Genomic DNA, 52377 nt, shown 5'->3' on the forward strand with positions numbered 1-52377 from the left:
CAGGAACATCAGCAGGGTCAGGCCCGCGCCCAGCGCCGGGATCCGGATGTGGTTGATGACCGGGACGCGCGGGCGCGGCAGCCGGGCGACAGTCGCGGTGAGGAAGCCGTCGGCCGCCGCGTACAGCGGGAACAGCACCAGGTCGTGGACCACCGCGGCGCCGACGAACCAGACGAGCACGGTGAGCAGCGCCGGGTCACCGAGCAGGAACGACGCGGCGTAGGCGGCGACGGCGAAGGAGACCAGCAGCAGCGCCAGGTGCGCGGGCCGAGCGCCGTAGCGGCTGATGAACGTGCCCATCACGCGGCCCGGAAGTTGATCGAACGGACCCACTTCGTGCAGTGCACGCCGGGCAGAGCGGGGACGATGACCCGGGCCGGGAAGCCGTGGTCCGGGCTGAGATCGGCGCCGTTGACCTGCAGGGCCAGCAACGCGTCCGGGTCGACGACCTGGCCGCCCGTCAGCGTGACCCGGCCGAACGGGCCGGGGTCGAGCGAGTCGACGAAAGCCGAACCCGGGTTCGGGACGCCGGCGAGCGCGGCGAGGTCACGAAGCCGCACCCCCGTCCAGGTCTGGACGGTCGACCAGCCCTCGACGCAGGCGATCGGAAGGGTGGCGGTGTGCAGCGGCAACGACTCGGAGCCGGCGAGCAGCATCGCCCGGTCGAGCCGCTGTGCCGCGGGGCCGCCGGTCAGATCCAGCCGCCACGCCGCACCGGTTGCGGCGGGGTCGATCGTGGCCGCAGCGGCGGTGCGGTTCACCGGGTAGTTGTTGGCGGGTTCGCCGCCCGGCGTCCGGCTGCGCGGAAGCAGCAGCGCGAGGGGGCGGAGCGGGCCGCCGATCGTCTGCCCGGCCGTGAGCGCAGCGACGAACACCACGCCGCCACCGACGAGGGCGAGCGCTCCCCTGCGGCTCATCGTGGGTGGGGCGGGGTCGGTCGGGACCAGCCCGATCTCACCGTCGGGCTCCTCGGGGCGGGTCTCCGCGAGCGGGGTCCGCAGCTCGGCGCGCAGGGACCGGGTGCGCAGGGACCGGAGCATCGTGGGCAGCTTGAGGGCGACGTGGGCGACGAACGCGGCGATGAAGACCCACGCCCCCAGGTAGTGCCCGGTGTAGAAGCTGAAACCGAACACGTAGTCGTACTGGATGTTGAGCAGCCCGGTGACGATCTCGAAGAGGATGCTGCCGACGAGCAGCAGCAGCGAGGCGCGCTCGAGCAGCTTCGCGGGCGTGCGGGCCGGGGGCCACTCGAACAGCTTGGGGATGACCGACCACAGCTTGGCCAGGACGACCGGGACGACGATGAGCCCGAGCCCGACGTGCAGCCCCTGGGTCAGCCGGAACAGCCACGACGGGCGCGTGGGCCAGTCGAAGGCGGGAAGGTGCAGCCACCCGACGTCGCCGGGGATGCTCTGCCCGGCGCCGTAGGCGACGTAGTCGAGCAGGCCGGTGATCACGACGAGGGGCAGCGCCGCGAGCAGCACGGCTCCGAACACCGAGGTCAGCCAGGGGCCACGTAGAGGGCTGCGGAACCGGGGCATCGGCGGCGCCGTTCTCTCGCGTGGACGCGGGCGGACCTCGGGGCGTGTCATCGGATCCTCCGGTGAGTGGTGTGGGCGCTCCAGACCCTACGGCGGCCGACGCCCGTAACCGGTCGAGCGACAGGTCGGTAAGAAAGCCACAAGGGGCGCTCGCTCGCCGTCCCACGGTCCGCCACATCGGCGGGAGCGAACGGCGTCATCAGCCGGCCGTCAGCTCGACGAAGCAGCGACGCCCGTCCCGGCCCGGTCCCTCGCGCAGCCCGAGCGACCGGCCCAGCCTGCGCAGCGCCGCGGAGCCGACCGCCGCCCAGGGGACGGCCGGACCGAGCCGGCCGGCCGAACACACGCGAACCGTCCCGGACCAGGCCCGCTCCGGCTCGGGATGGGTCTCCACCAGCAGAGTGCCGCCGGGACGCAGCAGGCGAGCCGCGCGGGTCAGCAACGAGGCGGGATCGCCCCCGATGCCGATGTTGCCGTCGGCGAGCAGGACGTGCCACCAGCGGCCCTCGTCGGGGAGGGCCGCGAACAGGTCGCGGCGCACCATCGCCACCCGGCGCCTGCGGCAGTGGGCCTGCGCGACGGGAGAGTGGTCCACCCCGAGCGCCGGGATCCCCCGCTCCGCCAGCGCGACCAGCAACCGGCCCGGTCCGCAGCCCAGGTCGACGACGGGCCCGGCGCAGCGGTCGAGCAGCCACGCATCGTCGCCGTCGGCGGGGCGGCGCCACCGGTGGACAGCGAGGCCGGCCACGCGACCGTCGCTGTCCACCAGGAAGGTGGGTGCTCCACGGAGTGCCGCGTCGAACACGGGCGCGCTCATCGACGGCCCCCGGCGGCGCCCTCCGCGATCACGTTCCGGTGGCGGCCACGGTGGCCGACACCGCAGCGAGGATGTCGGCCGACTCCGTCCGGGTGGCGTAGTTCGGGTGCACGTCGATCCACGCGACACGCCCCCGGTCGACCACCACGACGGTCGGCATCGGCAGTGTCGCCGTGCCGTCGGCGTTAGCGGCGGCCACGTCCAGCCCGAGCTCGACCTGGGCCGCATGTGCGCCGTCGTGCACGGGGGCGAGGATCCCCAGCTCGGTGGCGATCCGGTTGCCGGGATCGGAGAGGACGGGGTAGCTGAGCTCGTTGGTCTCCTGCACGGTCAGCGAGCCGTCCGGACGCTGCGGGCTGATCGCGACCAGTCTCACCCCGCGCTCGCGGAGCGCGGGAAGCAGCTCCTGCTCGTAGGTCCGCAGCGCGAGGTTGCAGTACGGGCACCAGGCGCCGCGGTAGAAGACCACCACGGCGGACCCGTCGCCGATCGCCTCCGCCAGGGTGGTCGGGTCGCCGTGGACGTCGAGCAGCGGCGCATCAGGCATCGGCGTGCCGACGCCGGCGATCCCGGCGGGTAGGCCGGCAGCGTCGAGCTGCTCGCGCTCGGCGGCGAAAGCCGCCCGCGCCCCGGCCGGCAGCTTGCCGTCGAGGCTCGCCTCCAGCTCGGCGATGCGGGCAGCGAGGGCGTGGTCGGTGGAGGTCATCGTGGTCCTTCCGGGGTCGGCGGTGACACCGACAATAATGGAGTAGTTACTCCACTTTGTAGCACTGTCCGGAGTGGAGCGCCACCTCCAGAAAGGTAGGATGGGTCCGGTGAGTACCGAGGGGGACATAACGCCGGAGCCACGGCTGACCCGGAAGGGACGAGCAACCCGCGAGCGGATCGTCACCACCGCGGCCGGCCTGATGTTCGAGCGGGGCGTCGCCGGCACGAGCCTCGAGGACGTGCAGGCCACAGCAGGGGTCAGCAGCTCGCAGATCTACCACTACTTCCGCGACAAGCGGGCGCTGATCCGCGCGGTGATCACCTGCCAGACCGATGCGGTGCTCGGCGCCCAGCAGCCCCTGCTCGGCCGGCTGGACAGCGTGACGGCGCTGCGGCAGTGGCGCGATCTCCTGGTCGGCTTCCAGCGGGAGCGCCACTACGAAGGCGGCTGCCCGATCGGCTCGCTCGCGGGTGAGCTCGCCGAGGTCGATCCGGAGGCTCGCGCCGCTCTCGCCACCGGGTTCGACAGGTGGGAGGCAGCCATCCGGGCCGGGATCCAGGCGATGCGCGACCGCGGCGACCTGCCGTCCGACGCGAATCCCGAACGCCTGGCCACGGCACTGCTGGTGGCCCTGCAGGGCGGCCTGCTGCTCACCCAGGTCCGCAGGGACACCTCCGCGTTGGAGGCCGGGCTGGACACGGTGATCGACCACATCGCCTCGATGACCGTCCGGTAGCAGGCTCAGACGGGTTCGCCCGCCTGTTCGCGCACCAGCCCGGTCAGCCGATGGTTCGTCTCCGCCACCACGTCGGTGAGATCCCGGTACGGCTCGTCCCAGGGGTCCTTCAACCCGAAGCCGCGGTGCGGGTTCTCCACCCAGCTGCACCAGTGCCACCCCAGACACCACGGCAGCGCCGCGAACGCCTCGGCCGCCGCGACGTAGCCCGCACCGCGTTCGCGCTGGTCACGGGCGGAACCCGTGCGGTCAGGGCTCATGATGGTGGGACACCAGTTGCCCGTGTCGGCGATCAGGACAGGGCGGGTGGTGCGCTCGTGCCAGCGGCCGATCCGTTCCAGCGCCGCATCGAGACTCCCGGGACCGGGGCCGGGGAACGTCTGCACCGACAGCACGTCCACGTACGGCGCCATCGCGTCGAGCACCGGTTCGGGCACCGCGGCGCGGGTGCCGTAACGGTCACCCAGGATCAGGTGGTGGGGGTCGTGGCGCCGGATCGCCTGGCTGGCGACGCGGTAGTAAGCCTCGGCCATGGCCGGGAGCTCGGCGGCCGGGTAGCCGTCGCCCGCGGGATGGCGACCCCAGCCGGGTACGTCGACGAGGAAGTACCCGAGAAGGTTCGGGTCGTCCGGACGGCACAGCGTCCTGGCCAGGTGGTCGCACCACTGGGCGAACGCGGGCGTGCGCGGATCGCGGTACGCGGGCGCGCCGTTCCAGTGCTCGATCTCGGCCACACGCAGCGACAGCGTGTACGGAACGCCGGCCCCCGCGAGCTCGTCGGGCGCCAGGCCGTCCGAGTGGCCCAGGTCGACGACGCCCCCGTCCGTGGCGAGGCCGGAGCCGCTGACGTACTCGGAGGTCCAGCCCACGGTGTTGAAGCCCCATGACGTCATCTCCGGGACCAGGCCCTCGTGCAGCCAGCGCCGCCTCGATCCCCCGTACCGCTCCCGATGGATGTCGATGTTGTGCGGGTAGCGCAGGTTGGTGTCGTCGGCGTGGACGACGCCGACGGAGAGGAACGGAGCGCCGTCGGGCGTGCGCAGCCGCCATCGTCCCCGGCGCTCGACAGTGAAGGCCCGACGAGCAGGACTGGACATGATCCGGATCCTCCCCATATGGCGAGACGAGTCATCTCGTCTCTCCAGAGAAGCACTCGGTGCGACGCGCGTCAAGACGAGTCGTCTCGTCTCGTGTCGGTAGAGTCGCCATCCATGCCCGCCGACCCCACCCGGCGCAGCCAGGAGTCCTGGCGCGCCATCCTCGACGCCGCCTTCGCCCTCCTGGAGGAAGGCGGGTACCAGGCGATCACCATGGGCGGCATCGCCGCCCGGGCGGGCGTGGGCCGCCAGACGCTGTACCGGTGGTGGCCCTCGAAGGCTGCAGTGGTGTTCGAGGCCTTCCTCGACAAGGTGAGCATCGGCCCCTTCCCCGCCGGGGACGGCGACTTCCCCTCCCGGCTGCGCGGCTTCGCCCACGGGTTCGTCACGCTGTATGTCGACGGCCCCGGCGGGCGCAGGCTGCGGGAGCTGATCGGCGCGGCGCAGACCGACCCGGACCTGGCCCGCGCCCTGGCGGAGCAGTGGTTCGAGCCACGCCGCGCACCCGTCAGGCAGGCGTTGCGCGACGCGCAGCAGGCCGGGGTGGTGCGCGCCGACGTCGACCCGGACACGGCGCTGGACCTCGTCTTCGCCCCGCTGCACTACCGGCTGCTGGTCTCGGGCGAACCCGTGGACGCCGCCTACGTCGACACCGTCGTCGACCTCTGCCTCGTCGCACTGGCTCCGTGACGGCCGGCCCGTTCGCCGCAGGCATGAACGCCGTTTTGGAGTATACATTCCACTAAGTGAGCTCCGGGGCGCGCCCGGACCACCGAACCCCAGGGAGACACCATGACCGTCCACGTCGGACTGCTCGCCCGGCTCGAGGCCAAACCGGGAAAGGCGGAGGAGCTGGGCGCCTTCCTCGAGCAGGGCCGAGCGATCGCCGTCGCCGAGGAGGGGACCGTCACCTGGTACGCGTTCCGGATCGACGAGAACACCTTCGGGATCTTCGACACCTTCGAGGCCGAGGAGGCCCGGCAGGCCCACCTGGGCGGCGAGATCCCGAAGGCCCTCGCCCAGGTCGGACCGGACCTGCTGGCCGGCGATCCCGACATCCGCACGGTCGACATCATCGCCGTCAAGTAGCCCGCCCGAGCGCGCACCGGTTCATGATCGGGACTGAACCGGTGCGCGCTCGGCGTCCTCGTCCGCCACACCTCCGAGCGGACTTCCCGCACACCGGTGACGCCGCCGACGCGTAGCGCCACCACGATCGGGTACCCCGTACCAGCGGCGTCCGGCGCACACCGGGCCGGTTGCGACGAGGAGTCGAGTCGGCGAGCTCGCCCCCGTCGGTGTCATGTCGGCACGACTACCAGGAGGACGTCATGGGATTGATCAGCCACGTGATCGCGGCCGGGATCGGGTACTACGCCGGTCAGCCCGAAGGACGCCGGCAGTTGGAGAAGCTGCGCCGGCAGGCGGTCGAGTACGCACACGGGCCCGAGGCCAAGCGGTTGCGGGAACGCGGCTGGGACGCGGCAGGCGAGGGGGCACTCGCCGTCAGGAGCTTCGCGTGGCGGACGTTGGGCAGGAAGGACGCGACCTCCACCGGCGACATCGCCGACACCCGTGGCCGGGTTCTCTGGCGCCGCTCTCACTCCGGCCAGACGACGCCGCCCGGCCCGGTCAGCCCGACCCCCGGCGGCACCGTCCCGGACGCTGCCACGACCTCCGGCCCGGGCAGCAGCGGTTCGCCGTCCACCTCCCCGGCCTCGCCTTCCGCCACGGAGAACCGACCGTGACCCACCTGGGCGCCTGAGAGCGCGGCACCGTCAGGCGTGCAGCCCGTCGAGCACGAGCCGCATGCCGTCATAGGTGCGTGGCACGTCATCGAACCTCCCGAGCCGGTGGCACTCCAGCCGGATCGCGCCGATGTGCCGTGCCCGGTAGAAGAGCCGGCGCAGTGCACCCTCAGGGGTCGGTGACAGTGTCCCGTAGGACTCCCAGAAGGTGTCGCGCTCGGCGCCGGGCCGCTGCCCGGCCATGTGGACGGTCCAGTCCGCCTCCGGGTCGCCCCAGGAGGCCCGGTCGTGGTCGAACACTCCGGAGATCGTTGGCTCGGTGGCGGTGGGGTCGAGCATGACGTTGACGGTCCACAGGTCACCGTGCAGCAGGCGGGGTTCGACGATCTCGTCGAGCACCGCCCTGTCCCGGGCAGCAGCCTCGGTTACCGCACGGACGTCGGTCGCGTCGAGGCCCGCGTCGTCGAGGTCGGCTGCGGTGTCCTCCAGGCAGGCGATCACCGCGGCGCTCCAGGTGCTGAAGCCGGGCCCGGCCACGGGGCCGAACCGGGGCCCGCGCACGGAGTGGACCCGGCGGGCGATCGAGCCCATCTGGCGGAAGTAGGACGTCCACCGCGCACGCGGGTAGGCGGCCAGGCCGTCTGCCGCCGGCACGCCGGGAAGCATCGTCTGGAACAGGTAGTCGCGACCGATCAGGTCGTGGGTGAAGTCGACGGCGAGCGTGCGCGGCATCATGTGCGCGATCGGGGCGAAGTACGGCAGGCTCGCGTGCTCGTTGCGCATCAACTCCCGCTCGATGCGGTTCTGCCGACCCGGTTCCGGCGCCACCCGGAGTATCACCGGTGCCTGGCCGGCCGACTCGACGCGGTAGGTGTTGTTGTACATCCCGTTTCCCAGTTCGACGGCCGACACGACGGGTGCGTGCGGCCCGAACGCCCGCTGGGCCATGGCGGTGATCTGCTCTGCACTCACCGACCGCTGAAACGCCTCCGGGGGACGCGTCACCGACTCGACTCTCATCTGCACAGCCTCCCGCTGCCCGGTGACACCCGAGGACGGGTATCAGTAGTCCGACCTGCCCCGGGGCAGCCGGCGCCCGCGGCACGCATTCTTCCCCGGCCCGCCCGGAAACCCGCACAAAAGATCACCCGACCATTCCCCAGTCGCCCGCGGAACAGCCCACCTCGCTGCGGCGTTTCACCAAGCGGAGGTGAGCAATACGTCCGCAACTTTGACGTGCATCGGTTGCGGTGCCGAGCTACCCGGAGAGCGGGCGGAGCTCGGCTACCGCTACTGCACCAAGGAATCGTGCCAGGCGCTTTATCACCGTGGTCTCACGATCACCGCCGTCGGGGTGAACAAGAGCGCGGAGGCCTTCGTGGTCGCCGACGCCGACGAGATCCGCCGCCGGGGCGAGTCCGGGGAGTTCACGAAGAAGGACACCGGCGTGGGCCTGGACTACCGGCCGCCGAACACCCGTCCCGCTCCTGCCGCGCCCGGTCCCCGGGTGCCGGATCAGCGACGTGCACGGCCGGCACGGCAGCGGCGTCCCTGGACCCCGGAGCAGGAGAAGGTCGTCCGGCTCTACCACGACATGGGGCTGAGCCCGCGACAGATCGTCGCGCGGGCGCGGGAGAACACGCCGCGGCTGGGGTTGACCGACGCCCTCGTCGTCAAGATCCTGTCGTCGCTTCCCCGGAGGTAGGCCGGGAACTCGGCGGTGCGGGCCCGCCCCGCCGGCCGGGTGCGACCCGGACGACCCGAGGCCGCTTCACCCGATCAGAGCAACCACCGTCCAGCGGCCCCATCGCGGCGCCCGTACGCACGGTTTAGCCCGATTCTTACTGATTCCGATACCTGGCTTTCTGCCCAGTTTGATCTGTTTTCCACGGTATGGCTGCGCTGATCAGGGGAATGCGGGAGAATCTTGGAAACACCTCCATGGAGGGCCTCGATAGGCCGTCTGTAACCTCGCCCCCCGAGGTTGCTCAAGGGCCTCGCTCCCCGAGGTAAACCCAGAAAGGGACAACATGCATATCGGCATCGGAATCGGATTCGGCCGGGACCACGGCAAGTCCTGCAAGGACGCCCCGAAGTCGCGCCACGACCACCACCACCACGACGACAAGGACCACCGCCCGGTGAGCTGGCACCACAAGCACAGCAGCCACCACCAGTGGGACAAGAAGTCCAGCAGCCACTGCGGCTGAGCTTCTGAACAACACACGGCCCCACCCGCGACGCGCGGGTGGGGCCGTGGTGGCAAAGGGGGTTCTTCATGACAGCCGTGGCGGCCGACGCCCACTCCGCTGGTGCGGTAGCCGAGGCCGAGCCGGCGGACGACGACGCTGCCGGGGGCGCGACGTCGCTGGTCGAGCAGGCCCCCCGGCTCAAGGTCCGGGTCATCTTCCGCCGGTTCTGGCCCGAGACGCGCCCGTTCCGCGGGCGGATGGTGCTGAGCCTGCTGCTGGCCGCGGCCGGCCCGGCGCTGGCGACGGTCGGCATCTGGCTGTTCAAGATCCTGGTCGACGACGTGCTGACCCCGCACGACTATCGGCTGTTCCCCACGGTGGCCGGCGCGTATCTGGGCATCACCCTGCTCGAAGGGCTGCTGAACTTCACCGATCAGTACATGTCGGCGTGGGTCGGCGAGCGATTCGTCCTGAACCTGCGAGTTCGCCTCTTCGAGCACATGCAGCGGTTGTCGCTCGGGTACTTCGAGAAGAACCAGCTCGGTGACGTCCTGTCCCGCCTGACCAGTGACGTCGGCTCGATCGAGTCGATGGTCCTGACCGGCGTGAACGTGGCCCTGACCTACACGTTCCAGATCGGCTTCTACATCGTCGCCATGTTCTATCTGAACTGGCAGCTGGCGCTCGCCGCGTTCGTCGCCGCGCCGGGGTTCCTCCTGCTGGCGCGGACGTTCTCCCGGCGCCTCAAGGACGCCTCACGGGAACGGCGGCGCCGCTCGGGTTCGATCACCGCGGTCGCCGAGGAGACGCTGAGCAACGTCGCGCTGGTCCAGGCCTACGACCGCCAGGACCACGAGGTGCACCGGTTCCGTGAGGAGAACCTGGGCAGCTTCCGGGCCCAGATGACCGCCACCCGGCTCGAAGCGCTGTTCTCCCCGTTCAGCAGCCTGCTCGAGACCATCGGCGTGTTGCTGGTCGTCGGCATCGCGGTGTGGGAGCTGGCCAACAACCGGATCACCCTCGGTGGGCTGCTCGTCTTCGTCGCCTACCTCACCCAGCTCTACGGGCCGATCAGTGGCTTCGGCAACCTGTGGAACTCGATCTACTCGGCGAGCGCCAGCGCCGAGCGCATCATCGAGGTCCTCGACGAACAGCCCGGCGTCATCGAGCCCGAGTACCCCCGCCCGTTGACCCGCGCCGCAGGCGACGTCCGTTTCGAGGGCGTCGAGTTCCGCTACCCGGGAACCGACAAGGCGGTCCTGCGCGGGATCAGCTATCGGGTCCCGCCCGGCGCCAAGGTGGCGATCGTCGGGGCGAGCGGTGCCGGCAAGACCACGCTGACCAAGCTGATGCTGCGTTTCTACGACCCCGACAGCGGCCGGATCACCCTCGACGGGCGCGATCTGCGGGACCTGTCGCTGAGTGACCTGCGGCGCAACGTCACCGCGGTCCTGCAGGAAACCCTCGTGTTCGACGGGACCGTCGCCGACAACATCCGGTACGGCAAAGCCGACGCCACCGACGAGGAGATCGTCGACGCCGCGACCGCCGCGGACGCGCACGGCTTCATCACCGCACTGCCGGAGGGCTACGACACCCGGATCGGGCAGCGCGGCCGGATGCTCTCGGGTGGTCAGCGCCAGCGCCTCGCCATCGCCCGGGCGATGATCCGCGACTCCCCCGTGCTGCTGCTCGACGAACCGACCACCGGTCTCGACGCCGAGTCGACCCAGCGGGTGCTCGAGCCGATGCGCAGGCTGATGAGTGGCCGGACGACGATCATCATCTCCCACAACCTGCTCACCGTGACCGACGCCGACCAGATCCTCTTCCTCGAGGACGGCGCGATCACCGGCGCGGGCACCCATCAGCAACTCCTGGGGCAGCATCCCGGCTACACGCGGCTCTACGAGCTGCACCACCCCGACCACCACGGGCCCGCAGCCGCCGCGGGCGCACCGCCGGTCCACGCGGCAGCGGGCTCCCCGGCGGTACCGGCCGCCGCCGGCATCCTTGCGGGCCGGCCGCAGTGGGCCGCCCCGGACAGCACGTCGGTGACCACGCGGCTCACCCGCGTCCTCCCGGCGCGGCCCGTCAAGACCGTCGGCAGGACCGGTCCGCTCCCGGCCGTGGCGCCCCGCGCGCCCGGGTACGACCCGACACCCCCCACCACCAGGCTTCCCGTGGTTCGCCCCGCCGGCCGGGCCGATCAGGTCACCCCGAGCGGCCGGCACCGTGCCACGGGCCACCCCCCGCAGCCGGCCGCGGCGCCCCCGATCCGCACCGCACACACCCCGACACCGGCGCCCCGGCCGTCACCCCGGCCCCAGCCCGCGCAACCGCCGCTGCTCGCCCCGCCACCCGACCACCCGCGGGCTCCGCTGCCGGCCCAGCGCGGCCGTTCCGCCGCGTTCCGCCCGCCTGTCCCGGCCACGCCGCCGGCACTGGGCCTGCACCACCCCTCCGGCTCCGCGAACGGCCACCGCAGCGGGCCCGCGGAGGAGCCGTCGGGGCCACGCCACAGCCGGATAGCGCACACGGGAGCGAGAAGATGATCCAGATGCGAACCCACACCGGGCCCGGCTAGGTGTAATGCCCATGAGCGTTGTTGCCGGCGTGTCGGCCTGGCTGTCGCCGGTCAGGGTCGCAGCGCGGGCACAGGTGCCCCCCAGTGATCACAGAGGCTCAGCCGACCGCGCCTCTCTTCGCGACCTCTTATGCGGCGAGGTGCAGGAGTGGTTGTCGGCGGGGTCTTCGCTGGGCGTCGATCCAGGCGGGTGGGATCAGCTCGGGTAGCCCGTCGCGGATGCGGACTTCCCAGTCGGAGTGGTGCTGCAGCCGGTGACAGGCCCGGCAGAGCATGACGCAGTTGTGCAGGGCCGTGTCGCCACCGTCCTGCCAAGCCGTGATGTGGTGGACCTCGCACCACGACGGCGGCCGCCCGCACCCGGCGCACCCCCGGTCACGCGCGGCGATCGCGCGGCGCAGCCCGTCGGGGATGGTGCGGGTGACCCGCCCGACGTCGAGCGGCTGGCCCTTTCCGTTGAGCACGACAGGCACGACCCTCGCGTCACAGGCCAGCATCCGCAACGACTCCGGCGACAACGTCCCGCCGAAGTCCAAACACGCGGCGCGGGCCCGGTTCTCCAGATCCTCCAGCCGAACCAACACGCTCAGGTGCGGGCGCCGCCCGCCGCACTCGGGCACATCACCGTGGTCGAGCACATACCCGCACACGTCGGCGAGGGCGTCGGCCTGACGTTGCGCGAGGCCGCGGTGCTCATCACCGGTGACCGGTCGGGCGTGGGCGTCGATCACGGTGGCGATGGCATCGAACATGGCCGCATCATCGAACCGGCCCTTCACCGTGCCGCCCGCCTTCCCGCGGTGACGCAGCACGTGCAACTCGTTGACCGGGGCGGGCGGCCGGTCATCGGGCTCGGCGCCGTCCTCATCGAGGGCCTCCACGAGAGCGGTGCCCCAGGCCTGTAGTTCGGATGGGGTGTAGACGGCGGCCTTCTCCGCCAGTTGGGCTTCAGCGCCGGCCCACACATCTGGGGTGAGCCTTTCTGCGGCCGGGCTGGCGAGCACGCGGGCGATCACCGCGACGTGGCGCAGCCCGGTCTGCCCGGCGGCGAACACCGCGGCGGTGGCAGGCAGCTTCGCGGGTAGCGCGGTGCCGTCGAGTCCGACCCGTGGGCAGACCTGTTCGGCGGCGACCACCCGCTGGCGGGCCTCGAACCGTTCCCATCCGAGCAGATCCCCCAACGCCGCCGAGGTGGACGTGTAGCCGCGCTCGGCGAACGTCCCGCGCCGTTCCAGGGTGGCCACGGTGGCAACGACGACCCGGTCCAGCCGCCTGCTGGTGCCTTCGCACAGGGTGAGCACGGACAGCAGGTCGTCGTCGGTGGCACCGGATTCAGCGGCCGCGGCCAGCGCGTCGATCGCCTCCACCAGGAGGCGATGCGCGGTGGTGAGCGGGCTGTCCGACACCCCTCCATCATACTCGAACACATGTTCGAATTGATGTTCGTCGTCGCAGGTCAACCGCCGTTCAGCGCTCGTGGCGGTGAAGAGGGTCGTCCGCAGCAGCGACCAGCGGAAGCGCTACGACCAGCGTCTACTTGGCGACTTGAACAGGGGGAGGCCTCCTCGAGGCGTGAGTTGTCGACGCTCGCCACCCGCCCGGAGGTCTCATGGCCCACCGAAATGCCCGTTCTGGCCTTTAACAGGCACATGCTGCTGGTCGAGTGCGTACCCTCCGATCGCCCCGTTACGAATGTCGCCGTCGAGCTCGGCGTGTCCCGCGCGACCGGCTACGAATGGTGGTGCCGCTTGCGGGCCGAAGGACCTGCCGGACTCACCGGCCGCGCACGCCACATTCCCCGCCGCACCTCGCCGGCGGAGGCACAGCAGATCGAGAAAGCCCACCGCGGCCACACCGTGCTCGGCGGCCACCCACTCATCAGCCGGGTCAACAACCCCGCTGGGCATTACAGCTAGAACTTAACTCGTCCAGCCAGGAGGCCTCGGCCGAGACGAGCTCGGCATCGTTGCGGGCGGTGGTGGTGAAGCGCTGCTGGTAGCGGGCCGGCGAAACTCCGAGCCGCCTGACGAACACCCGCCGGAACGACTCGTAGCTGGGGAAACCGGCGCGCAGTGCCGCCTGGGTGGCGTTCATGCCGCTGTCGAGATGGGAGCGGGCCAGGTCGAAGCGGATGCGTTCCACGTACCGCGCGGGTGTCGTGTCCAGCTCCTCGCGGAACATGCGGGTGAGGTGGCGGGCACTGACTCGCGCCACCGCCGCCAGCGCCGCCAGGCTCCACTCGACGCTCGGGTCGGCGGCAACCTTCTCCGCCACCAGCCGGATCGCGGGAGTGCGCGGCGGAGGACCTTGCAGCGACGCGGAGAACTGGGACTGGCCACCCGGGCGCTTCATGTAGACGACGAGGGCACGGGCCACCGAGCGCGTCAACTGTGGGCCGTGATCCTCCTCGACGAGAGCCAGTGCCAGATCGATCCCGGCGGCGACTCCACCCGAGCTGTACGTGCTGCCGTCCTTGATCCAGATGGCGTCGGGTTGGACGGAGACGTCGGGGTAGCGGCGAGCGAGCTCAGCGGCCAACGCCCAGTGCGTGGTGGCCCGCTTGCCGGCCAGCAGCCCGGCTTCGGCGAGGACGAAGGCACCCGTGCACACCGACCCGGTCCGTCTCGCGCCGCGGCTCATTCCGGTGGCGATGTCGACGTGCTCAGGAGTCACCGGCTGCTTCGGGAAGCCGCCGCCTGCCACGAGCACCGTGTCAAAACGAGCGTCCTGGGCGGACCCGGTGACGGAGATGGGCACGCCGATCGACGACATGGCCGGCTTGCCCGTGACCGAGACCGTCGTCACCTGGTAGTTGCCCCCGCCGTGGTTGGCCTCGGCGAACACCTCGGCCGGTCCGGCGACATCGAGCATCTTGACGCCGTCGAACAGGAGGATCCCGACGCGGTGCAGGGGCGGCGCCATCTCACCTCCGTGGCGGGATTGGTGGGCTTCCTGGCCGGGTTCGGGCGGCCTGGCGACACCCACCGGAATGACTATAGGAGCGTGACAACGCCGACGCGTCCGGTGAGCCCCGCCACCATCACCCAACCACCCAACGCACTCAGTACGAGGACGACACCGTGACCACCTTGCTCGACCACGTCATCGACGCCCACGGCGGGCCGACCCCATGGCAGGACGCCACCGTCATCGAGGCCGACGTCACCTACGGCGGCCCCTTCTGGGAGTACAAAGGCGTGCCCGACTTCCTCGGCACCGACCACGTCATCGCCGACGTCCACCGGGAACACGTGATCCTTCAGCAGCCCTCGGGCCGCGTCATCGAGTTCGACCGGGATGCGGACACCCTCACCGTCTCGTGCCCGGACGGCCGGCACGAGACGCTCTACAACCCGCGGGCGAGCTTCGACGGGTACACCCCCGACAGCCGATGGAACGTCGCGCAGGCCGGCTACTTCCGGGCGTACGCGACCTGGAGCTACCTGGTCGAGCCGTACCTCTTCACCTACCCCGGCGTCGAGACCGCGGAGATCGAGCCGTGGATCGAGGACGGTGAGCGCTGGCGCGGCCTCAGCGTGACCTTCCCCGCCACGCTCGACCTGCACAACACCACCCAGCTGTACTACTTCGACGATGCAGGCCTACAGCGCCGGATCGACTACCAGCCCGACGTCAACGGCGGCTCACCCACGGCGCACTACGACACCGCACACGGCACGTTCGACGGGGTCGTGGTCACCACGGCCCGCCGGATCCACATCCGCAACGAGGACCGCACCCCCGACCGGTCCTGGGTGCCGATCACGCTGGACGTCACCGGGGTACGGCTGACGTGACCTCCGAGCCGGCGTGCGTCACCTCCGAGCCGGCGTGCGTCACGAGGCGGGACCGCCCCGGGCCTCCCCGGCGCCCTCCCAGCGGTTGAGGTAGCTGGTCTCCCAGGTCGGCCGGCGTTTCGTCGGGCCGAAGTTGCCGACCGGGTAGCCGAGCGGGTAGCCGAGCGGGATCGCGAAGTGGAACTTCACCTCGGCCGGAATCCCGAACATCTCCCCGTGACGCGGGGGTGATCATGCTGGTCTTCGGTGTGGTCCTCGGCTTCCGGTTCGGCACCGGGCCGGTTGCCGTGGTGGCCGCGCTCGGACTGGTCATGGTGTTCGCCTTCGCGCTGTGCTGGGTGTTCACCGCGCTGGCGATGGTGGTCAAGTCGCCCCGGTCGGTGCAGGGTCTCGGCGCGCTGGTCATGCTGCCGATCACGTTCGGCAGCAACGTCTTCGTCCCGGCCTCGACGATGCCCTCCTGGCTGCGCTGGTTCGTCGAGCTCAACCCGGTCTCGAAGATCGCGGACGCCGTGCGGGGGCTGCTCGTCGGTGGCCCGGTCGCGGTCCCGGCGACGGCCGGGCTGGTCGCTGCCGCGGTCATCGTCGTGATCTTCGCGCCGCTCGCGGTGGCGCTCTACCAGCGCAGGACCTGACCGGCACCTGGCCGTTCCGCCACGTCGAGGGGGCGTGGCGGGACGGCCGCACCGGTCACGGTCGCCGCGCGTCGACCCCGCTACGGGCGCTCCGGGAGGACGGCGGGCAGCCCCGTCAGCTCGGCCGGCCGGTTGGCGACCTCGCTCTGTACCGCCAGCCCGTCGTTGCGCGGCAGCTCCCGGCCGCACCGCATCAGCTGGTCGGCGGCCTCCTGCCCGAGCGCGGCACGGACACCGTTCGACGGGGTCGTGGTCACCACGGCCCGCCGGATCCACATCCGCAACGAGGACCGCACCCCCGACCGGTCCTGGGTGCCGATCACGCTGGACGTCACCGGGGTACGGCTGACGTGAACTCCGAGCCGCCGTGCGTCACGAATCGGGGGCGCCCGCGGCCTCCCCCGGCGCCCACGGCACGGTGCCTCCCCAGCGGTTGAGGTAGCTGGTCTCCCAGGTCGGCCGACGTTTCGTCGGGCCGAAGTTGCCGGCCGGGTAGCCGAGCGGGATCGCGAAGTGGAACTTCACCTCGGCCGGAATCCCGAACATCTCCCGGAACCGGCCCTCCACCGAACTGTGGAGGGTGGTGGGGACCGACCCGATGCCGAGCGCACGTGCGGCGAGCATCAAGTTCTGGGTGGCCGGAAGGACCGAGCCCTCCGCGTTCGGCGGCACGGACAGGGCGAAGACGACGCACGGAACGCTGCCCATCTCGTCAGCCAGCCGCATGGAGGGCGCCCACTGGGCTCGCTCGGCTGCGTTCAGGTCGTCGGGTCCGGTCCAGCCCTCGGCGTCCCGCCGCTTCGCCCACCACGCCTCGCGGTAGAGCGCCCCGAACTCGCGGATGAGGCCGGGGTCGTTCACGGCGAGAAAGCGCGCGATCTGGCTGTTCCCGCCGCTCGGGGCCTTCGATGCCGCGGCGACGATCAGTTCGAGATCGGCGATCGGGACAGGATCCGGTCGGAACCGGCGGATCGACCGCTGCGTGAAAATCGCCTCACCGAGCGTCATGGCCAGTCGTGAGTGGATCACTCACCGATCATAGACACACAATCACACATTCATCCCCACAGCTCCTGCGGCGGCGGCACGCCCAACGCGGTGAGCAGTGCCGCCAGCTTCTGATCCAGCTCGCAGCCGACCGCGGTGATGTCGGCGTTGCGAAGATCGGCCAGCGTCGTACTCGGCTGGCCGGTCGCAAAGATCGTCTGCCCGCCCGAATCGACATACAATGCGACCCGCAGCGGGACATGGAGCAGCGCTGCCGGACTGTGGGCATAGATTCGTTCCGCGATCACGTGGTTGCCCATGAGGCACATGGCGCAGCGCGGGTCGTGGCCTGCCCGGGAGAACGGGCGATGATCTCCTCCATCCGCTCGTGGTCGACCCGCGGCACCGGCGTTCGAACTCAGCGCGGAAATCAGCGAAGTCGGCATCGACAGGTATCTCGAGGAGAACCACTTCGTGCGGCACGGCAGGCATTCGATCTCCCTTTCTCACGGAGTGATACATCGAACCCGGCACCTATTGCGGCCAGCACTCAAGACAACATTCCCGAACAAGATCTCGGCCCACCCCGTGGGCCGCGGAGATCAGCATCCCGACCGGGAGCATGACGAGCCACTAGGACTCGCGCATACCTCGCCAGAGGAGGTCGGCAAGTTTCGCGGCGTGGCTCTTCCAGTCCCCGTTGCGATCGAGGTACAGGAGGCCACCCAGCCCGCGAAGAACGGTTTCCGGATCGAGGTCGGCGCGGACGGTGCCGGCCTGGACGTTGGCCTTCAACAGCGTGGCGATCGCCTCGACCAGGGTGTCGTAGGCGTTCACCGGCAGTTCTCCGTGGGAGGGCGCCACAGCACGGAGTGCGTCGGCCAGGCCTCGCTTGGTCATCATGTAATGCGCCAGGTGATCGATCGTCCAGGCCCGGAAAGCATCCTCGGGGGCGTGCGTCTCGAGCAGGACCGGCACGACCTCGACGAGATGCTGCACCTCACGCCGGTAGACCGCCAGGATGAGCGCTTCCGGGGTGGGGAAGTGCCGGTACACCGTGCCGACCCCCACTTCGGCCTTCTTCGCGATGGCGTTGAACGACACCCCGTCCGACCTGGCCAGCGACTCCGCCGCCGCGGTGAGGATGCGCTCGTGGTTGCGCCGGGTGTCCGCACGCCGGGGGCTGACCGATCCCGTCGTCATCGTCCCTCCCGGTCGTCCGTCTCGTCGTCCGATGCAGTGGAGCACCTCCCGGTCCCGGTGACCAGTCGTTGCGGAGCGGATCGTAATCCGCTAGCTTCGAGAGCTGAACCGGATGAATATCCGGTTCACTGTCGCGGCGGCTCGTCGACGTAGCCGTCATCGCGACCCATGCCGTCAGGCTTCCTACACGGACGATCTGGGGGAACAGATCCAGTGGACATCTCGCTCGAAGTCAACGGCAGGACGGAACAACTGAGTGTCGATCCCGGTGTGACGCTGCTCGACACTCTACGTGAACGCCTCGGCGTGACCGGTCCCAAGAAGGGATGCGACCGAGGACAGTGCGGCGCGTGCACCGTGCACGTCGGCGGCAGGCCGGTGCTCTCCTGCCTGACCCTGGCCGCCACGGTGAAGCAGCCCGTGACCACGGTGGAAGGGTTGTCCACCGAGGACGGGCTGCACCCGGTCCAGCAGGCGTTCGTCGACCAGGACGCCCTGCAGTGCGGGTTCTGCACGCCGGGGCAGGTCATGTCGGCGGTCGCTGCGGTCCGCCACGACGTCGAGGACGTCCGGGAGTTCATGTCCGGCAACATCTGCCGCTGCGCGGCCTACCCGAACATCATCGCGGCAATCGAACAGGCGAGGCAGGCCGATGCGTCCGTTTGAGCTCACGGCACCCGAGACCGTCGAAGCCGCTCTCGCCTCACCCGGCACGTTCCTGGCCGGTGGGACCACCCTCGTCGACCTGATGAAGCTCAACGTCCTGACGCCGCAGCACGTCCTGGACATCAACGAACTGCCGTTGCGCGGTCTCGACACCAGCGACGGGCTGCGCATCGGCGCGCTGGAGCGGATGAGCGAGGTCGCCGGGCAGCCCGGCGTGTACCCCGTGATCACCCGTGCCCTGCTGCAGAGCGCCTCCCAGCAGCTCCGGAACATGGCCAGCATCGGCGGGAACCTGTTGCAGCGCACCCGCTGCACGTACTTCCGCGACGTGGAGATGCCGTGCAACAGACGGCAACCCGGCAGCGGATGTTCCGCGATCTCCGGGGCCAACCGGATGCACGCCGTGCTGGGCACGAGCGACTCGTGCGTTGCGACCCACGCCAGCGACCTGGCAGTCGCCCTGGTCGCGCTCGACGCGGAGATCCGGCTGGTCAGCGCCGACGGCAGCCGCACCGTCAAGCTGGCCGAGTTCTACCGGCTGCCGGGTGACACCCCGGAGGTGGAGAACGACCTGCGTCCCGGTGAGCTGGTCACCGAGGTCCTGGTCCCACGTCTGGACTGGGCGTCGCGTTCCACCTACGTCAAGGTCCGCGACCGGCAGTCCTACGAGTTCGCGCTGTGCTCCGCAGCGGTCGCGCTGCACATCGAGGACTCGCGCATCGTCGACGCCAGGGTGGCGGTCGGTGGAGTGGCGACCGTGCCGTGGCGACTGCACGCCGTCGAGGCGGCCCTGCGCGGTGCGCCCGCGACCCCGGAGGCCGTCGAGGCCGCCGCGTCCGTGGCTGCCGACGGCGCCAGGCCGTTGGCCGACAACGGTTTCAAGGTGTCCTTGCTGAAGCGGACCGTCGTCCGCGCACTGCTCGAACTGACAGAGGAGAGCCGCTGATGCCCAGCCGGCTGGACGGGCCGCTCAAGGTCAGCGGCCGGGCCGAGTACGGGGCGGACCACAACTTCCCCGGCATGGCCTACGGATACGTCGTGCTCAGCACGATCGCCAACGGCGAGATCGAGGCCATGGACGTCACGGCCGCGAAGAGCGCACCCGGCGTGATCGGCGTGTACACGCCGTTCGACCCGCTGGAGCTGCGCACACCGAGTCTGCCGATGTTCGGCGAGACCTGGGTCCCACTGCAGAACAGGGACGTTGCGTACTACGGCCAGCCGATCGGCTTCGTGGTGGCGGAGACCTTCGAGCAGGCGCGGGACGCCGCGATGCTCGTCGACGTCACCTACCGGGAGCGGCCGGCCCTGACCTCGCTGGAGGACGGGCTCGCCTCGGCCGAGGAGGCGCCGCCGGGCTTCGACGGGTCACCTCAGACCCACACTCTTCTCGCCTCCGGTGTCGAGTCCATCGAGGACGCGCTGGCCGACAGCCCGGTGGTCGTCGAGGCGACGTACAGCACCGCCACCCAGAACCACGCCGCCATGGAGCCGCACTCCGCGGTCGCGGTGTGGGACTCCGGCGTACTGACGATCTACAGCGGGAACCAGGGGTCCGACCTCCAGGCGATGGAGGTGGCCGGCGCGCTGGATCTCGATCCCTCGGCGGTTCACGCCGTGAACCCGTTCGTCGGCGGGGCGTTCGGCGGCAAGGGCCGCACGTCCACGCCCGCGTTCCTCGCCGCAGCGGCGGCCAGGGCCCTCGACCGGCCCATCAAGGCCGCGCTCAGCCGGGAGCAGGTCTTCACCGCTACCGCGGGCCGGGCCGCGACCGTGCAGAAGATCGCCCTCGGCGCGGACACCGACGGCAGGCTGATCGCGGTGCGGCACGACTCGTGGTGCAGCACGGCGATGGACCGCTCGTTCGTCGAGCCGACGTCGCACGGCACCTCGCGGGAGTGGTACGCCACCCCGAACCTGGCCCTCAGCCAGAAGATGGTGCCGCTGAACATCCCGCCGACCACCTTCATGCGGGCGCCGGGTGAGGCACCGGGGTCCTTCGCGCTGGAGAGCGCGATCGACGAGCTGGCGGTCGCGCTGAACATGGACCCGATCGAGCTGCGCATGCGCAACAACTCGACCGCTCCGCCCGGCAGGGACCTGCAGTGGTCGAGCAAGCATCTCGACGAGTGCTTCAGCGTCGGCGCAGCGCGGTTCGGCTGGGCGAGCCGCTCGCCGCACGGCCGCACCGACGGTGACTGGCTCGTGGGGGTCGGCACGGCCACCGCGATGTTCCCCGCCCTGCGGTTCCCGGCCTCGGTCGAGGTCACGCTGCAGGCCGACGACACAGCGGTGGTCGCGACCAGCGGGGCGGACCCGGGAACCGGTCTGCTGACCGTGCTCTCCCTGGTGGGGGCCGAATCGCTGGACATCACGCCGGACCGGATCACGCCGCGGCTGGGCGACTCGGCACTTCCGCCCGGTGGCATGTCCGGCGGCTCGACCGCCACGGCGAGCGCGGGCACGGCCATCATGATCGCCGCGTCCAAGGTGATCGACGACCTGCTGGTCGTGGCGACGTCGCCCGGCTCACCGTTCCAGGGGATGGAGACCTCGTACGCCGACGGCCGCGTGCTGGCCGGCGGCCGGTCGATGACGTTCGGCGAGGTGCTGCGGGCCCTGGGCCGCCCGTCGATCTCCGCGATCGGTTCGTCGGCACCCGGCGAGGAGATGACCAAGCACTCGTTCAGCTCGTTCGGCGCCCAGTTCTGCGAGGTCCGGGTGCACAAGTGGACGCGCGAGGCCCGCGTGTCCCGCATGCTGGGCGTGTTCGACGCCGGCCGGATCATCAACGACAAGGCCGCGCGCAGCCAGATCATGGGCGGGATGATCTGGGGCGTCTCCGCCGCGCTGCACGAGGGCCTGGAGATCGAGCCGAACGGACGGATGGCGAACGCTGACTTCGCGGGCTACCTGCTGCCGGTGAACGCGGACATCCCGGAGGTCGACGTCTACTTCGTCCAGCACCCGGACACACTGCACAACGCCGTCGGCGCGAGGGGTGTCGGCGAGATCGGCACGGTCGGCATGGCGGCAGCCGTGGCCAACGCCATCTACAACGCCACCGGCGTCCGGGTCCGTCACATCCCGATCGTGATCGAGGACCTGCTGGACGACTGACGCCTCCCGGGCAGCGGTCGTGGCTCGAGTGGCGACTCGCGGATGGTTCGGCGTCCTCGCAGACCGAGTGGGTTCGTCGCAGATGCTGTGGGGTCTGCGAGGAGCACGGCGGATCTGCGAGGACGCGGCCGGGGGTGCGTTGCCGGGGGCGGCCAGCGCATTGTGGAGCGTGCCGGCATGCGCGGGGCGGGCGGTCCATCGGGGTGACGTCCTCGGCGGCCTACGTCACCATAGCGGAGGAACCTCCGCTTTCGTCAGCATGGCACAAGGGATGGATGTTCGATGACCCACTGCGACACCCACCTCCCCACCACCACGGCCGCCGGCGCTCCCCGTCCGGGCGGCCCCGGCCTGCTCGCGGGCCGCACCGTGTCGCGCATCGGATACGGCGGGATGCAGCTCGAGCGTCTGCACGGCGACCGCGCCGCGGCGATCGCGCTCCTGCGCCGCGCGGTCGAACTCGGCGTCGACCACGTCGACACCGCCCAGTTCTACGGCGACGGCTTCGTCAACGAGCTGATCCGCGAGGCCCTCCGGCCGCAGGACGAGGTACTCGTGGTGAGCAAGGTCGGCGCCGACCCCGACCAGCAAGGCCCCTTCCCTCTGCATCCCGCGCAACGACCCGACGAGCTCCGGGCGAGCGTCGAGGACAACCTCAGGAGCCTCGGCCGCGACCAGATCCCGGTCGTGAACCTGCGGCGCCTCGACACCCGCCCGGGCCTGCGTGCCGAGGGTGACCAGGTGGTGGACATCGACGACCAGCTCGCGGCCATGGTCGCGTTGCGGGACGAGGGCAAGATCGGCGCGATCGGACTGAGCAGCGTGACGCTCGCGGGGCTGCGTCGCGCACTCCCCGCCGGCATCGTCTGTGTGCAGAACGCCTACAGCCTCGTCGCACGCGACGACGAGGAGATGGCAAGCCTCTGCCGGGCCGAGAAGATCGCCTGGGTGCCGTTCTTCCCGCTCGGCGGCGCGTTCCCCGGGCTGCCGAAGGTCGCCGACGAGCCGGCGGTCCACGCCGCAGCGCGGTCCCTCGGTGCCACCCCGTCGCAGATCGGCCTCGCCTGGCTGCTCCACCACGCCCCGAACGTCCTCCTGATCCCCGGCACCGCGGACCCCGACCACCTCGAGGCGAACGTCGCCGCCGGCAGCATCACGATCGACAAAGCGACACTCACCACCCTCGACGCCATCCCGTCGCGCTCGGCACAGGTACCGCTCGACTGAGCGCACAACGCTGCGTAGTCGGCATGCCCGCTCAACGGGTGATCACGCCGACCAATCTCTCCGTTCGCCCACGCAGTGACCGCCCCTCTCCATAACTTCCCCCTTGATCACGGTCGGGTTCTGACTGCGCCTGCTTGAGCATCGCGCCACTCGGCCATGGGGGAAGGGAACTGAAGAGTGCACGCGACATTACTTGCGACTCGGCGACCTGTTCGATTCACGATCATCCTGTGCGTCATGGCTGCCGCGCTGGTCGGGCTACCTGCCGTCGCCTACGCACAAGTTGCGCCGCCAATACCGGCCCAGGCAGAGGTTGTACGTACGTTCAAGAACGGGCTAGGCGAGGACGTCGTCCTCCGGCGAGGCTATTGGTCAGGCGACAACCCCAACGGCGGATTCGGATACGAGAAGATTCTGAACAAACATCGGATCACGAACCTCGATGTCGTGGCGAGTATCGTCCGGAACCCCGACTACGTAACCCGGCAGTCGAATGGACGCTTTGCACACTCGAGCATCGCGCGCCTCTTTCGCTGCGACGGCAGTGGCTGCATCGAGACCAGCAGCGTTCGCGTACTCGTGATCATCGACTACCACGCGTGGACGGGGCCTGGTCAGTTCGGGGTCGTCACAGCATACTGCGAGAACCGGGACAACGCGTGGGCATGTCCGGACTACGTCAATACCGCAATCAAAGCCTAAGCGCCCTGATTGACGAATGATGGGCAAGCTGCCAGGATGGTGGATCAACAATCGCAGATTCCCTCGCCCACAGGAGGCGCAGTGAAGCCGCCGTCGCTGGAAGACAAGCCGCCGGGCCTACCCTTCCATGGGGTAGACCGCATGTGGTCGGTGAGCGTCGCGCAGATCCTGCTGTGGAACTTCCGCGCTATGCCCTCAAATCTTCACATCGACGAGTTCTGGTTGACGGACGAGTACGCGCTCTACCTCCGACACGTCCGGGGTGACACGAAGCTAGGCATGCGTTTCGGGGAACTCGGCATCAATCCCACCACGGGAACGCCACCGATCGACTCGGAGCAGGAGGGCGACTATCTCTACTGGACGATCTTCGACACGCCGCCGCAACGGGAGTGGACGGATGAGTTCGGCTGCGAGTGGTGGGGCGATGCTCCCGAACGGTCGTGGAGTGATGCAGTCGACGGAGCCCGCCTGATCACCTTCGTCGAGCGAGCGGAGAACCGGGGAGCGTAGCGCCGGCAAGGCGCGTACCCGGAGAGCGAGCGAGCGCTCGGTGTTGGTTTCACCGATCAAGAAGTTAGAGGTCGGGATCAAACCGATGTCGTACCACCCACGATGTCATTCACCTGCCCGCCTCATGAACGCGGCCGTTACCCCTGGTCGGCGGCACCTTCGATTCCCATGTTGCGCCATCATGGCTGAGATTCGGCATTATCGGCCAGCCGAAGATCGGATGGGATTTCTCCGTCCATCGACAGGAGAATGAAATGCGGACAGGCGTTGGACGGTGTCGATCTCGGCGAGGACCTGGCCAGGCCATGGGGCTCGCCGTCTGCGTGGCCCTGTTGTTCACCGCAGCCTGCTCGGCGAACTCCACGCGGGAGTCGACCGGATCGGCCCCGACTGCCACCACGCCGTCCGCCTCGCCCGCGCTCAAGACGATCGACCCGGCCGCGCTTCAGGCCGCCGTGGACGAAACGACCAGGGAGCTGTTGGTTCCCGGCGCCGTGGTCGTGCTCCGAACTCCCCAGGGCGATTTCACGTCCGTCAGCGGCACCACGCTGCGGGGCGCCGAGTCGCCGCCCAGCGCAGACACCTACTTCAGGATCGCGTCGAACACCAAGACGATGACCGCAGCGGTGATCGTGCTTCTGGCCCAGGAAGGCAAGCTCCGGTTCACCGACCCGGTGTCGAGATACGTTCCGGGCGTGCCCAACGGCGAGAACATCACCATCGCCGAACTGCTGACGATGCGCAGCGGCCTGTACAACTACACGGACGCGCCGGAGCTTGCCGCGACTCTCGATGCCGATCCGACGAAGGCCTGGACACCACAGGAAGTACTGGCCATCGCATTCCGACGTCCGCCAGATTTCCCACCCGGCACCGGATTCGCCTACTGCAACACCAACTACGCCCTGCTCGGCCTGGTTGCCGAGAAGATCGACGGCACGTCCCTGGCCAGGATCTTCCAGGAGCGCCTGTTCGGTCCGCAGCGGCTCCACGAGGTCATGCTCCCGGCTATCGACTCCACCTCGATCCCCGACCCCTACTCCCACGGCTACATGTACGGCGGATCCGCATTCGCCCTGTCGGACTTCCCCTACCCGCCTGCCATGCAGGCCGCCGCCCGAGCAGGAACGCTCGAGCCCATCGACGACACCAACCAGAACCCGTCCTATGCCACGGCAGCGGGAGGCGCCATCGCCACCGCCACCGATCTGGCCACCTGGATCCGAGCGCTGGTCGAGGGCCGGGTGTTCAATGCCGACTACCAGCGCCAATGGCTCGACAGCGTGCAACCCGAGTACCCCACCAAGCCGGACGGCCAGCAGTACGGGTACGGCATTTCCCTGCAGCGCTTCGGGCCGACCGCCTCCATGTACTACCACGGCGGCGAGCTCCCCGGATTCAACTCCTTCATCGGGCACGACCCCGACAACAAGGTGACGCTCGTGATATGGACGAATCTGACTCTGTCGCTCGGCGGTGAGCATACGGCGAACGCACTGTTGCTGAAGGTGCTCGACCAGATCTACCCCGGGTTGGCACTGGCACCTCCCGCAGCGCCGATCCCCACTACCCGCTGACGCCGGCCGGCTTCGACGAGGTGAACACGCAGGATCGCTTGACCACGTCGTGGTCGCACGAAATCGTGACGATATGTCGTCGCTGGAGCGTCTGGTGGTCAGCGTTCGGGACCGGCGACCGGTCGTGTGGTTCACCTGGTTCGTCCGCGTGATGCTGGCGCTCGGGTTCCTGCCGTCGGGCATGATCAAGGTGCTCGGGATCCCGTTCACGAAGCTCCCGACCACCGACCCCGTCGGCTACTTCTTCGATGCGCTGCTGCGCACCGGCGAGCTGTACCCGTTCATCGGAGTCTGCCAACTCGTCGCAGCGGTCTTGCTTCTGGTGCCCCGCACCGCGACCGTGGGCGCGCTCGTTTACCTGCCGATCATCGCCGGCATCGAGGTACTGACGCTGACCGTTCCGTTCCAGGGCACGTGGGTCATCACCACCCTGATGCTGCTCGGCGTGATCTATCTTCTCGTCCGAGACGTCGACAGGCTGGCCGCGCTCGTCCGATCGCCGGAATCCGACGAGGTCCGGGTCGTCCGGGCCCGTTGAGTCGGGTCCGTGGTCGTTGACACGAAGGACGCGTTGCCCTGTGAACCATCACCCACCAGCCGCTTGGCCGGGAATGCGCCCCTCGCGGTTGTCGAGCAGTTCTGGTCCGTCGGCGGGCAGAAGGTCGACCTGGACGGCGGAGTCCTCACGCACCACCCCACGGTCCCCGAACAGCCACTCGGGAACTTCCTCTCCGGCCTACGAGTCGAGAGTGCAGACCAGATAGCAGCCGTGATCGGTCGATCACCTCGAGGAGAACGCGCGAGCCGGCCGGCCGGCACGTCCCCTGGCGGTGACGACCGCGGCTGTTCGGCTGCGGCGGTGCCTCACGCCGGGCGGCACGTACTTCGTGGCAGAGGAGCGCGGTGAGATCTGCGGGTTCATCGCGGCCTGGGTCAGCGAGGACGGAGTCGGGATCGTCGAAGGCGTCTTCGTCCGTCCCGACGCTCGTGGCGCCGGGCTGGCGACGCAGATGCTGCGCTTCGCGGTGGCGCACGCCCGATCCCGTGGGGCCGGGCCGATTCCGATCGGTAGCGACGTGGACGACACGCCCAAGAATCTGTACGCCCGGTTCGGCTTTCACCCGGTGACGGCGGTTCGGAGCTACGTGCATGAAGTTCGCGCGGCTCTGCTCCAGTAGCCGGCCGGGCAATCCACCTCACTTGCATGTAACGCACGCCTGTTCCGGGCCGACAGGCCGTACGCATCCCCACCACGAACCTGGAGCAGCACGTGGGCCTTCTCGACGGATTCATCGGAAATGCCTCTCGCATCGACCCCAACGCGGCAGCGCAGGAGTACGGGCGACTACTGGGACATGGCGAGCAGGTGCAGGCCGCCTATCAACTGGTGCGCGACGCGTTCCTGTTCACCGACCGCCGACTGATCCTGGTCGACAAGCAAGGCATGACCGGCAGGAAGGTCGAGTACCACACCGTGCCGTACAAGAGCATCACACACTACAGCGTCGAGACAGCGGGAACATTCGACCTCGACGCGGAGCTGAAGATCTGGCTATCAGGAAGCCCTACTCCCATCGTCAAGCAGTTCGGCAAGGGCGTCGACGTCTATGAGGTACAGGCCCTGCTCAGCCATTACGTCGCCCGTTGACCTCCAGGACCGACAGCCGAGCCGGGCCGCGCTGCCAACCGCGGCTCATGGGACCGCATCCGTGACCGTGCGCTCGTGATCATCGGCTGAGACCGTAGACCGCAGACCACGGCCGCACGGGAACTCCGATCGCTACCGCGAGGTCTGGCGTTTGAGCAGGTTGGGGGCGAGCGGATCGGTCTGCTCGATTGGCGGAAGGCCGTCGTCGCACGCCCGCTGATCCGCGCCACCGCGACGTTCAGCTCGGGAGTCTCGTCGTCGGAGAGGATCTCCAGGTATTTGTCGGGCAGCCTGTTCCAAACCCGTTCGTCGCTGCGGAATCGAGGATCGGTGGCTGCCTTGCGCAGCACCTCGTCTCGCACGACGAGCGAACTGAAATCGACGTCGACCATCGGTAGATCATCGGGCTCGGCCCACGCGATCGGCTGCTCTGCTGGCTCGATCCCGGCTTCACGGAGCTCGACCTCGACGTCGGCAGCGGGGACCGGCATCACGAAAGACCAGCCCGCCCGGCTGTTCGTGCGCGGCAGCGGGGTGTGCTTGGCGACGGTGGGCCGGGACCCGGGGACGATGACGGTCATCGCCGATCACGACGACGGCTGGTACGACACGGGCGATCTTGCGGTGCCGGACGGGTGTGGCGGAATCCGGCTGATGGGCCGCGTCGGCAACCGGATCGGTGGACTGTGAAATCACGAGAACAGCGTCGTCCTGACACATCCGGTCGAAACCGGACACAAGGCCCGAGCGCAGCAGCTGGTTGCTGCCAAACAGTGCGCGGACGGGATGGTGCGGGACACTGCCTCGGTGACTGCTGAGTACGCCCGGAGTGACCAGTTCCGTGGTGCCCGCGTCAACCTGTGCGACCTCGCCGGCCTCGAGATCCGCGATTGCGAGGTCAGCGGTCTGAAGATCGTCGACTGCTATGGGACCGAGGTCTACCTCGGTGGCGACTTCGAGCGTCTCGTCGTCAACGACGTCGACGTGACCGCCTACGTCGAGGCCGAGCTCGACCGGCAGCACCCCACGCGGGTGCTGGCGCGTGACGCCGCGTCCCCCGACGACTACCGGACTGCTTGGGACGCCATCGAGACGCTGTGGAAGGCGACCCTCGACCGCGCCAGGCTATTGCCCGAGGCCACGCTGCACGAGCAGGTCAACGGCGAGTGGTCGTTGGTCGAGACCCAACGTCACCTGCTGTTCGCCGGCGATGCCTGGCTCGGCAATGCCGTGCTCGAGGAGGAAGCGCCCTACCACCCGTTGGGCTTCCCTGCGGGCGGGATGCCGCCCGACGCGACGGCGAAGCTCGGACTCACCCTCGAAGCCGTCCCGACGCTCGACGAGGTGCTTGCGCCGCGGCACGCCCGCATGGCCACGATGCGGCGCACCATCGACGGGCTCACCGGGGCCGAGCTCGATCGGGTATGCGGTCGCAAGCCGGCGGACCCGTATCCCGATCAGGAGTACGTCGTGCGCCGCTGCCTCAAGGTGGTGCTGAAGGAAGAGGCCGAGCATCACCGTTATGCGGTGCGCGACCTCGCGGTGCTCGAGGCCGGTGCCTGAACCGGGTGAGGGCGCGCATGCCACCGGCTGACGCCCGCCGAGCAGGCGGGCCGACCGGGCCGCAACAACGTCCTGGGCCACTACACCTAGGTCTCCCAGTGCAGAGCCGAGAGTGGTCTCTTCGGGTCGGGCTCGGCGACCTCGATCAGGTTGTGCCGCTTCTTCGTCACGGGATCGGTCCCGGCGTAGACCCGGACCCGGAGAGCCACGCTGCGAAGCGTCTCGATGTTGCCCCTCGCACGGGCAGGAGACCGAGCGGATCTTGCAGTCAGCGTTCTTGATGGTCAGGCATGGAGCCGGAGGTCGGGATCGAACCGACGACCTACCGCTTACAAGGCGGTTGCTCTACCACTGAGCTACACCGGCGGGCGTTTGGTACATCTGACCTGCGGAAACGTGGTCCTGATCGGTGGACGGTCGCGTTCCCGGAGGTAGTCTCATGGTGACACGAGTCGTTGGAGGCGTCAGCATCACCCCGGACACAGAAGCCCTACGGGAGGCGTCCAGCACACTCCTCACCTGGTTGGGGGCTGCCGGGCAGGGAACGAGCGCTCCTATCGCCGGTTGCTAAATTTCACGAAGCTCCCCGGTGTCATGAGCGCCGGGAGCTCCTTCGCGTCCGGGGGTCACTCGTCGCGCTTGCGCGCGGCACGTAGCTGGTTCTCGACGTCTTCGAGTCTCCACCGCGCGTGTCCGCCCGGCGTGGTCCACGCGGGAGTGATCAGCCCGCTCCGCTGCCAGTTGAGTACCGCGGTCGCGGAGACCGAGAGCGCTTCCGCAAGTTTCCCCGTGGTGAGCAGCTTCTCACCCGCGTCCCTCGCCACTGCTCGGTACCGCTCCGGGAGCCGCTGAGGCACTGGAGGCGATCGACCGGGTACGCGGAGGCTTCCCGTGACCGACCCTGCGCGTGACCCGTGGTGGGAGGTGGTCGAGCTGCTCTCCGTCATGCCGGACGTGTTCACGCGGCTGCTGGTCGTCCACATCGACGACGGGGACGGGTGGTGCAGCGAGTGCCGGACCCCCGGTCGCGGAACCGCCCACGTCCGCCACCCGTGCTCCCTGACGACGGTGGCCACCCGCGCACGGGAGCGGTGGATGTCGCGCGCGAAGAGCATCAGCGGCAACGTGGTCCCGCTGCGGCGGGACACTGTGGAGCGCGTGTCCCCCGGCTTCGCGCAACCGTCGGAGTGCCGTCAGTGGCGACGGGCGCCGCACCTACCCTGACGTCCATGGTGGAGTGGATCGCGGCCGGTGGCAGCACCGGTGATACCTCGTGACCGCAGCTCGCCGGATCACCCGACGGGTTCGGAGCGTTCGGAATGTACTGAAGCGTGAGGCGCACGAACTGCTGCAGGCCGGGCCGCCCAGTGTGCAGTTGCTGCGCCCGCTCGGCCCGCAGGTACCCGATGACGCGCACGTGCAGCAGGTGCTCGATCTGTGCATGCGGGTCGGGGAGGTGCTGCTGTCGGCCGGGGAGAGCGCTGATGAGACGACGGAGACGATGCTGCGGATGGCCGCGGCCTGTGGGCTCTCCACAGTGGACGTCGACATCACGTTCACCTCAATCACCATCTGCTGCCACCGCGGGATGGCGGCGGCGCCGGTGACGTCGATGCGCCTGGTCCGCTACCGGTCGCTCGACCTCACGCGGCTGGCGGAGGTCGCCGCGATCGTCGAGCGGGTGGAGCGCGCCGAGCTCGACGCGCAGCAGGCCGCGGTCGTGTTGACCGACGCGGTGAGCGCTCCCCACCCGTACCCGCGGTGGGTGGCCACGGTGGGCTGGGCGTGCCTGGCCGCGTCGATCGCGCTCCTGCTCGGTGCCGCCCCGATCACGGCGCTGGCTGCGTTCGTGGTCACGGCGCTCATCGACCGGATCGGGCGCCTGCTCAACAGGTGGGGACTTCCTCCGTTCTTCCAGCAGGTCGTCGGCGGTGTCGTCGCCACCGGCTCGACGCTCGCGCTCTTCGCCGCGGGTGTGTTCCCGCCGGGCACGCAGCCCTCGCTGGTGGTCGCGGCGAGCATCACGGTGCTGCTGTCGGGGCTCTCGGTCGTCGGCAGCGTGCAGGACGCCATTTCCAGCTACTTCGTCACCTCGGCCGGTCGGGCCGCGGAGATCCTGTTGCTGTCGGCCGGGCTGCTCACCGGTGTCGTGCTCGGCCTGAAGATCGGGCTCGCGTTCGGGATCACGCTCGAGGTGGCCGGCCCGCTCCCCGCCGGGTCGGGCCGGTTCAGCGTCGCCGTCCTCGCCGCGGCCGCCGGTGCCGCCGCGTTCTCGCTCGCCGGCTACGCCCGCCCGCGCCCGCTGCTGGCCGCCGGGATCGCCGGTGCCGCGGGCTGGGGCACCTACGGCGCACTCACCCAGCTCACGGCGATCGGACCGGTCGCCGCCACCGGCATCGCCGCGATCGTCGTGGGGATCGCCACAGGTCTGCTGCGCCGGGGCGGGCGGGTCGCGCCGCTCGTCGTCACCCTCGCCGGGATCACTCCGCTGCTGCCCGGCCTGACCGCCTACCGCGGCTTCTACCAGCTGGCCGTCGAGGGGCTCGCCGAAGGACTCGTGACGGTGACCCTCGCACTGGCCATCGGACTCGCGCTCGCCGCCGGTGTCACCCTCGGCGACTTCATCGCGCGGCCCGCGCGGCCCAACCGCTCCGTCGTCGCGAGTACCGCGAACGAGCAGCCACGGCAGTAGGCTGCCGCCAACGGTTGGCAGCGGCCAGCCCCTGCCACACCGTCGCCAAACAGGCGATATGCGCGAGGAGGATCATGCCGACCGGCAGTACCACGCTTTCCGACGCCGAGTTCGTCGTCGTCGCCAACCGGCTGCCGGTCGATCTGGAGAAACTCCCCGACGGGTCGCAGCGCTGGAAGCGCAGCCCCGGCGGTCTGGTCACCGCGCTGGAGCCGATGCTGCGCAGCCGCGAGGGTGCCTGGGTCGGCTGGCCGGGCCTGGCCGACGCCGACGTCGAACCGCTCGTCGAGGACGGCCTGCAGCTGCACCCCGTGCGCCTGTCCGCGCAGGAGGTCGAGGAGTACTACGAGGGCTTCTCCAACGGCACGCTGTGGCCGCTCTACCACGATGTCGTAGCCCCGCCGATGTTCCATCGCCACTGGTGGCAGGCCTACGTACGGGTCAACGAGCGGTTCGCCGAGGTGGTGGCGGGGGTGGCCGCCCGCAACGCCACCGTCTGGATCCAGGACTACCAGCTGCAGCTGCTCCCCGCTGCGCTGCGGAGACTGCGGCCCGACCTGCGCATCGGGTTCTTCCTGCACATCCCGTTCCCGCCCACCGAGCTGTTCATGCAGCTCCCCTGGCGCCGCAGGATCATCGAAGGGCTGCTCGGGGCCGACCTCGTCGGCTTCCACACCCCCGGCGGCACCCGCAACTTCCGGTGGCTGGCCACCCGCCTCACCGACGCCACGCCAGGTCAGGGCCGCACCGAGGTCACCTACGACGGGCGCACGGTCAAGCTCGGGGCGTTCCCCATCTCGATCGACTCGGCGGCGCTCGACAAGCTCTCCCGCACCCCCGAGGTGCTCGAACGGGCCAAGCAGATCCGGGCCGACCTCGGCGACCCGGCCAAGGTCGTGCTCGGCGTCGACCGGCTCGACTACACCAAGGGCATCGACGTCCGGCTACGGGCGTTCGAGGAGCTGCTCTCCGAGGGCCGCGTGGATCCCGAGGACGTGGTGATGATCCAGCTCGCCACGCCCAGCCGGGAACGCGTCGAGCACTACCAGAAGATGCGCAACGACATCGAGCAGTCCGTCGGGCGGATCAACGGGGAGTACGCCCGGGTCGGCCATCCCGCGGTGCACTACCTGCACCAGTCGCTGCCCCGTGAGGAGCTCGCCGCCTTCTTCGTCGCCGCCGACGTGATGCTGGTGACGCCGCTGCGCGACGGGATGAACCTCGTCGCGAAGGAGTACGTGGCGTGCCGGCACGACAACGGGGGTGCGCTGGTCCTCTCGGAGTTCGCCGGTGCGGCGTACGAGCTGAAGGACGCCATCCTGGTGAACCCGCACGACACCGACGGCGTCAAGAACGCTCTGCACGTCGCCCTCACCATGCCCCGCGAGGACGCCGCCAAGCGGATGCGGGCGCTACGCCGCCAGGTGCTCACCCACGACGTCGACCGGTGGGCGCGCTCGTTCCTCGACGCGCTCGGGCTGCCGCCCGCCGACGGTTCGGCGTCATGAGCGCTCTCGACGACGCCGTGCGGACCGTCGCCGGCGTCCCCCGCCTGCTCGTGGCCCTCGACTTCGACGGAGTGCTCGCCCCGATCGTCCCCGTCCCGTCGGACGCCCGGCCGCTGCCGGTGTCGGCCGCGGCGATCGGCTCGCTGGCCACGCTGCCGGACACCACGGTCGCGCTCGTCTCCGGGCGCGGGCTGGCCGACCTGGCCGCGGTGTCGGGCTTCGGCACCCCGATCCGGCTCATCGGCAGCCACGGCGCCGAGTTCGACGACGGTGGCGCGGTACTCGACGACGCCCAGCGCGAGCGGCTCGAACGGCTCGGCACGGAGCTGCGCGCGCTCGTGGACGGCGAGCCCGGCGTCACGCTGGAGGAGAAGCCCGCCGGCCTGGCCGTCCACGTGCGGAACGCACCGGCCGACGTCGGCGAGCGCGTGTTCGAGGCCGTGCGCACCGGGCCGGCCTCCTGGCCCGGCATCGAGACCACTCCCGGCAAGGCGGTGCTCGACCTGGCGGTTCTGCAGGTGAACAAGGGCCTCGCGCTGGACCTGCTGCGCGAGCGGATCGAGCCGGACGCGGTCCTGTTCGCAGGCGACGACGTCACCGACGAGACCGCCTTCGCCCGGCTGCGGCCGGGAGACGTGGGTGTGAAGGTGGGTCCCGGCGAGACCGCGGCCGAGCACCGCGTACCTGGGCCGGCCGAGATCGGCGCGCTGCTCCAGGAACTGCTGGCCGTCCGCACATCGCGGCGGGGATAGCGGTCACATCGTTGCGCTGAGGCGCTCGTCGGCCTCCTCCCAGGTCGGAGGGAGCGCGGCTGCCGGCACCGTCCAGAACGTGAACCCCACGTCGGCCATCGCGCCGCGGTAGCGCCTCATCACGGACCGGTGCGGTTCGGAGCGCACCATCGCGTCCAGGGCCGCACGGTTCTCCCAGGCGCTGAGCGTGCGGAACTCGCGGCGAAGCGGGTGGGCCACCAGCGAGACGCCCAGCGCGCCCTCGCTCCGCAGGACCTGCGTGTGCACCCGCACGGAGTCGATGAGGAACGGCAGGACGTGGCGAAAGCCCCGGACGCGGAACCGGGACGCCATGACGACGACCTCGGCGTTCGGGGCGGCCTCGCGGACGGTGGACCAGGGCACTGTGGGCACGTCTACTCCTCGGGCTCATCAGCAGGCTCGTCAGTCTTGACAGTGGCAAGATGTCATCGAGGGGCCGATCTTGTCAATGGAAAGATGGGGTTTATGCTCGTCGGCGTGCCCTATCACCACGGGGATCTACGGCGAGCGCTGCTCGACACCGCGCTTCTGGCGGTCGGCGAGCACGGCCCGGCCGCGCTGAGCCTTCGCGACGTCGCCCGCCGGGCAGGGGTCTCCCACGCCGCCCCCACCCACCACTTCGGAGACAAGGCCGGGCTGCTCACCGCGCTGGCCACGGAGGGCTGGACGCTGCTCGCCGATGCGCTGACCGAGAGCGCCGAGCAGAACCGGAGCTTCGCCGAACTCGGCGTCGCCTACGTGCTGTTCGCCACCACGCATCCCGCGCACTTCGCGGTGATGCGCGCGCCGGGCCTCGTTCGCGGCGACGACGCGGAACTCGTGGCGGCGCAGCAGCGGGCCGGCGCACGACTCGACGCCGGGGCGGGGAGGCACGACAGGGGCGCCACATCGGACACCGCGACGACCGCGCTGGCGGCATGGTCGCTCGTACACGGACTCTCGGCACTGCTCCTCGAGGGCATGGTGAGCCCCGAACCCGGCACGGACGTCGCGACGCTGGCGCGTTCCGTCACCACTCGGCTCAGCCCGCGGAGCTGATCACCAGCCGGAGAAGAAGCGCTGGTCGACGCGGGGCTTCGCGCTCGTCTCACCGACCGTCAGCTCGGTGGGCAACGTGACGCGCCGCGGCCGGTTGCGCTCGCCCCGCTCCAGCAGGAGCTCACCCGCAACGCGCCCCTTCTCCAGCAGCGGCTGTCTCACCGTGGTCAACCCGGCCCGTTCGGCCTCGGGCACACCGTCGAACCCGGTGATGGTGAGCTGGTCGGGCACCGACAACCCCCGGTCCGCGGCGTGGCGCAGCGCCCCGAGCGCGAGGACGTCGGACGTGCAGACCACGGCGGTGAGCTCGGGGTGGGCCGCGAGGAGCGCGGCCGCGGCCGCCTGGCCCGAGTCGACGCTGTGCTCGAACCGCTCGTGGACGGGCACGTCGGCCCAGTCGACGCCGACCTCGGCCAGGCCGTCACGGATGCCGGCGAGCCGCTCGCGCTGCACCGGATAGGTGACGCTCGCCTGCCGCTCCGCAGAGGCGGGACCGTCGTTGCGGCCCGAGGCGAGGCGCATGCAGAGCACCCCGACGCGCCGGTGCCCCATCCCCGTGAGGTGCCGGGCCAACGCGAGCATCCCGGCCCGGTCGTCGACCCCGACCCGGTCCACGCCCTCGACGCCCGTCGGCTGGTCGCAGACCACGGTGGGCACCGGACGCTCGAGCACCGCCATGAAGTGGGGATCGTCCTCACGCACGGAGTAGACGACGAACCCGTCGACGCCCGCCTGGTGCACCGCGGTGACGTCGGCGTGCTCAGGGCTCACCGGGATGAGCAGCAGACCCTGGCCCGCCTGCTCACACGCCAGCGCCAGACCTTCGAGGAACCCGGTGGCAGCAGGGTCACGGAAGGCGTAGGAGAGGGCCTCGGTGAGCAGCAGGCCGACGGCGCCGGCCTTGCGGGTGCGCAACGAGCGGGCCACCGGGTCGGGGCCGGGATAGCCGAGCCGCCTCGCCGCCTCCAGCACTCGCGCACGCAGAGGCGCGGACAGCTGGTCAGGCCGGTTGTACGCGTTCGAGACCGTCGTCCGCGACACACCCAGCTCGGCAGCCAACGAGGCCAGAGTCGCGGGGCGTCGGACATTCGGAAGCCCGGACATCGGCAAACCGTAACGGTTCAGTTGGTCGCCGGGAAAGTCGAGAGCCGGTGGTGCAGGGAGCGAATGCTCACAGGGCTACAGTGAACCGACAACGGTTATCAATAACTGACCATCACCGGGGAGACCTGCACTCATGCCGTTCCGCCGCTCCGGCGTACTCACCGCGCTCGCCGCGTTCACCGCACTCAGCCTGGCCGGCTGCGGCTCCGGGAACACACCGGCCGCTCCGAGCGCTACTCCCGGGAGTGACGCCCCTCTCAGCGTGGTCACCTCGACCAACGTCTACGGCAGCATCGCGCAGGCCGTGGGCGGGGACCGGGTCGCCGTGACGTCGCTGATCAACGATCCCGCCGCCGACCCGCACTCCTATGAGAGCACTCCCGGCGACGCGGCGAAGGTGGCCGGCGCCAGCCTGGTGCTCTACAACGGCGGCGGATACGACGACTTCATGGAGCGGCTGGTCCAGTCGTCGGGCGCGAAGCCGAGCGTCATCAACGTCACGCAGCTCTCCGGGCTGGCCCCGCCGGAGCCGGCCGGGTCCGACACCGCCCCCGCCGATGACCCGTCGTTCAACGAGCACCTCTGGTACAGCCTGCCCACCGTGCAGAAGGTCGCCGACCAGATCGCGTCCGATCTCGGCACCGCCGACCCCACCGACGCCGCCCGCTTCACGTCGAACGCCCAGGCCTTCAAGGGCAAGGTGGCCGACCTGATCACGAAGGAGCAGGCGATCGGCACCGCCCACCCCGGCGCCCGCGTGGCGATCACCGAGCCCGTGCCGGGCTACCTGGTCCAGGCCGCCGGGCTCACCGACGTGACGCCCCCGGCGTTCACCGAGGCGATCGAGGAGGACACCGACCCGCCCGCGGCCGTGTTGCAGCAGACCCTCGACCTGTTCACGACCAACCCGGTGCAGCTCCTGATCCTCAACGCCCAGACCGAGACCCCCACCACGACGCAGGTGGAGCAGGCGGCTCAGGCGGCCAACGTGCCGGTCGTCAAGGTGACGGAGACGCTGCCGGCAGGAGTGAACGACTACATCACCTGGATGGGCTCGGAGATCGACGCCGTGGCCAATGCACTGAACGGGAGCTGACGACGTGACAATCCCCCGCACCACGGCTCCTGCCGTGTCCCGGCCGGTCGCGGCGCCCGCCGTGTCGATGCGTTCCGCTCGGGTGACCTTCGGCCGGCGGACGCTCTGGGACGGTCTCGACCTCGACATCGAGCCCGGCGAGTTCGTGGCGGTCCTCGGCCCCAACGGTTCGGGGAAGACCACCCTGGTGCGGGTGCTGCTCGGGCTGCTCCCGCTCTCGGCGGGCGAGGTGCGGATCGGCGGCAAGCCACCGCGCCGCGGCTCCCCGAGCATCGGCTACGTGCCCCAGCAGAAGGCGCTCGACCCCGACCTGCCGTTGCGGGGCCGCGACCTCGTCGGCCTCGGCCTCGACGGGCACCGGCTCGGGATCGGGCTGCGCAGCAGGCGGGCCCGGCGCGAACGCGTCGACCGGGCGCTGGAGGCCGTCGGGGGCACCGCATATTCCGGCGCGCCGGTCGGGCGGCTCTCCGGTGGCGAGCAGCAGCGGTTGCGGGTGGCCCAGGCCCTCGTCGGCGACCCGCACGTGCTGCTCTGCGATGAGCCGCTGCTCTCGCTCGACCTGTCCCACCAGCGCACGGTCACCCGCCTGATCGACGAGCGCCGCCGCACCGCCGGCACCGCGGTGCTGTTCGTCACCCACGAGATCAACCCGGTGCTGCCGCTGGTGGACCGGGTCCTGTACCTCGTCAACGGCCGCTTCCGGATCGGGCCGCCGTCGGAGGTCATGACGTCGGAGGTGCTGTCGGAGCTGTACCGCACCCGCGTCGACGTGGTGCAGGTACGCGGCAGGCTGGTCGTGGTCGGCGCGGAGGAGCACGCCCAACACTGCCGCGAGGAGGAGTCGGCGTGAGCGAGGTCCTGGGCCGGCTCTTCACGTTCTCGGGCATCGGTGAGCTGCTGGGGCTGCCCTTCGTGCAGAACGCGCTGATCGCCTGCGCCGTGCTCGGTCTCGTCGCGGGCTCGCTGACCCCGTTGATCGTCTCGCGAGGCATGGCGTTCGCCGTGCACGGCACGGCCGAGCTCGCGTTCACCGGAGGCGCGGCAGCACTGCTCATCGGCGTCGGGGTGGAGATCGGCGCGGTCGTCGGAGCCGTGGTCGCCGGGCTGGTGTTCGGCCTGCTCGGGCTGCGCCAGCGCGAACGCGACTCGGTGATCGGCGTCGTGCTCGCGTTCGGTCTCGGGCTCGGCGTGCTGCTCCTGGCGCTCTACAGCGGTCGCGCGTCGAACAAGTTCGGGTTGCTGACCGGCTCCATCGTGTCGGTCGACTCGACGAACCTGACGGTGCTCGCCATCGTCGCCGTGCTCGTCATCGGCACCCTCGCGGTGCTCTATCGCCCGCTCCTGTTCGCCAGCGCCGACCCGGACGTCGCACTGGCCCGCGGGGTACCGGTGCGGTTCCTGTCGCTGGTCTTCGCGGTGCTGATCGGGCTCACCACCGCGCTGGCGGTGCCGATCGTCGGCGCGGTGCTCGTGCTCTCGGTGATGATCGCGCCGGGGGCGGCCGCCGCGCGCGTGACTGCGAACCCCCTGCTGGCCACCGTGCTCGCGGTGCTGTTCGCCGAGCTCGCACTGGTCGGGGGCACCGTGATGTCGCTGGCGCCCGGCCTGCCCGTGTCTGGCTACGTCGCCACGATCGCGTTCCTCTGCTACGTCGGCTGCCGGGTGGTGGCCCGGCTGCGCGGGCGCCGCGTCGCCGCGGCCTGAACGCCGCGGCGACCGGCGCTCAGCGGCGCCGCTGACGCGCGATCTCGGCCAGCACGACCCCTGCGGCCACCGAGGCGTTCAAGGACTCCACCGGCCCCGCCATCGGGATCGAGACCGTGACGTCGCACGTCTGCTTCACCAGGCGGGAGAGGCCCTTGCCCTCGGAACCGACCACGAGCACCAGCGGGTCGGTGGCCAGCTCGAAGTCGTCGAGCGACACCGAGCCCTCCGCGTCCAACCCGGCGACCATGAAGCCGGCGGTGGCGTACTCCCGCAGGGTGCGAGTGAGGTTGGTGGCCCGGGCCACCGGGAGCCGCGCCGCCACACCTGCCGAGGTGCGCCACGCCACGGCCGTCATACCCGCGGCCCGGCGCTGCGGCACGACCACACCGTGGCCGCCGAACGCGCCGACCGACCGGACCACCGCGCCCAGGTTCCGGGGGTCGGTGACCCCGTCCAGCGCGACGATCAGCCCCGGCTCACCCGAGTCGGCCGCGATCTCCAGCAGCTCGTCCGGGTGGGCGTAGGCGTACGGCGGCACCTGCAGGGCGAGGCCCTGGTGCAACGCGCCGCCCGCGATCCGGTCGAGGTCCTGGCGGGGCACCTCGAGGATGGAGATGCCCGCGTCGGCAGCCAGGTGCACCGCTTCGGAGACCCGCTCGTCAGTGGTGGTGCCGATCGCGACGTGCAGCGCGGTGGCCGGAACGCCGGCCCGCAGGCACTCCACCACGGGGTTGCGGCCGAGCACCGTCTCCGGCGTCTCGCCGTCACCGGCCTTGCGTCGATGGCCCGCCGTGCTCGACGACCGGCCGCCGCCGCCCGGTCTCCCCGGTTTCGCGTCCCGCGCCGCCTTGCGCGCCTTGGGATGACCGGGACGCATCTCGGCGGGCGGCGTGGGGCCCTTGCCCTGGAGAGCGCGACGGCGCTGCCCTCCGGACCCGACCACCATGCCCTTCTTGGTGCCGTCCTTGCGCATTGCGCCACGGCGCTTGGAATTGCCGGCCAATTTTCCCTACACGTCCTTCAGTGACCAGGTGGGGCCGTCGGGGCTGTCCTCCACGGACACCCCGGCGGCGGTGAGGCGATCGCGCACCTCGTCGGCGGCGGCGAAGTCCCGCCGGGCGCGGGCCTCCTGACGCTGCGCCAGCAGGTCCTCGACCAGGGCGGTGAGCGCCCCCGAGGCGGCGTCCGCCGTGGTGTCGTCACCCACCCAACGGGGATCGAGGGGGTCGAGCCCGAGCACGCCCGTCATGGCACGCACGGCCTCCGCCGCGCGCGTGGCGGCCGGATGGTCCCCGGCGTCCAGCGCGCTGTTGCCGTCACGGACGGTGCCGTGGATGACGGCCAGCGCGCCCGGCGTGCCCAGGTCGTCGTCCATGGCGGCGGCGAACTCCGGGCAGACCGAGCCGGGCTCCGGCAATCCGATCCGCTCCCGCACCCGGTGGATGAACGACTCGATGCGCCGGTAGGCGGCCACCGACTCGTGCAGCGCCGCGTCGGAGTACTCGATGGACGACCGGTAGTGCGGGCCGACCAGGTAGTACCGCAGCTCGACCCCGCGCACGCGGCGCAGCAACACGTCGATGGACAGCGTGTTGCCCAGCGACTTGGACATCTTCTCGCCGCCCATGGTGACCCAGGCGTTGTGCAGCCAGTACCGCGCGAACGGGTCGCCCGCCGCGTTGGACTGGGCCCGCTCGTTCTCGTGGTGCGGGAAGACCAGGTCGAGCCCGCCCCCGTGGATGTCGAACTCGGGGCCGAGATAGTTCGTGGCCATGGCCGAGCACTCCAGGTGCCAGCCGGGCCGGCCCCGCCCCCACGGGGTGGGCCACGACGGCTCCCCCGGCTTGGCCGCCTTCCACAGGGTGAAGTCGAGCGGGTCGCGCTTGGCCCCGCTCTCGCCCTCCCCCTGCGCGACGTCGTCGACCCGCTGGTGCGACAACGCCCCGTAGTCGGGGAAGGACCGCACCGCGAAGTAGACGTCGCCACCGCCCGCGTAGGCGTGACCGCCCTCGACCAGCCGCTCGATCAGCTCGACCATCTGCGTGATGTGCCCCGTGGCCCGCGGCTCGACGGACGCGGGGAGGCAGCCGAGCGCGTCGTAGGCTGCGGTGAAGGCACGCTCGTGGGTGGCGGCCCACTCCCACCACGGCCTACCGGCGTCTGCGGCCTTGCGCAGGATCTTGTCGTCGATGTCGGTGACGTTCCGCACCAGTTCGACGTCGAGTCCGCCGTGGGCGAGCCACCGGCGGAGGACGTCGTAGTTGAGCCCCGAGCGGACGTGCCCGATGTGCGGAAGGCCCTGCACAGTGGCCCCACACACGTAGATCGACGCAGCCCCGGCCCGCAGGGGGACGAAGTCCCGCTGCTTTCTGGTGGCGGTGTCGAACAGGCGCAGGCTCACATCTTCAGAGTACGGACCCACTGCACGCGTTGTTTACCAGGGCAGTTCCGCTTCGTCCACGACGGTAAGCTCACAGGTCACCATCCTGGGGCCATGACAGAGATCCTCGGCCTGCACGCCCGCCTCGTCGTGGAGGGCGCCGACGCGGCGCTCGCCTTCTACACGGCCGCGCTCGGCGGGGAGGTGCTCGAGCGCTACACCGCCCCCGACGGCCGGGTCGTGCACAGCATGGTCCAGGCCGGCCCGGCGCGCTTCGCGGTGAAGGACGCGGGCGACGGCGACCCCGCCCCCACCGGGGGTGGTGTCCCGGTGATCATGTCGCTGGAGGTCTCGGACGCCGACGCGGTGGCCGAGCGGATGCTGGCGGCGGGCGCCCGGGTGATCTTCGAGATCGCCGACCACGGGTACGGCGACTACGGCGGCAGGCTCGCCGACCCGTTCGGTCACCAGTGGATGGTCAGCCAGCGCATCGAGCAGCTGGACGCGGACCAGGTGCAGCGGCGCCTGGACGCGCTGCAGGAGACCTGAGCGCCCGCCGCCGGCGGCAGCCCCGCCCCCGGTTGCAGCCCCGGTTGCAGCAAAGCCACTTTGACGCAACGAGGTGGCATGAAAGTGGCTTTGCTGCAACTCAGCGGGGTGGTTACTCGGGGAGGAGCAGCGCCGTCGCGATCGCCGCGATCCCCTCGCCCCGCCCGGTCAGGCCGAGCCCGTCGGTGGTGGTGCCCGACACCGACACCGGGCCGCCGACGGCGGCGGAGAGCACCTGCTGCGCCTCGGCCCGCCTGGTGCCGATCTTCGGGGCGTTGCCGATCACCTGCACCGCGGCGTTGCCGACCAGCCAGCCCTCGGCGGAGATCAGTGAGCGCACCTCGCCGAGCAGCGCCACCCCGCTCGCGCCGCTCCACTCCGGACGGCCGGTGCCGAACACCGCCCCGAGATCACCCAGTCCGGCTGCCGACAGCAGCGCGTCGCAGAGCGCGTGGGAGGCGACGTCGCCGTCGGAGTGCCCTGCGCAGCCGTCGACCCCCGGCCAGTGCAGGCCCGCCATCCAGCAGTCGCGGCCCGCCTCGACCGGGTGCACGTCCGTGCCGACGCCCACTCTCATCCGTCGTCCCTCCCCGCGAGCAGTTCGGCCAGCTCCAGATCCCAGGCGCTGCGCACGGGGAAGGCTGCCGAGTGGCCGGGAACGGTGAGTACCGCACCTCCCGCCGCGGCGTGGCGGCGAGCCAGCTCCAGCGGTTCGGGAGCGAACAGGGGGTCGAACAGGTCTCCCCGGACCGCGAGCGGCGTCTGGAGCACCCGCAGCCCCGACCGGTCGGGGGTGGCTTGCACGAGTCCGGCGGCGTCCACCTGTTTGACCGTGTCGACCAGCGGCAGAACGGGAACGGCCATCTCGTGGCCGTCACGGACGGCGGTCACGACGGTGGTGGCCAGGGCGGCCGGAGCGAAGGGGCGGGCGGCTTCGTGAAGCAGGACGACGTCCGCGGAACCGGCCGTGACCGGACCGTCACCCGCGGTGGTGCCTGCTCGTTGACCGACGTGTGGCCCTATCCCGGACAGCGCGTGCGCAAGAGCGCTTCGCGTGCTCACGGGCAACCCGGAACAGGCGCGCATGAGGGCGTCCGGGCGTACATCCACATCGAGCAGGACGACATGATCGACGAGACCCGTGGCCAGCAGGGATCGCACGGATCGAACGACCATCGGTTCACCACCGACGGTCGTGAGTGCATCCACCTCGCCACGACCACCGCCGGCCACGACCACAGCGATGACGTTCATGCTGCGACCGGGACCGGCGGAAGGGGGCAGTGCGCTGGTGCTCAGGCGGATGCGGTGGCCAGCACCTCGTCGAGCAGCAGCTCGGCTCGCTCCTCGTCGGTGCCCTCGGCGAGCGCGAGCTCGCTGACGAGGATCTGGCGGGCCTTGGCCAGCATGCGCTTCTCTCCCGCGGACAGGCCGCGGTCCTTCTCGCGCCGCCACAGGTCGCGGACGACCTCGGCAACCTTGTTGACGTCGCCCGAAGCCAACTTCTCCAGGTTTGCCTTGTACCGTCGCGACCAGTTCGTGGGCTCTTCGGTGTGCGGGGCGCGAAGCACCTCGAACACCCTGTCCAGACCTTCCTGGCCCACCACGTCACGAACGCCGACAACCTCGGCGTTCTCGGCGGGAACACGCACCGTGAGATCACCCTGCGCGACCTTGAGGACGAGGTACTTGCGCTCCTCGCCCTTGATCGTCCGAGTCTCGATGGCCTCGATGAGAGCGGCACCGTGGTGCGGGTAGACGACGGTCTCTCCGACCTTGAAAACCATGTGTCCTCTGCCCCTTTCGCTGCCACCAGGTTAACACGCCCGGACATGACGCCGCTGCACGGCCCAGCCCGTCGTCGCAGGTCAGGGGATTGACAACCAGCGGGAAACGTGCACGGCCAGTAATTGTGACGCTGGTGGGGGACCGGGACCAGCGCTCCTACAGGTGGCGTTAGGCTTTACCCAGGCCGAAGCCAGTGGCCGTCGCGGACACCAGGCGTCCGCGTCCGTCGCACCGCTGTGCCCGCGGCACGACGAGATGGCCCGCCAGGAAGGACATCACACCCGTGAGCCGCTACGTGCGTTCCCGTCCGACCGCAGTAGCGGTCGTCATCGGCGCGATGACCGCGGCCGTCGCACTCGCAGGCTGTGGGGCGGGCCAGATCACCCAGACCGACACGCAGGTCGCGTCGGTCAACGGCGCCAACGTGCGCGTGGGCGCGATCTCGGTCCGGGACGCGACGATCGAGTTCAGCGACGTGGCCAAGGGCGACATGGTCTACCCGCGAGGGAGCAGTGCGCCCCTGCAGATGAGCATCGTCAACGCAGGTCCGCAGGGTGACCGGCTGGTCTCGGTCACGAGCCCGGTCGCCACGTCGGTCCAGATCATCGGTCCGGCCGAGATCCCGGCCGGGCACGTGCTCCTGATCGAGGGCGGGCCTGCCGCCCCGGCGGGCCCCGCAGCCCCTGGCGGCCCCGCCTCCGGAGCGCCCGGTGCCCCGGCAGCGCCCGGCGGCGCCGCACCCACCACGGCAGGCGGCCCCACCCCGAGTGGCGCGGCTGTCCCGAGCGGTACGGCCACCCCTGGTGGCACGGCAGTGCCCGCGCCCACCACTGCCCCCGGCCGCCCGGCCGCCACCACTGCGGCCGCACCGCCGCCTGCTGCTCCCGCCGCACCGGGCTCGGACCGGGAGGCGAGCATCGTGCTCACCGGTCTGCGCGAGGACATCCAGGCCGGCCCGACCTACCCCGTCACCTTCACGTTCGAGCGCGGCGGAGTCCTCCAGTTCAACGTTCCGGTCGAGAACCCGACCGGCCCGCGCGACGCATCGTCCGAGTGACCGCGCCGGCCGGCACCTCCGCGTACCGGCCGTGACTCCGCGCACCCGCACCGCCCGTGGCGGCTACCGGTGCGCCGAGTGCGGGCACCTGGCCATGCAGTGGGTCGGCCGCTGCCCGTCCTGCCAGGCGTGGGGCAGCCTGGAACAGGCGGCCCCGGTGGCGGCCGCACCCACCAGGACGAGAGTCGCCGCCGGAGCCCCTACCGCACCCGCCCGCCGGATCGCCGACGTCGCGCTCGACTCGGCCCGCTCGCGGCCCACCGGCGTGTCCGAACTGGACCGCGTGCTCGGTGGTGGGCTCATCCCCGGATCGGTCGTCCTGCTGGCGGGCGAGCCCGGGGTCGGGAAGTCGACGCTCCTGCTGGAGGTCGCGGCCAAGGCCGCCGCCACAGGGCGGGTGCTGTACGTCACGGGTGAGGAGTCCGCCGGTCAGGTTCGACTCCGCGCCGAGCGCACCGGGGCGGTGCACGACGAGCTGTACCTCGCCGCCGAGTCCGACCTCGGCGCGATCGTCGGGCACATCGACGAGCTGCACCCCGACCTGCTCGTCGTCGACTCGATACAGACGATGTCCACGGGCGACGCCGACGGCACCCCGGGCGGGGTGACGCAGACCCGCGCGGTGACCGTCGCGCTCACCGGGCTCGCCAAGGAGCGCGGGCTGCCGGTGGTGCTCGTGGGACATGTCACGAAGGACGGCGCGATCGCCGGCCCGCGGGTGCTCGAGCACCTCGTCGACGTCGTGCTGGCGTTCGAGGGCGACAAGCACTCGACGCTGCGCATGGTGCGCGGGGTCAAGAACCGCTTCGGCCCGGCCGACGAGGTGGGCTGCTTCGAACTGCGGGACGAGGGCATCGTCGGGATGCCCGACCCGTCCGGGCTCTTCCTGGCGCGGTTCGGCGGCCCACCGGTGCCCGGCACCGCCGTCACCGTGGTGATGGACGGCCGCAGGCCGCTCCCCGCCGAGCTCCAGGCGCTCGTCACGGGCAAGGACATCCCCAGCCCCCGGCGGGCCGTGAGCGGCCTCGACAACGCCCGCGTCGCGATGTTGCTCGCCGTGCTCGAGAAGCGGGCGGGCGTGCGGCTGCACGACGCGGAGGTCTACGCCGCCACCGTGGGTGGGATGCGAGTGGTCGAACCCGCCGCCGACCTGGCACTAGCGCTGGCCATCACCTCAGCTCGCCGCGACGTCGCCCTGCCGTCGGACGTCGTCGTGCTCGGCGAGATCGGGCTGGCCGGCGAGGTCCGACGCGTCACCGGCGTCGACCGCAGGCTCGCCGAAGCCGCCCGGCTCGGCTTCACCCACGCGCTCGTTCCCCCGGACAGCGGCGTGGCCCCGGCCGGCATGAAGATCACCGAGGTCCGCGACGTCGGGGCCGTGCTGCAGGCGATCCGCTGAGGTCGGCGGACGGCGTCACGGCACCCGGCGGAACGCGGTGGCGGCGCTGATGGCGTCGTCCACCCTGCTCATCACGTTGTACTCGCCGGCAGGCACCTCGGTGCGGGGCGCGGCGCAGCCCGGGCTCGAGGTCCGGCCCGCCCACCGCACGGCGAACGCGACGGGCTGACCGGGGACGAGGGTCCGGAGGTCGGCGCTGCCGGCGTTGACGCAGTCGTTGCTCGACCAGATCCGGGCACCGCCTGCGCCCCACACCACGATCTCCTGCCGGGCCGAGTCCAGGTCCCGGATGCAGGGCTGGTCGCTGATGTTGGTGACGACCAGCCGCAACACCGGCCGCTCCCCCACGCGATGCTCGGGACGGTCGATCTCGGCGCCCACCGTCAGCATCTGGTTCGTGCAGGGCACCGGCCCGGTCGGCGGCACGGGCACCGGCGGAGGAACCGGCACCGACCGGCGCGGCGAGTCGTCCGGGATCAGTTGCTCGGACGTGATGGGGGGACCCGACGGGCCCGACACCGGCACGGAGGACGGTCCGGGTGCAGGCCCCACCGCCCCCGGCTGCGACGACGGCGGGGGGGACGCCGAAGCGGCTTCCGGGGGCGGCGAGGCCTGCTGGGGAGCGGACGCGCTGGCATGGTTGGCCGTACGGGTCGTGGCAGCATCGGAGGTCATGGTGGGTGTCGTCAGGATGGCCACGGCCCAGGCCACCAGCACGAGCACGGTGGTCGTGGACACGACTGCGAGCCAGCGCCGCCTCCAGTAGACGGACGCGGGTAGCGGTCCCACCGGCTCCCACACATCACGCACCGTATCTGAGCGACTACCATAAGTTGCGGAATTTGCTCCGCCTCGGCGCGTCGCGACGCGCGGGTTGCACCCGCTCGGCGGAGCCGGTTCACTCCTCGCGTGGTCCCGATGTTGCTGGCACTCGAGCCCTTCTGGCCGAGTCGCCGCATCGTGCAGTTCGACGAGTTCTGTCGCCTGGTCGCGTAGCGCACCGCGCACGTTTCCCGGTCCGCCACGCGGCCTCCGCGCGTCCCACTGTCGTGGGCGCTCGCCCACGGCTCCTCGTTCCGAACCAGGAGACACCCATGTCCGTCACGGACGAACTGCTCGCCAACAACGCCAGGTACGCACAGAGCTTCTCGGGGCCGCTACCGCTGCCCCCGTCCAAGAACGTCGCCGTCGTCGCCTGCATGGACGCCCGGCTCAACGTCTACGGCATCCTCGGGCTCGGCGAGGGTGAGGCCCACGTGATCCGCAACGCCGGCGGCGTGGTCACCGACGACGAGATCCGCTCGCTGGCCATCAGCCAGCGGCTGCTCGGCACCCGGGAGATCATCCTCATCCACCACACGGAATGCGGGATGCTCACCTTCACCGACGACGAGTTCAAGAAGTCCATCCAGGACGAGACGGGGATCAAGCCCGAGTGGGCGGCCGAGGCCTTCCCCGACCTCGACGAGGACGTCCGCCAGTCGATCAACCGGATCAAGGCCAGCCCGTTCGTCCCGCACACCGACCAGGTGCGCGGCTTCGTCTTCGACGTGGCGACGGGGAAGCTGAACGAGGTCGGGTAGCAGGCCGGGCACGGGCATTGGCACGATGCGCCGGCCGTGTCACTGCCCGCTCCCGTGCCCGACCGGTGCCGGCGGGGGCATCCGCCACTATGCCGGGCGTGAGGCGCGCGCGATGATCTGCTGCAGTGCCTCGGCATGGGCCAGGAAGCGGCTGCGGCCCTCGTCCGTCGCCCGGACAGAGGTCTTCGGGACCCGGCCCAGATAGGTGCGCCGCAGCTCGACCAGGTCGTCGTTCCTCAGCGTGCTCAACTGCTTGGACAGAGCCGAGTCCGACAGCGACACCTCCTCGCGCAGGAACGCGAAGTCGCACCAGTCCACCCCGCCGAGGACCGCCATGATGGCCAGCCTGGTCGGGTCGGACAGCAGGCGGTCGAGCTCCGCGGTCATCGGGTGGCGGTCAGCCGCTGGCTCAGCGCGAAGAGCCCCGTGAACACGGCGCCGTAGATCAGCCCGGCCACGGTGTCGGGGTACGCGGCGAGGTGGGCGGTGAGCCCGGCGCCGTACTGTGCGACGAGCCAGCCGAGCACGCCGCCGAGCACCGCGATCAGGACGAAGGCGCGCGGCGCGAAGGACTGTCGTGGCTGTACGCCGCGCACCGAGCTCAGCGGCGCCGACCGGGTGGCGAACGAGACCGCCAGCACCGCCACGAACGCCATGAGCACCAGCAGCGCGAGCAGTTTCGCCCCGCCGGGGGAGACGAGGTCGTTGGCCGCACTGCCGGCTGCCACCAGTACGAACATCACGGCGTAGACCCACCATGGCAGGCGGGCGCGCCGCCGGGCGCGATCCTGGTGGTCGCGGATACTCGCCAGGGCCTCGGCGGCGTGAAGTCGTTCGTCCATGACGTACCTCGGGAGTCGTCAGCAGGCCGAGAACGGGCAGTGGCACGATCGTCAGCCGTGCCACTGCCCGATCTCGTGCTCGACTGGTACCGCACGTCCGCCCGCGACCTGCCGTGGCGCCGACCCGGCACCACCCCGTGGGGGGTGATGGTCAGCGAGTTCATGCTGCAGCAGACCCCGGTCGCGCGCGTGGAACCCGTCTGGGCGGAGTGGATGGCGCGCTGGCCCGCCCCCTCGGCGCTGGCCGCGGCGACCCGGGCCGACGTCCTGCGGGCCTGGGGCAAGCTCGGCTACCCGCGCCGTGCTCTGCGCCTGCACGAGGCCGCTGCGGTGATCGCCGCCGAGCACGACGACGTCGTCCCGTCGGACGTGACGGCGCTGGAGGCGCTGCCGGGCGTCGGCTCCTACACGGCGCGGGCGATATCCGCGTTCGGCTACGGCAGGCGCTGCCCGGTGGTCGACACGAACGTCCGGCGGGTGGTGGCGCGCGCCGTGCACGGCCGCGGTGACGCCGGACCGGCCCGCACCACCGCCGACCTCGCCGATGTGGACGCCCTGCTGCCCGCCGACGACGCGTCCGCCGCGGTCGTGTCGATCGGGTTGATGGAGTTGGGCGCGGTGGTCTGCACGGCCCGCGCCCCGCGCTGCGCCGGCTGCCCCGTCCGGTCGGAGTGCGCCTGGGTCGCGGCGGGCCGGCCCGAGTACGCCGGGCCACGCAAGCCGGTACAGGCGTTCGCCGGCACCGACCGCCAGGTCCGCGGGAGGCTGCTCGACGTGCTGCGGGGCGCTCCCGGTCCCGTCGAGCGGGCGGCGCTGGACGCGGCGTGGTCCGACGCCGCCCAGCGGGACCGCTGCCTGCACTCGCTGCTGGTGGACGGCCTCGCCGAGCAGCACGACGACGGCCGCTTCGCGCTGCCGGCCTGACCCGCTCCGACGATGGCCCAGACCGTCCGCTTCCGGTTGGACGACGACGCGCGCGCCGAGGTGGCGTCGCTCCGGGAGCGGCTGCGCTCGCTGGGCCTCGCCGTGCCGGACGACACGCCGGCCGTCACGGTGGCGGCTGCCGGGGTGGTCCCCCCGCCCGCCAGGGAGGCACTGGCCGCCGAGCTGCGGCTGCTCGTGCTGCCCTCGGTATGGCTCGCCACCCTGGGCACGGTCGCCGGGCGCCCCGACGAGCTGGTGCTGGCCGCCGTGGTCGACGCCGAACTGCTGGCCGTGCACGCCGCGGTGCACGACGCGCTGGCCGGCCGCGTCCGCGGGCCCGTCGCCGCCTACCTGCCCGGCACGTGGCTGCCGCACTGCGTGCTCGCCACCGAACGGCCCGCGGACGCGTTCGCCGCCCTACACCCGGTCACCCCGGTCCGCGCGCGCGTCGTCGAGGTCGAGGTCACCGGCTGACCGACCGGCACGCCGGGTGGTGAACACGCCGACCGCGACGACCACCACGGCGATCAGCGCGGTCATCGCCAGGTCGAACCGCGAAGCCTCGCGGGTGGCCATGTAGACGAGCATCACCGGGATCACGATCACGACGGCCCAGGTCAGCCACGGGTAGACCCACATGCGCACCGGCATCGCCGCCCCGTCCCGCTCCAGCTTCGCGCGCAGCCGCAGCTGCGACACCGCGATCACCAGGTAGACCAGCAGCGCGATCGCCCCGGACGTGGCGAGCAGGGTGGTGAAGACCGCCTCGGGCACCAGGTAGTTGGCGATCACGGTGAGGAAGCCGACGGCCGTGGACGCGAGCACGGCGACGCGGGGAACGCCGTTGCCGGTCGTCCGCATCACGGCGCGCGGCGCCTGCCCGCGGCGGCCGAGCGAGTAGATCATCCGGGAGGCCGTGTAGAGCGCGGAGTTCAGGCAGCTGGCCACGGCGACCAGCACCACGACGTCCACGATCCCCTTCGCACCGGGAACCCCGATGGCCTCCAGCGCGGACTGGTAGGAGCCCGCCTCGGCCAGCCGCGGGCTGTTCCACGGCACCAGGGCGACGACGAGCAGGATCGAGGCCAGGTAGAACACCGAGATCCGCCAGATGACCGAACGGGTCGCCCGGCCGATCTGCTCGGCCGGCTTCTCCGACTCCGCCGCCGCGATCGTCACGATCTCGGTGCCCATGAAGCTGAACATCGTGGTGAGCACGGCGGCGATCACCGCGCCGAACCCGTTCGGCAGGAACCCGCCGTCGTCGAACAGCCGCGACGCGCCGCTGACATCGCTGCTGGGGAGCAGGCCGAGCACCGCCAGCACCCCGACCGCGATGAACGCGATGATCGCGATCACCTTGAGCAGCGCGAACCAGAACTCGAACTCGCCGTAGTTGGCGACGTCGAACAGGTTGGTGGCCGTGAGCGCCAGGGTGATCGCCAGCGCCCACACCCACTGGGCGACGGCCGGCATCCACGAGTTCAGGATCGTGGCCGCTGCGGTGGCCTCCAGCGGGATCACCAGCACCCAGAACCACCAGTACAGCCACCCGACGCTGAACCCGGCCCACGGGCCGATCGCGTGGTCGGCGTAGGTGGAGAACGAGCCGGAGTCGGGCCGGGCCGCGGCCATCTCCCCGAGCATGCGCATGACGAGCACGACCAGGAGCCCGGCGAACGCGTAGGAGATGAGGACGCCCGGCCCCGCGGTGGCGATCGCGTCGGCCGAGCCGACGAAGAGACCGGCGCCGATCACTCCGGCGATGCTGATCATGGTGACGTGCCGGTTCTTCAGACCGGAGCTCAGCGCGGTACCCACCTCGGCCACGGGCCGTCCCCTTCCCCCTCGCGGACACCCCGGACCGGGGTGCGCGCATCGTCACACCAGCGGCCGGTCCCCACCACCGGAAGCCGGTCCGGGGATGGCGGCCCGGCTCCGCAGCAGCCGCATGGCGGCGCGGCGGCGCTCGCCGGTGAGCGCGTCGATGTAGAGCTCACCCCTGAGGTGGTCGGTCTCGTGCTGCAGGCAGCGGGCGAGCTCCCCGGTGCCCTCGACGGCCACGGGTCGCTGCCGGAGGTCGACGCCTTCCACCCGTGCGTAGGCCGCCCGCAGCCGGCGCGCGTGCACGCCCGGCACGGACAGGCAGGCCTCCTCGCCGTCGTACTCGCCGTCGGTCTCGACGATGCGGGGGTTGAGCACGTAGCCGAGCCGGCCCTCCACGTTGTAGGAGAAAGCCGCGAGCGACGTGCCGATCTGGTTGGCGGCCAGTCCGGCCCGTCCCGGCACCTGCACGGTGTCGAGCAGGTCGGTGACCAGCGCCTCCAGCGCGGCGTCGAACGTGGTGACGAGGTCGCACGCGGTGCGCAGCACCGGGTCGCCGAGCAGGCGCAGCGGTCGGACCGTCACTGCCCGGCCTCACCGGTGGCCGTGGCCTCGGTGAGCTTGCCGAGCTGGTCGAGCACCATCTCGTGCCACTCCAGCTCCGCGCGCAGCCGCAGGCGCGCGTGCTCGGCGACCAGGTCGTCGGCCACGGTCTGGTCGGGCCAGGTGCGGTCGTGGAGGTGGTCCAGCCTTGACAGCCGGGCGGCCAGCACCTGACGCCGGTCGTCCAGATGGCCCCGCAGCGTGCTCTCGTCGAGGTCGGACGCGGTGGCGAGCGCGAGGTCGACCGGATCGGGCCGGAACCGGACCTCCTCGAACGCCTCCGCCTGGAGGGCATGCAGCTCGCGCCTGCCCTCGGCGGTGATCTCGTACACCGTGCGCGCGGGGAGGTTGCCCTCCTGCTCGGTGCGCAGGGCCTGGACCAGCCCTTCTCCCTCGAGCCGGTGCAGCGCGCCGTACAACGAGCCGGGCCGGACGTCGGACCAGA

At 70.9% G+C, this 52377-nt stretch carries 65 protein-coding genes and 1 tRNA gene (2 of these 66 running past the window's edge); 36 read left to right on the plus strand and 30 right to left on the minus strand.

Annotated elements, in window-relative coordinates:
• The 4 genes from ACQPZA_RS35145 to ACQPZA_RS35160 form a co-directional block, all read right to left on the minus strand.
• Window positions 1–333, minus strand: the 5' portion of a protein-coding gene (locus ACQPZA_RS35145; protein WP_433276650.1) for a hypothetical protein. Its footprint begins 189 nt before the window's first position; only the first 333 of its 522 coding nucleotides appear in the window; the start codon lies at window positions 331–333; its stop codon lies beyond the left edge, outside the window.
• Window positions 300–1541, minus strand: coding sequence for a molybdopterin-dependent oxidoreductase (locus tag ACQPZA_RS35150; RefSeq protein ID WP_433276652.1), 1242 nt, complete (start codon window positions 1539–1541; stop codon window positions 300–302). The genes ACQPZA_RS35145 and ACQPZA_RS35150 overlap by 34 nt, the downstream gene beginning before the upstream one ends.
• 199 nt (window positions 1542–1740) lie before the next feature.
• The gene (locus ACQPZA_RS35155) at window positions 1741–2358 is read right to left on the minus strand and encodes a class I SAM-dependent methyltransferase (RefSeq protein ID WP_433276654.1); all 618 of its coding nucleotides are present in this window, start codon (window positions 2356–2358) and stop codon (window positions 1741–1743) included.
• 28 nt (window positions 2359–2386) lie between these two features.
• Entirely contained in the window at window positions 2387–3064 is a 678-nt protein-coding gene (locus tag ACQPZA_RS35160; RefSeq protein WP_433276656.1) for a peroxiredoxin-like family protein, read from the minus strand.
• Window positions 3065–3164: 100 nt separating this feature from the next.
• Between ACQPZA_RS35160 and ACQPZA_RS35165 the strand changes: the two genes are divergently transcribed.
• Window positions 3165–3803, plus strand: coding sequence for a TetR/AcrR family transcriptional regulator (locus tag ACQPZA_RS35165; protein WP_433276658.1), 639 nt, complete (start codon window positions 3165–3167; stop codon window positions 3801–3803).
• A gap of 5 nt (window positions 3804–3808) precedes the next feature.
• On the opposite strand, the gene ACQPZA_RS35170 is transcribed toward ACQPZA_RS35165, so the two are convergent.
• Entirely contained in the window at window positions 3809–4900 is a 1092-nt protein-coding gene (locus tag ACQPZA_RS35170) for an agarase (RefSeq protein ID WP_433276660.1), read from the minus strand.
• 114 nt (window positions 4901–5014) lie between these two features.
• Here ACQPZA_RS35170 and ACQPZA_RS35175 point away from each other — a divergent pair, with 114 nt between their 5' ends.
• The 3 genes from ACQPZA_RS35175 to ACQPZA_RS35185 all read left to right on the plus strand — a co-directional run bounded on the left by ACQPZA_RS35175 (window position 5015) and on the right by ACQPZA_RS35185 (window position 6648).
• Entirely contained in the window at window positions 5015–5590 is a 576-nt protein-coding gene (locus ACQPZA_RS35175) for a TetR/AcrR family transcriptional regulator (RefSeq protein WP_433276662.1), read from the plus strand.
• Between the two features lie 102 nt (window positions 5591–5692).
• Window positions 5693–5989 (plus strand): putative quinol monooxygenase, encoded by a 297-nt coding sequence (locus ACQPZA_RS35180; RefSeq protein WP_169394900.1) that lies wholly within the window; start codon window positions 5693–5695, stop codon window positions 5987–5989.
• A gap of 242 nt (window positions 5990–6231) precedes the next feature.
• Window positions 6232–6648 (plus strand): hypothetical protein, encoded by a 417-nt coding sequence (locus ACQPZA_RS35185; protein WP_433276665.1) that lies wholly within the window; start codon window positions 6232–6234, stop codon window positions 6646–6648.
• Between the two features lie 30 nt (window positions 6649–6678).
• Here ACQPZA_RS35185 and ACQPZA_RS35190 read toward each other — a convergent pair whose 3' ends face one another.
• Entirely contained in the window at window positions 6679–7620 is a 942-nt protein-coding gene (locus ACQPZA_RS35190) for a phosphotransferase family protein (RefSeq protein ID WP_433276667.1), read from the minus strand.
• A 238-nt stretch (window positions 7621–7858) separates the two neighbouring features.
• On the opposite strand from ACQPZA_RS35190, the gene ACQPZA_RS35195 reads away from it, so the two are divergent.
• The 3 genes from ACQPZA_RS35195 (at window position 7859) to ACQPZA_RS35205 (ending at window position 11395) form a co-directional block, all read left to right on the plus strand.
• Complete coding sequence (locus tag ACQPZA_RS35195) at window positions 7859–8353, plus strand: hypothetical protein (RefSeq protein ID WP_433276670.1); 495 nt, start codon at window positions 7859–7861, stop codon at window positions 8351–8353.
• Between the two features lie 325 nt (window positions 8354–8678).
• Window positions 8679–8858: a hypothetical protein gene (locus ACQPZA_RS35200; RefSeq protein ID WP_169394896.1), complete on the plus strand. Its 180-nt coding sequence runs from the start codon at window positions 8679–8681 to the stop codon at window positions 8856–8858.
• Window positions 8859–8926: 68 nt separating this feature from the next.
• Complete coding sequence (locus ACQPZA_RS35205) at window positions 8927–11395, plus strand: ABC transporter transmembrane domain-containing protein (protein WP_433276672.1); 2469 nt, start codon at window positions 8927–8929, stop codon at window positions 11393–11395.
• 160 nt (window positions 11396–11555) lie between these two features.
• On the opposite strand, the gene ACQPZA_RS35210 is transcribed toward ACQPZA_RS35205, so the two are convergent.
• Window positions 11556–12833: a DUF222 domain-containing protein gene (locus ACQPZA_RS35210; RefSeq protein ID WP_433276674.1), complete on the minus strand. Its 1278-nt coding sequence runs from the start codon at window positions 12831–12833 to the stop codon at window positions 11556–11558.
• 21 nt (window positions 12834–12854) lie between these two features.
• On the opposite strand from ACQPZA_RS35210, the gene ACQPZA_RS35215 reads away from it, so the two are divergent.
• Window positions 12855–13343, plus strand: coding sequence for a helix-turn-helix domain-containing protein (locus ACQPZA_RS35215; RefSeq protein WP_433276676.1), 489 nt, complete (start codon window positions 12855–12857; stop codon window positions 13341–13343).
• On the opposite strand, the gene ACQPZA_RS35220 is transcribed toward ACQPZA_RS35215, so the two are convergent.
• Complete coding sequence (locus ACQPZA_RS35220) at window positions 13315–14349, minus strand: GlxA family transcriptional regulator (RefSeq protein WP_433276678.1); 1035 nt, start codon at window positions 14347–14349, stop codon at window positions 13315–13317. The genes ACQPZA_RS35215 and ACQPZA_RS35220 overlap by 29 nt on opposite strands.
• A gap of 158 nt (window positions 14350–14507) precedes the next feature.
• On the opposite strand from ACQPZA_RS35220, the gene ACQPZA_RS35225 reads away from it, so the two are divergent.
• Window positions 14508–15224, plus strand: coding sequence for a hypothetical protein (locus tag ACQPZA_RS35225; protein ID WP_433276681.1), 717 nt, complete (start codon window positions 14508–14510; stop codon window positions 15222–15224).
• A gap of 39 nt (window positions 15225–15263) precedes the next feature.
• Here the strand turns inward: ACQPZA_RS35225 and ACQPZA_RS35230 are convergent, their stop codons facing one another.
• Window positions 15264–15434 carry a hypothetical protein gene (locus ACQPZA_RS35230; protein ID WP_433276682.1) on the minus strand — a complete coding sequence of 57 codons (171 nt, stop codon included), beginning with the start codon at window positions 15432–15434 and terminating at the stop codon, window positions 15264–15266.
• 23 nt (window positions 15435–15457) lie between these two features.
• Between ACQPZA_RS35230 and ACQPZA_RS35235 the strand changes: the two genes are divergently transcribed.
• The gene (locus ACQPZA_RS35235; RefSeq protein WP_433276684.1) at window positions 15458–15859 is read left to right on the plus strand and encodes an ABC transporter permease; all 402 of its coding nucleotides are present in this window, start codon (window positions 15458–15460) and stop codon (window positions 15857–15859) included.
• 80 nt (window positions 15860–15939) lie between these two features.
• Here the strand turns inward: ACQPZA_RS35235 and ACQPZA_RS35240 are convergent, their stop codons facing one another.
• From ACQPZA_RS35240 to ACQPZA_RS35255, 4 genes are all read right to left on the minus strand, one after another.
• Window positions 15940–16194 carry a hypothetical protein gene (locus ACQPZA_RS35240; RefSeq protein WP_433276686.1) on the minus strand — a complete coding sequence of 85 codons (255 nt, stop codon included), beginning with the start codon at window positions 16192–16194 and terminating at the stop codon, window positions 15940–15942.
• Between the two features lie 37 nt (window positions 16195–16231).
• On the minus strand, window positions 16232–16888 hold the full coding sequence (locus ACQPZA_RS35245; protein ID WP_433276688.1) for a nitroreductase family protein: 657 nt from the start codon (window positions 16886–16888) through the stop codon (window positions 16232–16234).
• 29 nt (window positions 16889–16917) lie between these two features.
• Window positions 16918–17166 (minus strand): hypothetical protein, encoded by a 249-nt coding sequence (locus ACQPZA_RS35250; RefSeq protein WP_433276691.1) that lies wholly within the window; start codon window positions 17164–17166, stop codon window positions 16918–16920.
• Between the two features lie 313 nt (window positions 17167–17479).
• A complete protein-coding gene (locus ACQPZA_RS35255; RefSeq protein WP_433276692.1) occupies window positions 17480–18049 on the minus strand; it encodes a TetR/AcrR family transcriptional regulator in 570 nt (189 codons plus the stop codon).
• A 213-nt stretch (window positions 18050–18262) separates the two neighbouring features.
• Here ACQPZA_RS35255 and ACQPZA_RS35260 point away from each other — a divergent pair, with 213 nt between their 5' ends.
• The 10 genes from ACQPZA_RS35260 (at window position 18263) to ACQPZA_RS35305 (ending at window position 27502) form a co-directional block, all read left to right on the plus strand.
• A complete protein-coding gene (locus tag ACQPZA_RS35260; RefSeq protein WP_433276695.1) occupies window positions 18263–18715 on the plus strand; it encodes a (2Fe-2S)-binding protein in 453 nt (150 codons plus the stop codon).
• A complete protein-coding gene (locus ACQPZA_RS35265) occupies window positions 18702–19661 on the plus strand; it encodes an FAD binding domain-containing protein (protein ID WP_433276697.1) in 960 nt (319 codons plus the stop codon). Before ACQPZA_RS35260 ends, ACQPZA_RS35265 begins: the two co-directional genes overlap by 14 nt.
• Window positions 19661–21835, plus strand: a complete 2175-nt coding sequence (locus tag ACQPZA_RS35270) for a xanthine dehydrogenase family protein molybdopterin-binding subunit (RefSeq protein WP_433276699.1) — start codon at window positions 19661–19663, stop codon at window positions 21833–21835. The genes ACQPZA_RS35265 and ACQPZA_RS35270 overlap by 1 nt, the downstream gene beginning before the upstream one ends.
• Window positions 21836–22117: 282 nt before the next feature.
• Window positions 22118–23062, plus strand: a complete 945-nt coding sequence (locus tag ACQPZA_RS35275) for an aldo/keto reductase (RefSeq protein WP_433276701.1) — start codon at window positions 22118–22120, stop codon at window positions 23060–23062.
• A 237-nt stretch (window positions 23063–23299) separates the two neighbouring features.
• Window positions 23300–23764 carry a hypothetical protein gene (locus ACQPZA_RS35280; protein WP_433276703.1) on the plus strand — a complete coding sequence of 155 codons (465 nt, stop codon included), beginning with the start codon at window positions 23300–23302 and terminating at the stop codon, window positions 23762–23764.
• An 81-nt stretch (window positions 23765–23845) separates the two neighbouring features.
• The gene (locus ACQPZA_RS35285) at window positions 23846–24277 is read left to right on the plus strand and encodes a hypothetical protein (RefSeq protein ID WP_433276705.1); all 432 of its coding nucleotides are present in this window, start codon (window positions 23846–23848) and stop codon (window positions 24275–24277) included.
• Between the two features lie 305 nt (window positions 24278–24582).
• Window positions 24583–25854, plus strand: coding sequence for a serine hydrolase domain-containing protein (locus ACQPZA_RS35290; protein ID WP_433276707.1), 1272 nt, complete (start codon window positions 24583–24585; stop codon window positions 25852–25854).
• A 94-nt stretch (window positions 25855–25948) separates the two neighbouring features.
• Window positions 25949–26392: a hypothetical protein gene (locus ACQPZA_RS35295; protein ID WP_433276709.1), complete on the plus strand. Its 444-nt coding sequence runs from the start codon at window positions 25949–25951 to the stop codon at window positions 26390–26392.
• A gap of 292 nt (window positions 26393–26684) precedes the next feature.
• Window positions 26685–27032: a GNAT family N-acetyltransferase gene (locus tag ACQPZA_RS35300; protein WP_433276711.1), complete on the plus strand. Its 348-nt coding sequence runs from the start codon at window positions 26685–26687 to the stop codon at window positions 27030–27032.
• Window positions 27033–27124: 92 nt separating this feature from the next.
• Entirely contained in the window at window positions 27125–27502 is a 378-nt protein-coding gene (locus ACQPZA_RS35305) for a PH domain-containing protein (protein WP_433276713.1), read from the plus strand.
• Here the strand turns inward: ACQPZA_RS35305 and ACQPZA_RS35310 are convergent.
• A complete protein-coding gene (locus ACQPZA_RS35310; RefSeq protein ID WP_433276715.1) occupies window positions 27487–28083 on the minus strand; it encodes a hypothetical protein in 597 nt (198 codons plus the stop codon). The two genes, ACQPZA_RS35305 and ACQPZA_RS35310, sit on opposite strands and share 16 nt — an antisense overlap.
• A gap of 226 nt (window positions 28084–28309) precedes the next feature.
• On the opposite strand from ACQPZA_RS35310, the gene ACQPZA_RS35315 reads away from it, so the two are divergent.
• Window positions 28310–29065 carry a DinB family protein gene (locus ACQPZA_RS35315; RefSeq protein WP_433276717.1) on the plus strand — a complete coding sequence of 252 codons (756 nt, stop codon included), beginning with the start codon at window positions 28310–28312 and terminating at the stop codon, window positions 29063–29065.
• An 86-nt stretch (window positions 29066–29151) separates the two neighbouring features.
• On the opposite strand, the gene ACQPZA_RS35320 is transcribed toward ACQPZA_RS35315, so the two are convergent.
• The 3 genes from ACQPZA_RS35320 to ACQPZA_RS35330 all read right to left on the minus strand — a co-directional run bounded on the left by ACQPZA_RS35320 (window position 29152) and on the right by ACQPZA_RS35330 (window position 29889).
• The gene (locus tag ACQPZA_RS35320) at window positions 29152–29274 is read right to left on the minus strand and encodes a hypothetical protein (RefSeq protein ID WP_433276718.1); all 123 of its coding nucleotides are present in this window, start codon (window positions 29272–29274) and stop codon (window positions 29152–29154) included.
• Between the two features lie 82 nt (window positions 29275–29356).
• A tRNA-Thr gene (locus tag ACQPZA_RS35325) sits at window positions 29357–29431 on the minus strand.
• A 260-nt stretch (window positions 29432–29691) separates the two neighbouring features.
• The gene (locus ACQPZA_RS35330; protein ID WP_433276720.1) at window positions 29692–29889 is read right to left on the minus strand and encodes a MerR family DNA-binding transcriptional regulator; all 198 of its coding nucleotides are present in this window, start codon (window positions 29887–29889) and stop codon (window positions 29692–29694) included.
• Between the two features lie 67 nt (window positions 29890–29956).
• On the opposite strand from ACQPZA_RS35330, the gene ACQPZA_RS35335 reads away from it, so the two are divergent.
• The 4 genes from ACQPZA_RS35335 to otsB all read left to right on the plus strand — a co-directional run bounded on the left by ACQPZA_RS35335 (window position 29957) and on the right by otsB (window position 34017).
• Window positions 29957–30289: a hypothetical protein gene (locus ACQPZA_RS35335; protein WP_433276723.1), complete on the plus strand. Its 333-nt coding sequence runs from the start codon at window positions 29957–29959 to the stop codon at window positions 30287–30289.
• Window positions 30290–30434: 145 nt separating this feature from the next.
• Entirely contained in the window at window positions 30435–31757 is a 1323-nt protein-coding gene (locus tag ACQPZA_RS35340; RefSeq protein WP_433276725.1) for a threonine/serine ThrE exporter family protein, read from the plus strand.
• Window positions 31758–31831: 74 nt separating this feature from the next.
• The gene (locus tag ACQPZA_RS35345; protein ID WP_169397872.1) at window positions 31832–33265 is read left to right on the plus strand and encodes an alpha,alpha-trehalose-phosphate synthase (UDP-forming); all 1434 of its coding nucleotides are present in this window, start codon (window positions 31832–31834) and stop codon (window positions 33263–33265) included.
• Window positions 33262–34017, plus strand: a complete 756-nt coding sequence (gene otsB, locus ACQPZA_RS35350) for a trehalose-phosphatase (RefSeq protein WP_433276727.1) — start codon at window positions 33262–33264, stop codon at window positions 34015–34017. Before ACQPZA_RS35345 ends, otsB begins: the two co-directional genes overlap by 4 nt.
• Before the next feature lie 3 nt (window positions 34018–34020).
• Here otsB and ACQPZA_RS35355 read toward each other — a convergent pair whose 3' ends face one another.
• Window positions 34021–34410, minus strand: coding sequence for a DUF3291 domain-containing protein (locus tag ACQPZA_RS35355; protein ID WP_433276729.1), 390 nt, complete (start codon window positions 34408–34410; stop codon window positions 34021–34023).
• 93 nt (window positions 34411–34503) lie between these two features.
• On the opposite strand from ACQPZA_RS35355, the gene ACQPZA_RS35360 reads away from it, so the two are divergent.
• On the plus strand, window positions 34504–35076 hold the full coding sequence (locus ACQPZA_RS35360) for a TetR/AcrR family transcriptional regulator (protein ID WP_433283116.1): 573 nt from the start codon (window positions 34504–34506) through the stop codon (window positions 35074–35076).
• Here the strand turns inward: ACQPZA_RS35360 and ACQPZA_RS35365 are convergent, their stop codons facing one another.
• Window positions 35077–36180: a LacI family DNA-binding transcriptional regulator gene (locus ACQPZA_RS35365; protein WP_169397870.1), complete on the minus strand. Its 1104-nt coding sequence runs from the start codon at window positions 36178–36180 to the stop codon at window positions 35077–35079.
• Between the two features lie 133 nt (window positions 36181–36313).
• Between ACQPZA_RS35365 and ACQPZA_RS35370 the strand changes: the two genes are divergently transcribed.
• The 3 genes from ACQPZA_RS35370 (at window position 36314) to ACQPZA_RS35380 (ending at window position 38980) form a co-directional block, all read left to right on the plus strand.
• Complete coding sequence (locus ACQPZA_RS35370) at window positions 36314–37276, plus strand: metal ABC transporter solute-binding protein, Zn/Mn family (RefSeq protein WP_433276733.1); 963 nt, start codon at window positions 36314–36316, stop codon at window positions 37274–37276.
• A gap of 67 nt (window positions 37277–37343) precedes the next feature.
• The gene (locus tag ACQPZA_RS35375) at window positions 37344–38126 is read left to right on the plus strand and encodes a metal ABC transporter ATP-binding protein (RefSeq protein ID WP_433283118.1); all 783 of its coding nucleotides are present in this window, start codon (window positions 37344–37346) and stop codon (window positions 38124–38126) included.
• Window positions 38123–38980 carry a metal ABC transporter permease gene (locus tag ACQPZA_RS35380; protein ID WP_433276735.1) on the plus strand — a complete coding sequence of 286 codons (858 nt, stop codon included), beginning with the start codon at window positions 38123–38125 and terminating at the stop codon, window positions 38978–38980. The genes ACQPZA_RS35375 and ACQPZA_RS35380 overlap by 4 nt, the downstream gene beginning before the upstream one ends.
• Window positions 38981–38999: 19 nt before the next feature.
• On the opposite strand, the gene rlmB is transcribed toward ACQPZA_RS35380, so the two are convergent.
• Entirely contained in the window at window positions 39000–39986 is a 987-nt protein-coding gene (gene rlmB, locus ACQPZA_RS35385; protein ID WP_169397868.1) for a 23S rRNA (guanosine(2251)-2'-O)-methyltransferase RlmB, read from the minus strand.
• A 6-nt stretch (window positions 39987–39992) separates the two neighbouring features.
• Entirely contained in the window at window positions 39993–41384 is a 1392-nt protein-coding gene (gene cysS / locus ACQPZA_RS35390) for a cysteine--tRNA ligase (protein WP_169397867.1), read from the minus strand.
• A 93-nt stretch (window positions 41385–41477) separates the two neighbouring features.
• On the opposite strand from cysS, the gene ACQPZA_RS35395 reads away from it, so the two are divergent.
• Entirely contained in the window at window positions 41478–41912 is a 435-nt protein-coding gene (locus tag ACQPZA_RS35395; RefSeq protein ID WP_433276739.1) for a VOC family protein, read from the plus strand.
• A 112-nt stretch (window positions 41913–42024) separates the two neighbouring features.
• Here the strand turns inward: ACQPZA_RS35395 and ispF are convergent, their stop codons facing one another.
• From ispF to ACQPZA_RS35410, 3 genes are read right to left on the minus strand one after another with little or no spacing between them, the layout of a single operon-like run.
• A complete protein-coding gene (gene ispF / locus ACQPZA_RS35400; protein WP_433276741.1) occupies window positions 42025–42489 on the minus strand; it encodes a 2-C-methyl-D-erythritol 2,4-cyclodiphosphate synthase in 465 nt (154 codons plus the stop codon).
• The gene (locus ACQPZA_RS35405; protein WP_433276742.1) at window positions 42486–43166 is read right to left on the minus strand and encodes an IspD/TarI family cytidylyltransferase; all 681 of its coding nucleotides are present in this window, start codon (window positions 43164–43166) and stop codon (window positions 42486–42488) included. The genes ispF and ACQPZA_RS35405 overlap by 4 nt, the downstream gene beginning before the upstream one ends.
• A gap of 41 nt (window positions 43167–43207) precedes the next feature.
• Window positions 43208–43699 carry a CarD family transcriptional regulator gene (locus ACQPZA_RS35410; RefSeq protein WP_169397863.1) on the minus strand — a complete coding sequence of 164 codons (492 nt, stop codon included), beginning with the start codon at window positions 43697–43699 and terminating at the stop codon, window positions 43208–43210.
• Window positions 43700–43983: 284 nt separating this feature from the next.
• On the opposite strand from ACQPZA_RS35410, the gene ACQPZA_RS35415 reads away from it, so the two are divergent.
• Window positions 43984–44757, plus strand: a complete 774-nt coding sequence (locus ACQPZA_RS35415; protein WP_433276744.1) for a hypothetical protein — start codon at window positions 43984–43986, stop codon at window positions 44755–44757.
• 31 nt (window positions 44758–44788) lie between these two features.
• Window positions 44789–46156: a DNA repair protein RadA gene (radA, locus tag ACQPZA_RS35420; protein ID WP_433276746.1), complete on the plus strand. Its 1368-nt coding sequence runs from the start codon at window positions 44789–44791 to the stop codon at window positions 46154–46156.
• Between the two features lie 15 nt (window positions 46157–46171).
• Here the strand turns inward: radA and ACQPZA_RS35425 are convergent, their stop codons facing one another.
• Window positions 46172–46546, minus strand: coding sequence for a hypothetical protein (locus ACQPZA_RS35425; RefSeq protein ID WP_433276748.1), 375 nt, complete (start codon window positions 46544–46546; stop codon window positions 46172–46174).
• A gap of 7 nt (window positions 46547–46553) precedes the next feature.
• Here ACQPZA_RS35425 and ACQPZA_RS35430 point away from each other — a divergent pair, with 7 nt between their 5' ends.
• The gene (locus ACQPZA_RS35430) at window positions 46554–46922 is read left to right on the plus strand and encodes a hypothetical protein (RefSeq protein WP_433276750.1); all 369 of its coding nucleotides are present in this window, start codon (window positions 46554–46556) and stop codon (window positions 46920–46922) included.
• A gap of 328 nt (window positions 46923–47250) precedes the next feature.
• Window positions 47251–47739 (plus strand): beta-class carbonic anhydrase, encoded by a 489-nt coding sequence (locus ACQPZA_RS35435; protein WP_433276752.1) that lies wholly within the window; start codon window positions 47251–47253, stop codon window positions 47737–47739.
• A gap of 87 nt (window positions 47740–47826) precedes the next feature.
• On the opposite strand, the gene ACQPZA_RS35440 is transcribed toward ACQPZA_RS35435, so the two are convergent.
• Window positions 47827–48126, minus strand: a complete 300-nt coding sequence (locus ACQPZA_RS35440; protein WP_433276754.1) for a transcriptional regulator — start codon at window positions 48124–48126, stop codon at window positions 47827–47829.
• Window positions 48123–48581 (minus strand): hypothetical protein, encoded by a 459-nt coding sequence (locus tag ACQPZA_RS35445; protein ID WP_433276756.1) that lies wholly within the window; start codon window positions 48579–48581, stop codon window positions 48123–48125. The genes ACQPZA_RS35440 and ACQPZA_RS35445 overlap by 4 nt, the downstream gene beginning before the upstream one ends.
• Before the next feature lie 57 nt (window positions 48582–48638).
• Here ACQPZA_RS35445 and ACQPZA_RS35450 point away from each other — a divergent pair, with 57 nt between their 5' ends.
• Both ACQPZA_RS35450 and ACQPZA_RS35455 read left to right on the plus strand, forming a co-directional pair.
• On the plus strand, window positions 48639–49505 hold the full coding sequence (locus tag ACQPZA_RS35450; protein WP_433276757.1) for an A/G-specific adenine glycosylase: 867 nt from the start codon (window positions 48639–48641) through the stop codon (window positions 49503–49505).
• A gap of 12 nt (window positions 49506–49517) precedes the next feature.
• Window positions 49518–49979, plus strand: coding sequence for a 2'-5' RNA ligase family protein (locus ACQPZA_RS35455; protein ID WP_169400131.1), 462 nt, complete (start codon window positions 49518–49520; stop codon window positions 49977–49979).
• Here the strand turns inward: ACQPZA_RS35455 and gabP are convergent.
• The 3 genes in view from gabP to ACQPZA_RS35470 are tightly spaced (at most 51 nt apart) and all read right to left on the minus strand, a layout consistent with a single transcriptional unit that may run on beyond the window.
• The gene (gabP, locus tag ACQPZA_RS35460) at window positions 49923–51335 is read right to left on the minus strand and encodes a GABA permease (protein ID WP_433276760.1); all 1413 of its coding nucleotides are present in this window, start codon (window positions 51333–51335) and stop codon (window positions 49923–49925) included. The two genes, ACQPZA_RS35455 and gabP, sit on opposite strands and share 57 nt — an antisense overlap.
• Window positions 51336–51386: 51 nt before the next feature.
• A complete protein-coding gene (locus ACQPZA_RS35465) occupies window positions 51387–51914 on the minus strand; it encodes a peptide deformylase (protein WP_433276762.1) in 528 nt (175 codons plus the stop codon).
• Window positions 51911–52377, minus strand: partial view of a PadR family transcriptional regulator gene (locus ACQPZA_RS35470; RefSeq protein ID WP_433276764.1) — the 3' portion only. The gene runs 100 nt beyond the window's last position; 467 of the gene's 567 nt are visible here — the last part of the coding sequence; the start codon falls outside the window, past its right edge — the gene reads right to left on this strand; its stop codon occupies window positions 51911–51913. The genes ACQPZA_RS35465 and ACQPZA_RS35470 overlap by 4 nt, the downstream gene beginning before the upstream one ends.

The sequence above is a fragment of the Pseudonocardia xinjiangensis genome (assembly GCF_050948425.1).
Classification (GTDB): domain Bacteria; phylum Actinomycetota; class Actinomycetes; order Mycobacteriales; family Pseudonocardiaceae; genus Pseudonocardia; species Pseudonocardia xinjiangensis.

Excerpts from the sequence above, each read along its gene's own strand:
- ACQPZA_RS35160 (WP_433276656.1), bottom strand. The coding sequence starts at position 3,064 with ATGACCTCCACCGACCACGCCCTCGCTGCCCGCATCGCCGAGCTGGAG.
- ACQPZA_RS35370 (WP_433276733.1), top strand. The coding sequence starts at position 36,314 with ATGCCGTTCCGCCGCTCCGGCGTACTCACCGCGCTCGCCGCGTTCACC.
- ACQPZA_RS35180 (WP_169394900.1), top strand. The coding sequence starts at position 5,693 with ATGACCGTCCACGTCGGACTGCTCGCCCGGCTCGAGGCCAAACCGGGA.
- ACQPZA_RS35410 (WP_169397863.1), bottom strand. The coding sequence starts at position 43,699 with ATGGTTTTCAAGGTCGGAGAGACCGTCGTCTACCCGCACCACGGTGCC.
- ACQPZA_RS35230 (WP_433276682.1), bottom strand. The coding sequence starts at position 15,434 with ATGTTCGGGATTCCGGCCGAGGTGAAGTTCCACTTCGCGATCCCGCTC.
- ACQPZA_RS35255 (WP_433276692.1), bottom strand. The coding sequence starts at position 18,049 with ATGACGACGGGATCGGTCAGCCCCCGGCGTGCGGACACCCGGCGCAAC.
- ACQPZA_RS35395 (WP_433276739.1), top strand. The coding sequence starts at position 41,478 with ATGACAGAGATCCTCGGCCTGCACGCCCGCCTCGTCGTGGAGGGCGCC.
- ACQPZA_RS35185 (WP_433276665.1), top strand. The coding sequence starts at position 6,232 with ATGGGATTGATCAGCCACGTGATCGCGGCCGGGATCGGGTACTACGCC.
- ACQPZA_RS35250 (WP_433276691.1), bottom strand. The coding sequence starts at position 17,166 with ATGGGCAACCACGTGATCGCGGAACGAATCTATGCCCACAGTCCGGCA.
- ACQPZA_RS35425 (WP_433276748.1), bottom strand. The coding sequence starts at position 46,546 with ATGCTGACGGTGGGCGCCGAGATCGACCGTCCCGAGCATCGCGTGGGG.
- ACQPZA_RS35290 (WP_433276707.1), top strand. The coding sequence starts at position 24,583 with ATGGGGCTCGCCGTCTGCGTGGCCCTGTTGTTCACCGCAGCCTGCTCG.
- ACQPZA_RS35280 (WP_433276703.1), top strand. The coding sequence starts at position 23,300 with ATGGCTGCCGCGCTGGTCGGGCTACCTGCCGTCGCCTACGCACAAGTT.
- ACQPZA_RS35155 (WP_433276654.1), bottom strand. The coding sequence starts at position 2,358 with ATGAGCGCGCCCGTGTTCGACGCGGCACTCCGTGGAGCACCCACCTTC.
- ACQPZA_RS35375 (WP_433283118.1), top strand. The coding sequence starts at position 37,344 with ATGCGTTCCGCTCGGGTGACCTTCGGCCGGCGGACGCTCTGGGACGGT.
- ACQPZA_RS35275 (WP_433276701.1), top strand. The coding sequence starts at position 22,118 with ATGACCCACTGCGACACCCACCTCCCCACCACCACGGCCGCCGGCGCT.
- ACQPZA_RS35170 (WP_433276660.1), bottom strand. The coding sequence starts at position 4,900 with ATGTCCAGTCCTGCTCGTCGGGCCTTCACTGTCGAGCGCCGGGGACGA.
- ACQPZA_RS35360 (WP_433283116.1), top strand. The coding sequence starts at position 34,504 with ATGCTCGTCGGCGTGCCCTATCACCACGGGGATCTACGGCGAGCGCTG.
- otsB (WP_433276727.1), top strand. The coding sequence starts at position 33,262 with ATGAGCGCTCTCGACGACGCCGTGCGGACCGTCGCCGGCGTCCCCCGC.
- ACQPZA_RS35215 (WP_433276676.1), top strand. The coding sequence starts at position 12,855 with ATGTTCGAATTGATGTTCGTCGTCGCAGGTCAACCGCCGTTCAGCGCT.
- ACQPZA_RS35175 (WP_433276662.1), top strand. The coding sequence starts at position 5,015 with ATGCCCGCCGACCCCACCCGGCGCAGCCAGGAGTCCTGGCGCGCCATC.
- ACQPZA_RS35265 (WP_433276697.1), top strand. The coding sequence starts at position 18,702 with ATGCGTCCGTTTGAGCTCACGGCACCCGAGACCGTCGAAGCCGCTCTC.
- ispF (WP_433276741.1), bottom strand. The coding sequence starts at position 42,489 with ATGAGAGTGGGCGTCGGCACGGACGTGCACCCGGTCGAGGCGGGCCGC.
- ACQPZA_RS35235 (WP_433276684.1), top strand. The coding sequence starts at position 15,458 with ATGCTGGTCTTCGGTGTGGTCCTCGGCTTCCGGTTCGGCACCGGGCCG.
- ACQPZA_RS35405 (WP_433276742.1), bottom strand. The coding sequence starts at position 43,166 with ATGAACGTCATCGCTGTGGTCGTGGCCGGCGGTGGTCGTGGCGAGGTG.
- ACQPZA_RS35310 (WP_433276715.1), bottom strand. The coding sequence starts at position 28,083 with ATGACCGTCATCGTCCCCGGGTCCCGGCCCACCGTCGCCAAGCACACC.
- ACQPZA_RS35440 (WP_433276754.1), bottom strand. The coding sequence starts at position 48,126 with ATGACCGCGGAGCTCGACCGCCTGCTGTCCGACCCGACCAGGCTGGCC.
- ACQPZA_RS35270 (WP_433276699.1), top strand. The coding sequence starts at position 19,661 with ATGCCCAGCCGGCTGGACGGGCCGCTCAAGGTCAGCGGCCGGGCCGAG.
- ACQPZA_RS35165 (WP_433276658.1), top strand. The coding sequence starts at position 3,165 with ATGGGTCCGGTGAGTACCGAGGGGGACATAACGCCGGAGCCACGGCTG.
- ACQPZA_RS35150 (WP_433276652.1), bottom strand. The coding sequence starts at position 1,541 with ATGCCCCGGTTCCGCAGCCCTCTACGTGGCCCCTGGCTGACCTCGGTG.
- ACQPZA_RS35455 (WP_169400131.1), top strand. The coding sequence starts at position 49,518 with ATGGCCCAGACCGTCCGCTTCCGGTTGGACGACGACGCGCGCGCCGAG.
- ACQPZA_RS35435 (WP_433276752.1), top strand. The coding sequence starts at position 47,251 with ATGTCCGTCACGGACGAACTGCTCGCCAACAACGCCAGGTACGCACAG.
- ACQPZA_RS35445 (WP_433276756.1), bottom strand. The coding sequence starts at position 48,581 with ATGGACGAACGACTTCACGCCGCCGAGGCCCTGGCGAGTATCCGCGAC.
- ACQPZA_RS35220 (WP_433276678.1), bottom strand. The coding sequence starts at position 14,349 with ATGGCGCCGCCCCTGCACCGCGTCGGGATCCTCCTGTTCGACGGCGTC.
- ACQPZA_RS35200 (WP_169394896.1), top strand. The coding sequence starts at position 8,679 with ATGCATATCGGCATCGGAATCGGATTCGGCCGGGACCACGGCAAGTCC.
- ACQPZA_RS35205 (WP_433276672.1), top strand. The coding sequence starts at position 8,927 with ATGACAGCCGTGGCGGCCGACGCCCACTCCGCTGGTGCGGTAGCCGAG.
- ACQPZA_RS35345 (WP_169397872.1), top strand. The coding sequence starts at position 31,832 with ATGCCGACCGGCAGTACCACGCTTTCCGACGCCGAGTTCGTCGTCGTC.
- ACQPZA_RS35365 (WP_169397870.1), bottom strand. The coding sequence starts at position 36,180 with ATGTCCGGGCTTCCGAATGTCCGACGCCCCGCGACTCTGGCCTCGTTG.